The 56,991-nt window shown below is 50.0% G+C and carries 58 protein-coding genes (2 of these 58 only partly in view); 46 read left to right on the top strand and 12 right to left on the bottom strand.

The genetic code is table 11. The features are described 5' to 3' along the window. From LI015_RS08485 to LI015_RS08430, 12 genes are all read left to right on the top strand, one after another. On the top strand, positions 1-710 hold the 3' portion of the coding sequence (locus LI015_RS08485; protein WP_227124555.1) for a class II aldolase/adducin family protein. The gene continues 193 nt to the left of window position 1, outside the view; the window shows 710 of its 903 coding nt (coding positions 194-903); its start codon lies beyond the left edge, outside the window; its stop codon occupies positions 708-710. 12 nt (positions 711-722) lie between these two features. Then, on the top strand, positions 723-2,162 hold the full coding sequence (locus tag LI015_RS08480; protein ID WP_227124554.1) for an aldehyde dehydrogenase family protein: 1,440 nt from the start codon (positions 723-725) through the stop codon (positions 2,160-2,162). A gap of 43 nt (positions 2,163-2,205) precedes the next feature. Beyond that, positions 2,206-2,517, top strand: coding sequence for a BMC domain-containing protein (locus tag LI015_RS08475; protein WP_021892843.1), 312 nt, complete (start codon positions 2,206-2,208; stop codon positions 2,515-2,517). Between the two features lie 35 nt (positions 2,518-2,552). Next, on the top strand, positions 2,553-2,831 hold the full coding sequence (locus LI015_RS08470) for a BMC domain-containing protein (RefSeq protein ID WP_118018814.1): 279 nt from the start codon (positions 2,553-2,555) through the stop codon (positions 2,829-2,831). A 29-nt stretch (positions 2,832-2,860) separates the two neighbouring features. Then, the gene (locus LI015_RS08465; RefSeq protein WP_021892841.1) at positions 2,861-3,163 is read left to right on the top strand and encodes a BMC domain-containing protein; all 303 of its coding nucleotides are present in this window, start codon (positions 2,861-2,863) and stop codon (positions 3,161-3,163) included. 2 nt (positions 3,164-3,165) lie between these two features. Next, positions 3,166-3,471: a BMC domain-containing protein gene (locus LI015_RS08460; RefSeq protein ID WP_021892840.1), complete on the top strand. Its 306-nt coding sequence runs from the start codon at positions 3,166-3,168 to the stop codon at positions 3,469-3,471. Positions 3,472-3,486: 15 nt separating this feature from the next. After that, the gene (locus LI015_RS08455) at positions 3,487-4,158 is read left to right on the top strand and encodes a phosphate propanoyltransferase (RefSeq protein WP_128132251.1); all 672 of its coding nucleotides are present in this window, start codon (positions 3,487-3,489) and stop codon (positions 4,156-4,158) included. Continuing rightward, a complete protein-coding gene (locus LI015_RS08450; protein ID WP_021892838.1) occupies positions 4,155-4,415 on the top strand; it encodes a EutN/CcmL family microcompartment protein in 261 nt (86 codons plus the stop codon). The genes LI015_RS08455 and LI015_RS08450 overlap by 4 nt, the downstream gene beginning before the upstream one ends. A gap of 59 nt (positions 4,416-4,474) precedes the next feature. Further along, on the top strand, positions 4,475-5,629 hold the full coding sequence (locus LI015_RS08445) for an iron-containing alcohol dehydrogenase (protein WP_128132250.1): 1,155 nt from the start codon (positions 4,475-4,477) through the stop codon (positions 5,627-5,629). A 281-nt stretch (positions 5,630-5,910) separates the two neighbouring features. Next, positions 5,911-6,783 (top strand): ROK family protein, encoded by an 873-nt coding sequence (locus tag LI015_RS08440; protein ID WP_002567530.1) that lies wholly within the window; start codon positions 5,911-5,913, stop codon positions 6,781-6,783. A 23-nt stretch (positions 6,784-6,806) separates the two neighbouring features. Then, entirely contained in the window at positions 6,807-8,864 is a 2,058-nt protein-coding gene (gene recG / locus LI015_RS08435) for an ATP-dependent DNA helicase RecG (RefSeq protein ID WP_002567531.1), read from the top strand. Between the two features lie 104 nt (positions 8,865-8,968). Continuing rightward, positions 8,969-9,484: a nitroreductase family protein gene (locus LI015_RS08430; RefSeq protein WP_002567532.1), complete on the top strand. Its 516-nt coding sequence runs from the start codon at positions 8,969-8,971 to the stop codon at positions 9,482-9,484. Between the two features lie 177 nt (positions 9,485-9,661). Here LI015_RS08430 and LI015_RS08425 read toward each other — a convergent pair whose 3' ends face one another. Continuing rightward, positions 9,662-9,865: an alpha/beta-type small acid-soluble spore protein gene (locus LI015_RS08425; protein WP_002567533.1), complete on the bottom strand. Its 204-nt coding sequence runs from the start codon at positions 9,863-9,865 to the stop codon at positions 9,662-9,664. Positions 9,866-10,090: 225 nt separating this feature from the next. On the opposite strand from LI015_RS08425, the gene LI015_RS08420 reads away from it, so the two are divergent. From LI015_RS08420 to LI015_RS08400, 5 genes are all read left to right on the top strand, one after another. Beyond that, complete coding sequence (locus LI015_RS08420; RefSeq protein ID WP_227124553.1) at positions 10,091-11,089, top strand: alpha/beta hydrolase; 999 nt, start codon at positions 10,091-10,093, stop codon at positions 11,087-11,089. A gap of 169 nt (positions 11,090-11,258) precedes the next feature. Further along, a complete protein-coding gene (locus LI015_RS08415) occupies positions 11,259-11,936 on the top strand; it encodes a TIGR00266 family protein (RefSeq protein WP_054355089.1) in 678 nt (225 codons plus the stop codon). Between the two features lie 118 nt (positions 11,937-12,054). Beyond that, positions 12,055-12,612, top strand: a complete 558-nt coding sequence (rsmD, locus tag LI015_RS08410; RefSeq protein WP_054355090.1) for a 16S rRNA (guanine(966)-N(2))-methyltransferase RsmD — start codon at positions 12,055-12,057, stop codon at positions 12,610-12,612. After that, a complete protein-coding gene (gene coaD / locus LI015_RS08405) occupies positions 12,613-13,107 on the top strand; it encodes a pantetheine-phosphate adenylyltransferase (protein ID WP_002567537.1) in 495 nt (164 codons plus the stop codon). It abuts the gene before it with no gap. Then, the gene (locus LI015_RS08400) at positions 13,104-13,742 is read left to right on the top strand and encodes a hypothetical protein (protein WP_002567538.1); all 639 of its coding nucleotides are present in this window, start codon (positions 13,104-13,106) and stop codon (positions 13,740-13,742) included. Before coaD ends, LI015_RS08400 begins: the two co-directional genes overlap by 4 nt. Before the next feature lie 23 nt (positions 13,743-13,765). Here the strand turns inward: LI015_RS08400 and LI015_RS08395 are convergent, their stop codons facing one another. Beyond that, positions 13,766-14,713, bottom strand: coding sequence for a hypothetical protein (locus LI015_RS08395; RefSeq protein WP_002567539.1), 948 nt, complete (start codon positions 14,711-14,713; stop codon positions 13,766-13,768). Between the two features lie 52 nt (positions 14,714-14,765). Here LI015_RS08395 and LI015_RS08390 point away from each other — a divergent pair, with 52 nt between their 5' ends. Beyond that, on the top strand, positions 14,766-15,629 hold the full coding sequence (locus LI015_RS08390) for a M23 family metallopeptidase (protein WP_227124552.1): 864 nt from the start codon (positions 14,766-14,768) through the stop codon (positions 15,627-15,629). Here LI015_RS08390 and LI015_RS08385 read toward each other — a convergent pair. Together LI015_RS08385 and LI015_RS28355 are read right to left on the bottom strand one after the other, a co-directional pair. Continuing rightward, positions 15,619-17,049, bottom strand: a complete 1,431-nt coding sequence (locus LI015_RS08385; protein WP_227124551.1) for a response regulator transcription factor — start codon at positions 17,047-17,049, stop codon at positions 15,619-15,621. The genes LI015_RS08390 and LI015_RS08385 overlap by 11 nt on opposite strands. A 5-nt stretch (positions 17,050-17,054) precedes the next feature. Further along, positions 17,055-18,860 (bottom strand): sensor histidine kinase, encoded by a 1,806-nt coding sequence (locus LI015_RS28355; RefSeq protein ID WP_117625817.1) that lies wholly within the window; start codon positions 18,858-18,860, stop codon positions 17,055-17,057. 204 nt (positions 18,861-19,064) lie between these two features. Here LI015_RS28355 and LI015_RS08375 point away from each other — a divergent pair, with 204 nt between their 5' ends. Genes LI015_RS08375 through LI015_RS08355 form a run of 5 tightly spaced genes read left to right on the top strand, consistent with a single transcriptional unit; the run spans position 19,065 to position 26,702 of the window. After that, complete coding sequence (locus tag LI015_RS08375; RefSeq protein WP_128132248.1) at positions 19,065-20,366, top strand: ABC transporter substrate-binding protein; 1,302 nt, start codon at positions 19,065-19,067, stop codon at positions 20,364-20,366. A 47-nt stretch (positions 20,367-20,413) separates the two neighbouring features. Continuing rightward, the gene (locus LI015_RS08370; protein ID WP_002567544.1) at positions 20,414-21,316 is read left to right on the top strand and encodes a carbohydrate ABC transporter permease; all 903 of its coding nucleotides are present in this window, start codon (positions 20,414-20,416) and stop codon (positions 21,314-21,316) included. Positions 21,317-21,328: 12 nt separating this feature from the next. Beyond that, positions 21,329-22,171 carry a carbohydrate ABC transporter permease gene (locus LI015_RS08365; RefSeq protein WP_002567545.1) on the top strand — a complete coding sequence of 281 codons (843 nt, stop codon included), beginning with the start codon at positions 21,329-21,331 and terminating at the stop codon, positions 22,169-22,171. 13 nt (positions 22,172-22,184) lie between these two features. Further along, entirely contained in the window at positions 22,185-24,653 is a 2,469-nt protein-coding gene (locus LI015_RS08360; protein ID WP_054354745.1) for a TIM-barrel domain-containing protein, read from the top strand. After that, on the top strand, positions 24,654-26,702 hold the full coding sequence (locus LI015_RS08355) for a glycoside hydrolase family 31 protein (protein WP_227124550.1): 2,049 nt from the start codon (positions 24,654-24,656) through the stop codon (positions 26,700-26,702). Positions 26,703-26,828: 126 nt separating this feature from the next. Here LI015_RS08355 and LI015_RS08350 read toward each other — a convergent pair whose 3' ends face one another. Next, complete coding sequence (locus LI015_RS08350) at positions 26,829-28,118, bottom strand: acyltransferase (RefSeq protein ID WP_227124549.1); 1,290 nt, start codon at positions 28,116-28,118, stop codon at positions 26,829-26,831. 122 nt (positions 28,119-28,240) lie between these two features. Here LI015_RS08350 and LI015_RS08345 point away from each other — a divergent pair, with 122 nt between their 5' ends. The 10 genes from LI015_RS08345 to LI015_RS08300 all read left to right on the top strand — a co-directional run bounded on the left by LI015_RS08345 (position 28,241) and on the right by LI015_RS08300 (position 39,915). Further along, positions 28,241-29,647 carry an MATE family efflux transporter gene (locus LI015_RS08345; RefSeq protein ID WP_195632843.1) on the top strand — a complete coding sequence of 469 codons (1,407 nt, stop codon included), beginning with the start codon at positions 28,241-28,243 and terminating at the stop codon, positions 29,645-29,647. A 58-nt stretch (positions 29,648-29,705) separates the two neighbouring features. Continuing rightward, positions 29,706-31,112, top strand: coding sequence for an RsmF rRNA methyltransferase first C-terminal domain-containing protein (locus LI015_RS08340; protein ID WP_227124547.1), 1,407 nt, complete (start codon positions 29,706-29,708; stop codon positions 31,110-31,112). Positions 31,113-31,166: 54 nt separating this feature from the next. After that, positions 31,167-31,937, top strand: a complete 771-nt coding sequence (locus LI015_RS08335; protein WP_002567551.1) for a pseudouridine synthase — start codon at positions 31,167-31,169, stop codon at positions 31,935-31,937. A 74-nt stretch (positions 31,938-32,011) separates the two neighbouring features. Beyond that, on the top strand, positions 32,012-32,674 hold the full coding sequence (locus tag LI015_RS08330; RefSeq protein WP_002567552.1) for an HAD family hydrolase: 663 nt from the start codon (positions 32,012-32,014) through the stop codon (positions 32,672-32,674). Further along, complete coding sequence (locus LI015_RS08325) at positions 32,671-34,605, top strand: YgiQ family radical SAM protein (protein ID WP_227124545.1); 1,935 nt, start codon at positions 32,671-32,673, stop codon at positions 34,603-34,605. The genes LI015_RS08330 and LI015_RS08325 overlap by 4 nt, the downstream gene beginning before the upstream one ends. A 5-nt stretch (positions 34,606-34,610) precedes the next feature. Further along, positions 34,611-35,375 (top strand): SDR family NAD(P)-dependent oxidoreductase, encoded by a 765-nt coding sequence (locus LI015_RS08320; protein WP_002567554.1) that lies wholly within the window; start codon positions 34,611-34,613, stop codon positions 35,373-35,375. A 24-nt stretch (positions 35,376-35,399) separates the two neighbouring features. Continuing rightward, positions 35,400-36,500, top strand: a complete 1,101-nt coding sequence (locus LI015_RS08315; protein WP_195632846.1) for an RluA family pseudouridine synthase — start codon at positions 35,400-35,402, stop codon at positions 36,498-36,500. A gap of 230 nt (positions 36,501-36,730) precedes the next feature. After that, positions 36,731-37,825 carry a tryptophan--tRNA ligase gene (trpS, locus tag LI015_RS08310; RefSeq protein WP_002567556.1) on the top strand — a complete coding sequence of 365 codons (1,095 nt, stop codon included), beginning with the start codon at positions 36,731-36,733 and terminating at the stop codon, positions 37,823-37,825. A 438-nt stretch (positions 37,826-38,263) separates the two neighbouring features. Next, the gene (locus LI015_RS08305; RefSeq protein WP_227124543.1) at positions 38,264-38,983 is read left to right on the top strand and encodes a YcxB family protein; all 720 of its coding nucleotides are present in this window, start codon (positions 38,264-38,266) and stop codon (positions 38,981-38,983) included. A gap of 131 nt (positions 38,984-39,114) precedes the next feature. Next, positions 39,115-39,915, top strand: a complete 801-nt coding sequence (locus LI015_RS08300; RefSeq protein WP_002567559.1) for a MerR family transcriptional regulator — start codon at positions 39,115-39,117, stop codon at positions 39,913-39,915. A gap of 89 nt (positions 39,916-40,004) precedes the next feature. Here the strand turns inward: LI015_RS08300 and LI015_RS08295 are convergent, their stop codons facing one another. Both LI015_RS08295 and LI015_RS08290 read right to left on the bottom strand, forming a co-directional pair. Next, on the bottom strand, positions 40,005-40,667 hold the full coding sequence (locus tag LI015_RS08295; RefSeq protein ID WP_227124541.1) for a nitroreductase family protein: 663 nt from the start codon (positions 40,665-40,667) through the stop codon (positions 40,005-40,007). A gap of 27 nt (positions 40,668-40,694) precedes the next feature. Next, entirely contained in the window at positions 40,695-41,300 is a 606-nt protein-coding gene (locus LI015_RS08290; protein ID WP_227124539.1) for a TetR/AcrR family transcriptional regulator, read from the bottom strand. A gap of 208 nt (positions 41,301-41,508) precedes the next feature. Here LI015_RS08290 and LI015_RS08285 point away from each other — a divergent pair, with 208 nt between their 5' ends. From LI015_RS08285 to LI015_RS08265, 5 genes are all read left to right on the top strand, one after another. Next, complete coding sequence (locus LI015_RS08285) at positions 41,509-42,117, top strand: hypothetical protein (protein ID WP_227124537.1); 609 nt, start codon at positions 41,509-41,511, stop codon at positions 42,115-42,117. Then, a complete protein-coding gene (locus LI015_RS08280) occupies positions 42,084-43,247 on the top strand; it encodes a LuxE/PaaK family acyltransferase (protein WP_227124535.1) in 1,164 nt (387 codons plus the stop codon). Before LI015_RS08285 ends, LI015_RS08280 begins: the two co-directional genes overlap by 34 nt. Continuing rightward, positions 43,244-44,668, top strand: a complete 1,425-nt coding sequence (locus LI015_RS08275; protein ID WP_054354852.1) for an acyl-CoA reductase — start codon at positions 43,244-43,246, stop codon at positions 44,666-44,668. The genes LI015_RS08280 and LI015_RS08275 overlap by 4 nt, the downstream gene beginning before the upstream one ends. 39 nt (positions 44,669-44,707) lie before the next feature. Then, entirely contained in the window at positions 44,708-45,163 is a 456-nt protein-coding gene (locus tag LI015_RS08270) for a GNAT family N-acetyltransferase (protein ID WP_054354853.1), read from the top strand. A gap of 92 nt (positions 45,164-45,255) precedes the next feature. Further along, a complete protein-coding gene (locus LI015_RS08265; protein WP_319638722.1) occupies positions 45,256-45,972 on the top strand; it encodes an acetyltransferase in 717 nt (238 codons plus the stop codon). Here LI015_RS08265 and LI015_RS08260 read toward each other — a convergent pair. The 3 genes from LI015_RS08260 to LI015_RS08250 are packed head-to-tail and all read right to left on the bottom strand — an operon-like array spanning position 45,969 to position 47,736. Then, positions 45,969-46,916, bottom strand: coding sequence for an anti-sigma-I factor RsgI family protein (locus tag LI015_RS08260; RefSeq protein WP_195632857.1), 948 nt, complete (start codon positions 46,914-46,916; stop codon positions 45,969-45,971). The genes LI015_RS08265 and LI015_RS08260 overlap by 4 nt on opposite strands. Beyond that, on the bottom strand, positions 46,897-47,391 hold the full coding sequence (locus tag LI015_RS08255) for an RNA polymerase sigma factor (RefSeq protein WP_002567568.1): 495 nt from the start codon (positions 47,389-47,391) through the stop codon (positions 46,897-46,899). Before LI015_RS08255 ends, LI015_RS08260 begins: the two co-directional genes overlap by 20 nt. Positions 47,392-47,436: 45 nt before the next feature. Next, positions 47,437-47,736 (bottom strand): hypothetical protein, encoded by a 300-nt coding sequence (locus tag LI015_RS08250; protein ID WP_002567569.1) that lies wholly within the window; start codon positions 47,734-47,736, stop codon positions 47,437-47,439. Positions 47,737-47,960: 224 nt separating this feature from the next. Here LI015_RS08250 and LI015_RS08245 point away from each other — a divergent pair, with 224 nt between their 5' ends. The 8 genes from LI015_RS08245 to pepT all read left to right on the top strand — a co-directional run bounded on the left by LI015_RS08245 (position 47,961) and on the right by pepT (position 56,223). Then, a complete protein-coding gene (locus LI015_RS08245) occupies positions 47,961-48,494 on the top strand; it encodes a Holliday junction resolvase RecU (protein WP_002567570.1) in 534 nt (177 codons plus the stop codon). Positions 48,495-48,875: 381 nt separating this feature from the next. Further along, complete coding sequence (gene hisZ, locus LI015_RS08240) at positions 48,876-50,141, top strand: ATP phosphoribosyltransferase regulatory subunit (RefSeq protein ID WP_002567571.1); 1,266 nt, start codon at positions 48,876-48,878, stop codon at positions 50,139-50,141. A gap of 22 nt (positions 50,142-50,163) precedes the next feature. Beyond that, the gene (gene hisG, locus LI015_RS08235) at positions 50,164-50,817 is read left to right on the top strand and encodes an ATP phosphoribosyltransferase (protein ID WP_117625833.1); all 654 of its coding nucleotides are present in this window, start codon (positions 50,164-50,166) and stop codon (positions 50,815-50,817) included. A gap of 39 nt (positions 50,818-50,856) precedes the next feature. Continuing rightward, on the top strand, positions 50,857-52,149 hold the full coding sequence (hisD, locus tag LI015_RS08230) for a histidinol dehydrogenase (protein ID WP_002567573.1): 1,293 nt from the start codon (positions 50,857-50,859) through the stop codon (positions 52,147-52,149). A gap of 18 nt (positions 52,150-52,167) precedes the next feature. After that, on the top strand, positions 52,168-52,755 hold the full coding sequence (hisB, locus tag LI015_RS08225) for an imidazoleglycerol-phosphate dehydratase HisB (protein ID WP_227124531.1): 588 nt from the start codon (positions 52,168-52,170) through the stop codon (positions 52,753-52,755). Positions 52,756-52,835: 80 nt separating this feature from the next. After that, entirely contained in the window at positions 52,836-53,555 is a 720-nt protein-coding gene (gene hisA, locus LI015_RS08220; protein ID WP_002567575.1) for a 1-(5-phosphoribosyl)-5-[(5-phosphoribosylamino)methylideneamino]imidazole-4-carboxamide isomerase, read from the top strand. A 26-nt stretch (positions 53,556-53,581) separates the two neighbouring features. Next, positions 53,582-54,895, top strand: coding sequence for a bifunctional phosphoribosyl-AMP cyclohydrolase/phosphoribosyl-ATP diphosphatase HisIE (gene hisIE, locus LI015_RS08215; protein WP_002567576.1), 1,314 nt, complete (start codon positions 53,582-53,584; stop codon positions 54,893-54,895). A gap of 86 nt (positions 54,896-54,981) precedes the next feature. Next, a complete protein-coding gene (gene pepT, locus LI015_RS08210; protein WP_227124529.1) occupies positions 54,982-56,223 on the top strand; it encodes a peptidase T in 1,242 nt (413 codons plus the stop codon). A gap of 115 nt (positions 56,224-56,338) precedes the next feature. Here pepT and LI015_RS08205 read toward each other — a convergent pair whose 3' ends face one another. Both LI015_RS08205 and LI015_RS08200 read right to left on the bottom strand, forming a co-directional pair. Next, positions 56,339-56,881 carry a hypothetical protein gene (locus LI015_RS08205; protein ID WP_227124527.1) on the bottom strand — a complete coding sequence of 181 codons (543 nt, stop codon included), beginning with the start codon at positions 56,879-56,881 and terminating at the stop codon, positions 56,339-56,341. Continuing rightward, positions 56,874-56,991 carry the 3' end of a DUF1700 domain-containing protein gene (locus LI015_RS08200; protein WP_227124525.1) on the bottom strand. It continues 839 nt past the right edge of the window, so the window shows 118 of its 957 coding nt (coding positions 840-957); its start codon lies beyond the right edge, outside the window; its stop codon occupies positions 56,874-56,876. Before LI015_RS08200 ends, LI015_RS08205 begins: the two co-directional genes overlap by 8 nt.

The raw sequence follows: 56,991 nt of genomic DNA, 5'->3' as shown, positions 1-56,991 counted from the left end.
TGGTAAAGATGGATTTGAATGGAAATATCTTGATGGGGAGATATAAGCCCTCATCAGAGGTAAAGATGCACTTAAGAGTTTATAGAGAGAATCCGGATGTGCAGGCAGTGACACATGCTCACCCGCCTGTGGCTACCAGTTTTGCTATTGCAGGAATCCCCTTGGATAAAGCAGTGCTGACGGAAGCTGTTATGGGATTAGGTACCATACCTGTGGCGCGTTATGCGACCCCAGGTACAGAGGAAGTACCGGATTCTATTGCTCCCTTTGTGAATACCCATAATGGCGTGCTTCTGGCTAATCATGGTGCTTTGACATGGGGAAAAGATGTGTATCAGGCATTTTACAGATTAGAATCGGTTGAGTATTACGCTACGATCCTGATGTATACGGGTTATATAATTGAGCGTCAGAATACGCTTTCCTCCAGCCAGGTAGAGCGGCTGCTTGAAATCAGAAGGAAACTGGGCATCACCACGGGAGGTATCCCTACCTGCGCCGGCGTTAATGAGGCCGATGTACAGGGGCAGAGAAGAAGCTCCGATGAGCTGTCTGAGTCACTTAACCTAAAGGGAGTAACAAGGCTTATTAGACCAGGGGACGTTCAGCAGGGAACAGGGGAGAGGCCGTCTGCACCAGACAAATCAAAAGAAGAAATTATTGGGGAGGTAGTGAGGCGGGTTTTGGAGCAATTGAAGCAGAATCATTAGGGGGATACTATCATGGAAATAAGTGAAAAAGAGATAGAAGCCATTGTGCGGAGCGTGTTATCCGGATTGGCACAGAAGGATTTTCAGGCAGGTGCATTACATATAAATGACAGGACGTGCAGCAATGGGCAGGATGGGATTTTTGAACAGGTTGAGGATGCCATTGAAGCGGCTAGAACAGCACAGAAGGAATGGATACATAGATATAAACTGGAAGACAGAAAAAGAATCATTGAGGCTATTCGGGCGGCATCCCGTGCTCATGCCGAATCTTTGGCGAGGATGGTCCATGAGGAAACAGGAATGGGACGGTATGAGGATAAGATTATAAAACATATGGCTGTTATTGATAAGACTCCGGGGGTGGAATGCCTGGTGACAGATGCTGTTTCAGGCGATGAGGGATTGATGATAGAGGAACAAGCTCCCTTTGGCGTGATTGGCGCCATCACTCCTTCCACGAATCCCACAGAGACTATGATTAATAACACTATTAGTATGATAGCCGGAGGCAATGCCGTAGTGTTCAATGTCCATCCGGGGGCGAAGAGGTGCAGCGCCTATTGTCTGCAAATGCTTCACCGCACGATTGTGGAAAATGGCGGCCCCAAAAACTTGATTACCATGCAGAGAGAACCTGATATGGAGGCTGTTCACAAATTAACTTCAAGTCCGCATATCCGCTTGATGGCGGGAACCGGAGGGATGGGGATGGTACATTCTCTGCTTTGTTCCGGAAAAAAGACCATTGGTGCGGGGGCAGGAAATCCGCCAGTAGTGGTGGATGATACGGCAGATTTAAGCCTGGCGGCCAGGGAGTTGTACAGAGGGGCATCCTTTGACAATAACCTTCTCTGCCTGGCTGAAAAGGAAGTTTTTGTGATGGACAACGTAGCTGACGAACTGGTGGACAGGCTGGTCGGAGAGGGGGCTTATCTGCTGGACGAGTCACAACTGACTAAGATTACAAAGCTGGCTATGGTGAATAAAGCTGGAAATTATGAAGTAAACAAAAAATGGGTGGGAAAGGATGCCGGTACGTTTTTAGAGGCAATCGGCATACAAGAACATAAGAATCCGCGGCTTCTTATTTGTGTGACGGACAGGAGCCATCCTTTTGTCAAAGTAGAACAATTAATGCCGGTATTACCGATCGTGCGTTGCGAAACATTTGAGAAATGTGTGGAATGGGCAGTGGATGCTGAGGCAGGAAACCGTCACACCGCATCTATATTTTCAAAAAATGTGGAGCATATGACACTGTTTGGTAAGGAGATAGAGACTACAATTTATACAAAAAATGGTGCTACGTTAAAGGGAGTAGGAATCGGTGGTGAGGGACATACCACAATGACCATCGCGGGACCTACCGGAGAAGGACTTACATGCGCCAGAAGCTTCACCCGCAGACGCAGGTGTATGCTTGCAGAGGGTGGTTTAAGAATCGTATAAGTCCCATGTGCCGTTCTGACCGAAAAAAGAAAGAGGTGAAGATATGGCATTGGGTTTTCTGGAGTGCGCTGGTTACGGAGCTGTGTTGTATGCTATGGATCAGGCCTGCAAGGCGGCCGACATAAGGATTATGGGTATTGACACAATTAACTCCAAGGATGGCTCTGCATTCATTCCCCTGACGGTCCAGGTTAAATTTGAGGGAAGCGTGGACGATGTAAAGATTGCCTGTGCAGCGGCAAGGGACGCCGCTCTCATGTTTAATAAGCCTGGGGATGTTCTTGCAGAAATCATTGAAGGGCCTTATGACGGGACCAATTCATTGTCAGTTATAACAAAAGTACCATTTAAATGAAAGCATAACAAAAAGCATATCAGGAGGTAAGAAAGATGGCATCTACATCAATAGGTCTTATTGAAACAAGGGGATTAACGGCATCCATTGAGGCTGCGGACGCAATGCTCAAAGCGGCAGATGTGGAACTTTTGGGGACGGAGAAAATAGGCTCCGGTCTGGTAACCGTGATGGTTACCGGTGAGGTTGGAGCCGTGAAGGCTGCTACGGAGGCGGGACAGGAAGCTGCTTCCAGAATTGGTGAACTGGTTGCAGTACATGTGATTCCCAGACCACATCAGGATATTACCAGAATATTGCCGCGCTTGAAATAAGACATATATCATATAGAGGACAGGACGCCATGGGAAAGATAGGTAATGCCATAGGGGTTTTAGAAATCAGCTATTATTCCAATACGGTAGTTGTCGTTGACCAGGCATTGAAGGCGGCAGAGGTAGATATAGTCAGTTTCCACAGAAAATTGGGAGGAAAACTATGCCATGCAGTCCTGGCAGGCGGGACCTCGGCTGTAGAGGCAGCCATGGAGGCGGCTGTCCAAGCAGCGGAGATAGTGGGGGCGGACGCCATAAAAGTGGCTGCAGTTATCAATGCCCCGCATCCGGAGATAATGAAACTTTTAAATATGATCGAGGAGGTAAATTAATTATGGCAGAAACAGGTATGGTTTTAAAGAAAGGAATGCTGGCATTGGGGATGATTGAGACCAGGGGACTGACGGCATCCATTGAGGCTGCTGATGCAATGTTAAAGGCAGCCGATGTGGAATTGGTCGGAACAGAGAAGATAGGTTCGGGTCTGGTGACGGTTATGGTCCAAGGTGATGTTGGAGCGGTGAAAGCAGCTGTGGAAGCGGGGCAGGATGCGGCCAGCAGGATAGGCGAGCTGGTAGCTGTTCATGTGATTCCACGTCCACATACATCGGTAGGCGCTGTACTTCCCTTCATTCGGTAACAGCAGGAGTGATATATGGAGAGAAGGGACGATGAAAACAGGGAAATGATGATTCAGGCCATATCATCATTGGTTTATGAACAGTGGGAACGTCTGAACAGGGATCCGTATCTGGTCCCAGTTGGAATTTCAGCCAGACATGTCCACCTCTCCAGGGAACATGTAGCTCAACTGTTTGGTCAGGGATATACTCTTACACCCATGAAGTATTTGAGTCAGGCTGGTCAGTTTGCATGTTTGGAACAAGTAGCTGTCCAGGGGCCGAAGGGCAGCTACGAGAAAGTAAGAATACTGGGACCTGAGAGAGGTAAAAGTCAGGTGGAGATGTCTGCCGGTGATTGCAGATTTCTGGGAATTGAACCTGTTGTAAGGACGTCGGGAGAGATAGACAATACGCCTGGAATCAGATTAAAGGGACCCTGCGGGGAAGTAGCTCTTACAGAGGGTGTTATGGTGGCGGATAGACATATCCATATGACCCAGGCAGATGCAGCATGGTTTGGCGTGTCGGACCGGGACCGGGTGAATGTCAGGGTCCCGGGTCCCAAGGGAGGCATTTTAAGCCATGTAGTGATTCGGGTTGGCGCTGATAGCCGTTTGGATTTTCATATTGATACAGACGATGCTAATGCATTTCAGTTAAAGCAGGGGCAATGGCTGCCTGTCAGAAAGGAAATGTTTGAATGATATTAGGTACAATCAAAGGCAATGTGGTCTCAACAAGAAAATGCAGCAGCCTGGTTGGTTTTAAGCTCCTCCTTGTAGAACCATTTTATGGAGAAAAGAGGAATATCATTGTCGCGGCGGATACCATTGGGGCAGGAATCGGTGAATTGGTTTTGGTGACAACGGACAATACCACGCAGTACGCACTGGACCGTTCAGCACCCGTGGATGCATTTGTGGTTGGTATAGTGGATTCGCCGCCCCAGGCAGAACTGTAGGGATTCAGAGGACTTACTTTTGGATTACTGCACAGACTTTAATGAAAGAGGGCATGGATATGGAAAAGATACATGCAGTGACGACCAGCTTATTTGGGAAAGGTTCTATCGCGCTGCTTCCAGAAGAACTAAAAAAGAGAGGACTCACGCGAGGGCTTATTGTCACGGATTCCTTTTTGTATAAAAGCGGGGCGGCGGACCGCGTAGGGTCCTGCCTTTTAATGGCAGGTCTGGAATATGCTGTGTATTATCTGGTGCAGCCTAACCCCACCATAGAGGTTGTGGAAGAGTGTCTGAAAGCCGCTGTTGCTTTGGAGATAGATGTACTGGTGGCTGTGGGAGGCGGTTCTGCCATTGATACCGCTAAAGCTGTCAGTATTGTACTTGCAAACGGCGGTCAAGTTAAGGACTATGAGGGGGTTGGCAAGTCCAGAAAGCCAGGAATCCCTATTGTAGCTGTTAATACAACGGCAGGTACGGGATCTGAGGTAACATCCTTTTATATTGTCACGGATTCTGATACTCATTCCAAAATGTGTATGGTAGATACAAACTGTATGGTAACTATAGCTGTGGATGATGCTGATTTTATGATGACAATGCCCAAAGGTCTTACCGCATCCACTGGAATGGATGCAATGACCCATGCAGTGGAAGCTGTAGTAGCAAAACGGGCAACACCTTATACAGATAAAGATGCATTGTGGGCTATAAAGACTATAAAAGAATATCTTCCAGCTGCCGTTTCAAATGGAGGTGATGTAAAGGCAAGAGAGATGATGGCCTATGCACAATACAGCGCCGGAATGGCATTTTCCAATGCAGGGCTGGGTATCATTCATGCTATGGCCCATGCACTGGGTGGCCGGTTTGGGCTTCCGCATGGACTTTGCAATGCCATATTACTGCCTTATGGCATGGAATTTAACGGTACAGACAAAATTACCTCCCGGGAATTTAAAAAGATAGCGGCAGCTCTTGCTTTGCCGGGGGCGGATTCCATGACTGGTTTTCAAGCTTCCACGGCATCCGCGGCATATCTGAGAGAATTTTCCGCGTTGCTGGGCCTGCCCCAAAGACTGAGAGATATGGAAGTAAATCCTGAGATTTTTGATGAACTGGCAGAGACAGCCATGGAAGATTCGTGCATGGATGATAATCCCTTTAAACCTACAAAGGAACAGGTGGAAGATGTGTACCGGAGAGCTTACTAGTTATGGAAAAAGCTTCTGTCTGGTTTTATAGGTGAATTTAGCTGATATTATTGTTTTATGCTGCACGGTTTTGCGGATAAGAGGGAATGTGGACAAAGAGTTACCAATCGTCCATATCTCTCAGACACGTATAAATAGTGCAGTTTTTTTATGGGTTTAAACGTGAGAAGTAAAGGTGCGATGGAATTTAGACCTAGCCAAGATAAGAAAAAGATTGTATAATTCAACTAAAACATAGCTAAAAAAGTATCATACTAATTGTTTCAGAAAGGGGAGCATATATGTTAATTGGAGCATTGGAAGCAGGCGGCACTAAGATGGTGTGCGCCGTAGGAAAGGAAGACGGTACCATATTGGAGCAGGTATCCATACCCACCACAACACCGGAGGAGACCATACCTAAGCTCATTGAATATTTTAAGGATAAGGAGATCGAGGCCCTGGGCGTGGCTGCCTTTGGCCCTGTGGATGTGAAGCCGGAGTCAGAGACTTACGGATATATCCTGGACACGCCTAAGCTGGCATGGAGGCATAAGGATCTTTTGGGCAGGCTTAAGGCTGAGCTTAAGGTTCCCATGGGACTGGATACGGATGTGAACGGTTCCTGTCTGGGAGAGGTGACATACGGATGTGCCAGGGGACTGGACAGCGTTATCTACATCACCATAGGAACCGGTGTGGGCGTGGGCGTATGCATCAATGGAAAGCTGCTGCACGGAATGCTTCACCCGGAAGGAGGCCACATCCTTCTGGCGCGTCATGAGGACGATTCAAAGGGCGGTATCTGTCCTTATCACAAAAACTGTCTGGAGGGCTTTGCAAGCGGTCCCTCTATCGAGGCCAGATGGGGTAAAAAGGCCGTGGAACTGGTGGACAGGCCCGAGGTATGGGAGATGGAGAGCTATTACATTGCCCAGGCTCTTGTGGACTATATCATGCTGCTTTCTCCCCGGAAAATTATTCTGGGCGGCGGAGTCATGCACCAGGAACAGCTGTTCCCTATGATCCGCCAAAAGGTGAGGGAGATGTTAAACGGCTATATCAAGACAAAGGAACTGGAAGACATGGACAGCTACATTGTTCCGGCAAGCCTTCACGATGACCAGGGAATCATGGGATGCATAAAGCTGGGACTCAATGCGTTACAGGCATGACTTCCTTTGGAGGATTCTGATACATGTTAAACAGACAGCCGGTAAACTCGTTAAAAGGAATTGGCGAGAAGACAGGCAAACTATTTGAAAAACTGGGAGTTGTCACCATAGATGACCTGCTGTCCTATTATCCCAGGGCATACGATGCATACGAGCCCCCGGTGTCCATAGGGCAGTTAAAGGAGCAGGCTGTTATGGCTGTGGAGTCGGCGCTTGTCAGGGGAGCTGACCTGCTGCGTCTGGGCCATATGCAGATTGTCTCGGTGCAGCTTAAGGACCTGACAGGCTCCCTCCAGGTATCCTGGTATAACATGCCCTATATGAGGGCAAATTTAAAGACCGGCGTCACCTACGTATTCCGCGGCAGGGTGGTTAAGAAAAGGGGACGGATGGTCATGGAACAGCCGGAGGTATTTACCCCTGACAGCTACCAGGCCCTGGCCGGCTCCATGCAGCCTGTATACGGACAGACCAGGGGCCTGAGCAATAAGACCATTGTGCGGGCGCAGCAGATGGCCCTGGAAATGCGGAAGATGGAGCGGGAGTACATGCCGCCGGATTTAAGGCGCAGGTATGAGCTGGCTGAAATCAATTATGCCATGGAGCACATTCATTTCCCGGCTGACCAGACAGAGCTTCTGTTTGCCAGGAAACGTCTGGTATTTGACGAGTTCTTCATGTTCCTGGTGGGGGTCAGGCGTCTGAAGGAGCACAGGGAGGACAGGCATTCTGCCTTTATGATAAAGGAGTCGGAGGAGGTGGCTGCCTTTCAATCCAGTCTGCCCTACGCCCTTACAGGAGCCCAGGAAAGGGCTCTGAGGGAAGTATATGGCGATATGGGAAGCGGCCTGGTGATGAACCGCCTGATTCAGGGAGATGTGGGAAGCGGCAAGACCATCATAGCCATTCTGGCCCTGCTGGAGGCTGCATATAATGGATATCAGGGCGCGCTTATGGTGCCTACGGAGGTATTGGCCAGACAGCACTTTGAATCCATGACCGGCCTTTTTGAAAAGCAGGGAATCGAAAAGGTTCCTGTGCTGGTCACAGGCTCCATGACGGCCAAGGAAAAACGTCTGGCATACGCGAAGATTGCCAGCCATGAGGCGGACATTATAATCGGCACCCATGCCCTGATTCAGGAAAAGGTGGTGTACGACAACCTTGCCCTGGTTATTACCGATGAGCAGCACCGCTTTGGCGTGGGACAGAGGGAACTTCTCAGCAGCAAGGGACAGGAACCCCATGTGCTGGTTATGAGTGCCACGCCCATTCCGCGTACACTGGCCATTATCCTGTACGGGGATTTGGATATATCCGTCATAGATGAACTGCCTGCGGGACGCCAGACCATAAAGAACTGTGTGGTGGATCCGGGCTATCGTCCAAAAGCATATGCGTTCATCGAGCGCCAGGTGGCGGAGGGCCATCAGGCTTATGTTATCTGTCCCATGGTGGAAGAGAGCGAGATGATTGAGGCTGAGAATGTGCTGGATTATACCAAGGCCCTGAGGAAAGCGCTGCCGCCCTCTGTGACAGTGGAATATCTCCACGGCAAGCTGAAGGGTAAGGAAAAGAATGCCATTATGGAGCGCTTTGCAGCAGGGGAAATCCATGTACTGGTATCCACCACTGTCATCGAGGTAGGGGTCAATGTGCCCAATGCAACGGTGATGATGATCGAGAATGCAGAGCGGTTCGGCCTGGCCCAGCTCCATCAGCTCCGCGGACGGGTAGGAAGGGGAAAGGACCAGTCCTACTGTATCATGGTCAATTGTTCCCGGGACCAGGGGGCAGGGGAGCGCCTGGATATACTGAACCGTTCCAATGACGGTTTTTACATTGCTTCAGAGGATTTGAAGCTGCGGGGACCAGGGGATATCTTCGGACTGCGTCAGAGCGGGGATATGGAATTTAAGCTGGCAGATATATTCACGGATGCCAATATTTTAAAAAAGGTTTCAGAGGAAGTAAACCGGCTTCTGGATGAGGACCCTCAGCTGGAAAAAGATGAGCACAGGGAGCTGAAGCGGAAGGTGGAGGATTACCTGGGAACCAATTATGAGAAGCTGAACCTGTAGCGGATTTATATGGATTTGCTGTTTAGGGGCTGCTATATAAGAATTGCGGCATGAGAACTGCTGTATAAGAACCGCTGTATAAAAACAGAAAGGGGTGTTTTACCATGAATGAGACATTGAATACGATTTTGACCAGGAGAAGTACCAGAAAGTTTTCAGACAAGCCTATTCCGGAGGATGAGATGGAGCTGATTGTACAGGCTGGCCTTCATGCGCCCAGCGGGATGGGACTCCAGACATGGCAGTTTACAGTTGTGAGAAACAGGGAGAAGATCCAGATGCTGGCAGCGGCCGTTGAAAAGACACTGGACCGTCAGGGATATGATATGTACCAGCCCCAGGTTCTGGTCATTCCGTCCAATGAAAAGGAGAGCCGCTTCGGCAGGGAGGACGATGCGTGTGCCATGGAAAATATGTTCCTTGCCGCCCATTCCCTTGGAATCGGTTCTGTGTGGATTAACCAGCTCCAGGGAATCTGCGATGAGCCTGCCATCCGCCGGATTCTGACATCCTTCGGAGTGCCGGCTGACCATGTGGTATACGGTATGGCTGCTCTTGGATACGCAGCCGACACGAAGGAGGATAAGGAACGTACGGGTAAAGTGGTATATGTGGATTAGTCTGCATCTGTACGACTGATATGCCGATGACAGAAATAGGGATGACAAATGGATGATGAAAATATGATAAATTAATGACAAAATCCCCAGACTGTGTTTAACACATAGTCTGGGGATTTTCTGCTGTTTCCAGCAATGATACAATCTTACTTCAGAAATCCTTCAGAAAGGGAGGATTTATTTACCTGCCATCTGACGCTCCTGGGCTTCAATCATCTTCTTAACCATATAGCCACCTACGGAACCATTCTGTGCAGAAGTCAGGTTACCATTGTATCCGTTGGTTAACGGTACACCAATCTCGTTAGCAACCTCCATCTTAAATCTGTCCATTGCTTCCTTTGCTTCAGGTACATTTGTTCTGTTAGAATTGTTAGACATAATAAAACGCCTCCTTGTATTATATTTGCCATGAAATTGTTTAGTGGTTCATGGCTTGTTTTGTGTTACAATCCTATTATGTGATGATTCAAAAATTATAAACTAGAAGGTTCTTCGTATTTTGGTTAAAAAAGGAAATCGGATTTTTTAGAACGCATAGACCTTTAAAACTGGTTGCCATAGTATAGTAGAAGTTAATATTTATTTTTAAGGAGGCGGTATCGGATGAAGAAATCTATGACAGGTGCGGAGGTTGGAACTGCCGCAGGTATTACCGCAGGAATTGCTGCGGGTATAACAGCAGGAATAGCCACAGCAATCGCCGGACTGCTGGCCGGAGAATATTTTTTTCATATTGCCCTGGATGCATCGACAGATAAATCAGCCCTGTTAAAACCCGCGCCCGGCACAGAGAAAGAAGAAAAAGTGCCGGGAGAGGAACGAAATGCACCAGAAGCAGTAACAATGCTTAAAGCGCAGTACGAAGAACGGGAAATCGTGTCTTTTGACCAGTTAAGACTTCATGGCTATCTGTGCAGACAGAAAAAACCAAATAAAAAATGGGCTGTATTGATCCATGGATATGATGATTCCGGCATGTGGTTTGGACGGGAAGCGCTGGCTTTTTATCAGGCGGGATTTAATCTTCTTCTGCCCGATGCCAGAGGTCACGGAAAGAGCCGGGGTACATATGTGGGAATGGGATGGCATGACCGCCTGGATATCAAAGAATGGATATGCTGGCTTGTGAGGCAATATCCGGATTCGGAAATCGTATTATATGGAGTATCCATGGGAGCTGCTGCGGTCATGATGGCTGCCGGAGAGAAGCTGCCTTCCAATGTAAAGGCAGCGGTGGAAGACTGCGGTTATACGTCCGCCTGGTCGGTTTTGTCATATCAGATGAAGTCCCAGTTCCATCTGCCTGCGTTCCCATTTTTATACTGCGCGGATTTTGTCACCCGCATAAGGGCTGGTTATGGTATGAAGGAGGCGGATGCAATGAAATGCGTGGCAGGGACCAGACTGCCCATGTTTTTTATCCATGGCACGGAGGACCGGTTTGTTCCCTTTGAGATGATGAAGGAGCTCTATGACGCCTGCAGGAGCGAAAAGGAATGTCTTGCAGTGGCAGGCGCGGCCCATGTGCAGGCAGCGCTGGTGGGCGGGGCAGAGTATTGGGACCGGGTGTTTCGGTTTGTGGGCAGGTATTTGGAAAGATAGTAGGCAGAGATATAGATTTCTGGAGATTGATACCAATAAATGGGAGGTTATTTTGGATACCCTAAGCCGATGATTTTCAATCATAAATATTAAGAGTAATGTAAAGGATTTTAACACTTCATATGGTATACTGTTACACAAATGAAATCATCTAAGGAGGAAACACTACATGGACTACAGAATGTTGGGAGATATACTGCCGGCCGTTGAAATCAGGCTGCAGGCGGGAGAGGCTATGTATACGCAGTCCGGAGGCATGGCATGGATGAGCGACGGTTTCACACTGGACTCCAATGTAAAGGGAGGGCTTATGAAGGGACTGGGAAGGATGTTTTCCGGCGAATCCCTGTTTATGGCTACCTATACGGCGTCCAGGCCGGACAGTACCATTGCGTTTGCATCCACTGTGCCGGGGAAGATATTGGCCATAGATACGGCAAAGACCAGCCTGATTTGCCAGAAGGGAGCTTTCCTGTGCGCCCAGACAACCGTAGAAATCAATACCGTACTGACTAAGAAGTTTACGGCCGGATTTTTTGGCGGAGAGGGCTTTATCCTTCAGCAGATACAGGGAAGCGGCATGGCCTTTTTGGAGGTGGATGGAGATGTGGTGGAGAGGGTTCTGGCCCCCGGAGAAGTGATTAAGGTGGATACGGGAAATGTCTTTGCCTTTGAACCCAGCATATCCTATGAAATTGAGACAGTTAAAGGTGTGAAAAATATCCTGTTCGGCGGCGAGGGACTGTTCCTCACAAAACTGACAGGCCCTGGCAAGGTATACATGCAGACCATGAACATTGCGGAATTTACCGGACGGATTGCCCAGGGGCTTCCTGCTTCCAAATAATGAGGGAAATGTTGCAAAAATCCTAAAAAAACCCTTGTATATCTGGAATTTTCATATTATACTTGTTTGGTATGAAAATTGCTGCAAGTGTGCGGCGTATGGAAGCGGGAGTTATTGAATGAGAGTAATCGCAGGCAGTGCCAGAAGGCTGCTTTTAAAGACACTGGATGGGCTGGATACCAGGCCCACCACTGATAGAATCAAAGAAACGCTGTTTAACATGCTTCAGCCGGAATTGGCGGACTGCATGTTCCTGGATCTTTTTTCCGGCAGCGGGGCCATAGGAATTGAAGCGCTGAGCCGGGGAGCCGGTTTGGCTGTAATGATTGAGAACAATCCAAAGGCTTTGGAGTGCATCCGGGAGAACCTGAGCAGGACAAAGCTGGAGGACCGGGCCATGGTGATGGGCTGTGACGTGATAACCGGCCTGAAGCGCCTGGAGGGCAAGAATTACAAGTTTGATATTGTTTTTATGGATCCGCCCTATAATCATGAGTATGAACGGCTGGTTCTGGATTATCTGAACCATTCCCCCATGGTTACGGAGGAAACCCTGATTGTAATTGAGGCATCCAGGGAAACTGAGTTTGGATGGCTGGAAGAATCCGGATGGCATATGATAAAAAGCAAAGAGTACAAGACCAACAAGCATGTGTTCGTTGGCAGAGGAGAGTAGATGAGGACAGCAGTATATCCGGGAAGCTTTGACCCGGTTACATTAGGCCATTATGATATCATAGAGCGCACAGCAAAGATGGTGGATAAATTAATCATCGGGGTCCTTAACAATAAGGCAAAATGCCCGTTGTTTTCTGCCCAGGAACGTGTTAATATGTTAAAGGAAGTGACTTCGTCCCTGCCTAACGTGGAGATTCAGTCATTTGAAGGCCTGCTCATTGACTTTGTGCGCAGGAGTCATGCGGATATCGTGGTCAGAGGACTGCGGGCCATTACGGATTTTGAATACGAACTTCAGATGGCGCAGACCAACAGGGTCATTGCGCCGGAGATTGATACTATATTTTTGACTACGAATTTAAAATATTCATATTTGAGTTCCAGCATTGTGAAAGAGATTGCGGAGTACGAGGGGGATATCAGTGAATTCCTCCATCCGGTCATTGCAGCCAGGGTAAGAGAGAAGCTGGAGGAGAGGAGACGGTTGACATGATGAGTAGGATAGAGCAGTTAATCAGTGAAATCGAGGAATATATAGACAGCTGTAAGTTCCAGGCATTATCAAACAGCAAAATTATTGTCAATAAGGAAGAGCTGGAGGAACTGCTGGTAGAGCTGCGACTCAGGATACCGGATGAAATTAAGAAATATCAGAAAATCATCAGCCAGCAGGAAACCATTTTGAATGAAGCCCAGGCCCAGGCGGATGCCATGCTGGATGATGCCAAGAAGCAGGCGGATTCCATGGTGGCCCAGGCCAGCGAACAGACTTCGGAGATGATTAATGAGCATGAAATCATGCAGCGCGCATATGCCCATGCCAACGAAGTGGTGGAGCAGGCCAGCATACAGGCCCAGGCCATTGTGGACTCTGCTGTGAACGATGCCAATGGAATCCGCCAGAGTTCCATTCAGTATACAGACGACATGCTCCGCAGTCTCCAGACCATCATCAACCATACCATGGAAGGGGCAAGGGGACGTTTTGACGCCTTTATGTCTTCCATGCAGTCCAGCTATGACATTGTTTCCTCAAACCGGAATGAATTGTCAGGAGGCATTGTGAGGCCGGAGGAGGGCGAAGGCCAGGCGCCTCAGGAGATGGATGATGCCCAGCAGCAGGCATAGACTGCCGGCACAGGGATAGGCTATCAGCACAGGGATACATAAAATATAAGACAGGACAGCGCGCTGTGGAGCATTTTCCACAGCATATAATGCCGGATGGACAATCCGGCATTTTTTAATACGCTTTTTGTCTGAAATATGCCTGAAAATCCGCCGAAGGCAGCGGAGCCAATGATAAGTAGGGCTCCCATACTTCCGGGCACGGAGGATGCTATCATCTGGATGCCGGTGGTGATTTCCACACTTCCCAACAGGGCCGGGCGGAGCAGGGGAGGCATCTGAAACGGAAACACGGTCAGATACAGAGCCAGGATAGAGAACAGCATGATATAACCGCCTATTTTGACCATGGTTTCAAAACAGCTCATCATGTGAGTGTCAAAGGAAAAGCAGGCTGTTTTTTCCGGTGCTGCCTGTGCCGCCAAAGGACATGCTTCCTCACGGGTCTGCCGGTTGTAATGATAGCAGCATCTGGCTAATATGGAGATGGGGAGTATGGGAAGATACAGGGCTGCCAGGACAGCCCACAGCGGGCAGGGGGATGCCATGGAGGGAATCAGGGCAATCTGGGCCATTACATATCCCAGCACAAACATGGGACTGGGATGATTGCTGATGGCCAGCAGGTATTTTCCTTCCTGAACAGAGAGTCTGCCCTGGTCTAAAAAGTCGCTGGTGGTCTTGGCACCCATGGGATAACCGCATAACAGCCCGCTCATCAGGCAGAAGCTGCCCTGGTCTGACAGGGACAGGATGCCTGAGAGGATGGGTTTAAAGGGTCCTGTGAGGATATGGATGGCATCCATAGCCACGATGACGCCGGAGCATATCATGAAGGGAAGGAGCGTGGGAAGGACTACATTTCCCCAAAGTACAAGACCCTGCCTGGCACCTTCCAGTGCAAGTCCGGGGTTGAACAACAGCATAAGCAGACAGAGGACAGACAGAACGCCTCCTATGGATTTTTTCATACGCACCTGAATACAATGGTTTATACAAATATATTGTAAAGGGTGGCGGGCTATGCCTTTGATTCTTATTTTGCTGCTGGCGGTATTCCAGTGTTCCATTACCAATTATCTGATTGCGAATCCGGATTATTACCAGCTGGGGCCGTATTCCTGGGAGAGCGATGATTTCAGGGCCATGAGTCTGGGAGATGCGGTGGCAGGGCTTGACAACCTGGATCCGGACATGGTTGCCACCCTGATGGTGGAACATGATTATGACCTTACAGGCATTAAGGACACCAGATATAATAACAGGCTGCTGGCTGCGGCCAGGCCTGCGGACTACCGAAAGCTGAAACATGCATATGAGACCGTCCTGGGGGATTTAGAGTACTTTCCAATTCCAGAGAGCCGGAATAAGGACACGCCGGAGGTGGCGTTTGAGAACGGCTGGATGGACGGGCGGGGATATGTAAGCGGCGGGGAGAACGGCGGAGGGGACAACAGCAGAGAGAACGGTGGCCGGAAAAGCAGCCCAAAACGCCGCCATGAAGGCTGCGATATCATGGGCTCAAAAATGCCGCCCGGATATTATCCTGTTGTCAGCATGACGGACGGAATCATTGAAAAAATAGGGTGGCTGGAAATGGGGGGATGGCGCATAGGCGTGCGGGCTCCCGGGGGAGCCTACCTGTACTATGCGCACCTCTATAGCTATGCCGGAGACTTTAAGGAAGGAGACAGGGTAAAGGCAGGGGAGCTGATCGGATACATGGGGGATACGGGATACGGAAAGACAGAGGGAACCAGGGGGAACTTTGATGTTCATCTCCATGTGGGGATTTATATTAAGACGGACCACAATGAGGAAATGAGCGTGAATCCTTACTGGATTCTCAAATGGCTGGAAAAGAAGCGGCTGGTGTTTACATATTAGGGCTGCTGGCGCGGTACTGGTTGGGGGTCACTCCGGTTATTTTCTTGAACAGGGTGCAGAAATATTTGGCATCCTGATACCCTACCTGGACACAGATCATGTTGATTTTCATGTTTGTATCCTGGAGCAGGCTTTTGGCGCGCTCCATGCGGTAGGAGGTCAGATAATCCACAAAAGAGCGGGACATCTCCTTCATGAATAACCGGCTCAGATACTGGGGGGTGATGTTGAGCTGTTCCGCAACGGAATTCAGGGAAATAGGTTCTTTATAGCTCTTATCTATCACATGAAGGGCCTTTTGTATCAGTGGGGAATAGCCGGCGGACGCGGGTCTGCCCTTGCATGTCTCATAATAGGAATCAATACAGGTCCTGATTTCATGCATGGTTCTGGCAGCCGCCATCTGGTTTACCGCCTCCAGATAGGCCTGTTTGGAGTCAAACTTGACCAGGCCGGATACGGCAGCGGCAAGAATATGTCTGGGATGGCAGGCATTGGCCTGCATCTGGCTGATTTTTTTAAGCAGTATTTTCCTGCATCCGTCAAAGTCGCCGCCGCAGAGCATACGCTGCAGGTCCTTCTTGAAAAATACATCCTCGTTTAATTCTCCCGCCTCCTGCTCCATGTATGTATCGTAGGACAGAAAGCGGGAGCGGCAGGTGATGGTCCAGGGAATGGCACTCCGGAGCTGTTCAAAGGCAAGAAGCCAGTTTGAAATAAAACCAGCCTGCCGTGTTTCATAAATGCAGGTCAGATGCTCGTATGGCTCCAGCAGGGATGAAATACGGTCAATTTTGCCGTGGTTAATCATGTGGTTCGTAAAGCCTATGAGGATGCCACGGTAGTGCTTATCCGGCAGGGTCAGGATATAATGGCCCCGCTCTTCTATGACAGCTTCCTTGACCTCCAGGGGAAGATGGTGTTCCCGTTCCATATAGACCACGGCCAAAAAATAATCCGTATAGCAGAAAGGGGCCAGGCGTTCCGTGAGAAGCACCGAATCTTCATCGGATAAGAGATGGCATAGCTGGGGATTCTGGCTGTTTCTTTTTTTGTTCAGGTCTTTCAATTTGACTTCAATGAGATTCCTGAGTTTTGAGGGGACCACCGGTTTCAGGATATAATCTTCCACATGGTATTGCAGGGCCTTTCTGGCATATTCAAATTCCGCGTATCCGGTCAGCAGATATATGGTGCCTGCAAATCCCTTTTTGCAGAGCTTTTCCGTCATCACAAGTCCGTCCCAGACAGGCATGTGGATATCGCTGATGATGATATCCGGATTCCATCGTATGGCCTTTAAGCAGCCTTCCCGTCCATCGCAGGCAGTGTCGATTTCCAGGTTCGGTATGGGTGCAAGCGTGGATTTCAGCCCTTTTCTTGAGTTTTCTTCATCTTCCACAATCAACAATCGAAACATATTTTTCACTCCATTTCATTCATTGGTATAAATATCTTAAAGCAGGTGCCCATAGGAGAGGATGACACAAAAATACGGCTGTGAGGATAATAGCCCTTTGTGCGGTAAGCAATATTAGTCAGCCCTATGCCGGTAAAGGCGGACCGTCCTGTGGTAAAGAGAAGATTGATTTCCCTCACCTTATCTTCCGGTATGCCGCAGCCGTTGTCAGCCACCTGAAGGAGCAGGTGGGATTGGCCGGTGATACGGCAGGCAATCTCCAGACGGCCCTTGCGGGGCAGATTTTCAAATCCGTGAATCAGGGCGTTTTCCAAAAACGGCTGTAAAAGCAGCTTATGGATATAAATTCGCCTGCCCTTTGTCAGGTCGTGTATGTCGTAGGAGAAACGGCCGTGAAACCGGCTTTTCTGTAAATCCAGATAATTCTGCATCCAGCAGATTTCATCCTGGAGAGGAACCACGCAGTTCATATTATATACTGTGTGGCGCAGAATGGCAGCCAGCTTGTTGAGCTGTTCGCTTACGGTCAGACAGTTTTCCTGGGCAGCCGTCCAACAGATGGAATCCAGGGTGTTGAACAAAAAGTGGGGATTGATTTGGAGCTCCAGAGATTTTAACTCAGCCTCGCAGATTTTCTTATACTGCTGCTTGTTTTCATCCAACAGGCCCCGGATCTGCCCCAGCATCCGGTTAAAGGAAGATTCTATGATGCGAAGCTCATTCCTGCTCATGTTCCTGATTTCCACATCCAGATGATGCTCGTCAAACAGATTCATTTTGGCGGCCACATTTTCAATGGAGAATATGAACTTGTGGCAGAGCACATAGGCGACCAGCATGGACACCAGCAGGATGGCTGATATGGCCAGGGTAATGGTGGTCCACAGCGCCTCCAGGTCCTTTGTCATCTGTCTGTAATCCACTATATTTATAAGGTGCAGGTCAAAATGCTCCAGCGGTATCTGGGATACCAGATAATCCCCCTGCATGTCCCCGGAGTCAGAGGAGAGGCTGTCCCAGTCTATGGCTTTGTAGTTTTCCAGGCTGCCAAGGATTTTTCCGGTGTTTCTGTCCTTGGAACAGATAAGCCTTCCGGAGGAATCCACCAGTAGTTTATCCGTAAAGGGATAGACCTGGGAATCCGGGTTATTGATGGCAGAGTTCATCTTATCCGGTGAGATGAACAGAAGTATGCTGCCGGTTATTTTCATTTTTTCATAATGGATGGTTCTGCTGCCCAGAAAGAATACCGGGTGCTCTGGGTCATAATAAGGGCTGCCGTCGTGGACGGAACCAATGATGGAACGGGTCGACGAGAGAAGAAGCTGGTTCAGTTCTTCCTTATTCGCCTCAAAATAATCTATGATTGGCTGGGTTTTCTGGCGTTTCTGAACGTAGATATAGGGGGTGCCGGTGGTGCTGATGACACACAATGCCTGTATTTCCGGGTACATGAGAATATTGGCTTTGATATATGTTTCCAGCGACTCAGAGATGCGCCTGTATTCTGCGGAATCAGGAGATACCTTGGACAGTTCCAGTATATTATCCATGCAGGTAACATCGGTGGATATCTGGAACAGGATACGTTTGTAATCCGTCAGCACGTTATTGATGCTGTTCTGGGTCAGCTGCAGGTTATCTGCCAGGAGGGAGTGGTTTTTAGTAAACAGCATTTCGGAAGTCTTTTCATAGTTAAAAAGCTGAATGCTGATGACCGGGAGAAAGGTCACAAAGAACAGGAAAATGGTAATCTGGTATCGTATTTTATATAAAAAATGTCCCTTTATCCATGGGATGAATTTTCTCACATAAATCCCCCCTCGCGCCGAAATGTAGTACTAATAAGTGGCTTAATTATAATTTTAACCATCAAAATAGTCAATATGGTTTAAAAAAGTGGAATGTATTTTGGTTAAAATATCAAAATGAAGTTAAAATAATGGAATTCCCTAAATTGGATTAAATGGATATACTTAAGACATCAGATGACAGAAAATACAGGAGGGGATTACATGAAAAAACGTTTATTCACAAGAGGAATTGCCCTTGGGCTGGCAGCGGTGATGCTGGCAGGGTGTTCCGGTTCCGGCACCAGTACCAGTCAGGGCAGCACAGACGCAGGCACCACAGGCCAGTCCGCAGAAACCCAGGCGTCTCAGGGACAGGAGCAGACCACCATTGAAATGTGGTATCACATTTCTCCGGACCAGGCAACGCTTCTGCTTCAGATGATTGATGAGTTCCAGGAACTGCATCCCGGCATCAAGGTGGAAACCCAGAGCGTGGCTTTCGCGGAAATCAAGAAACAGCTGTCCATTGGCGTGGCTGCGGATCAGCTGCCGGACGTTACGCTTTGTGATACCGTGGACAATGTTTCATTTGCAGCCATGGGAGCAGCCATGGATATCACAAGCGAGGTGGAGGCCTGGGGAGAGCTGGAGAATTATTTTGAGGCACCGGTGAACTCTGCCCGGTACGAGGATAAGTATTACGGGGTTCCCTATTATAGCAACTGTCTTGCCATCATGTATAATAAAGACATTTTTGATGAAATGGGACTGGAGTATCCTGACAGCGGCTGGACCTGGGATGACTTTAAGGACATGACGGCCAAGACAACCACGGCAGACCATTACGGGCTTACAATGTCCCTGATTAAATCAGAGGAAGGGACCTTTGATGTGCTTCCGTTTATCTGGCAGGCAGGGGCGGATTATGACAGTCTGGATTCAGAGGGGGCCAGGGAAGCCCTTACCATGATTAATGATTTCTACCAGAACGGATATATGAGCAAGGAGCTGATATCCATGACCCAGGCAGATATGTGCGCTTCTCTGTTCGCAACCGGCAAGTCGGCCATGATGGTGGCAGGAAGCTGGCTGAATACCAATATCCAGAATGAGAACCCGGATCTGAATTACGGCGTGGTTACCTTCCCCAACTACAAAAATGCCGCTTCTCCCATAGGTGGAGGGAACATCATGATGATGAAGGATGACAACAGGGAAGCGTCCTGGGAATTAATGAAATTCCTCAGCAGCAAAGAGAATTCCAGGAAATTCTGTGAGGATGCCGGTTACATATCACCAAGGGAAGATGCTGTGGCGGAGAGTACCCTGTGGCTGAATGACCCAATTCTTTCGGTCTATACGGAACAGTTAAAGCTTGCCAAGGCCAGGGGGCCTCATCCGAAATGGCCTGAGATTTCCAGTGCGATTCAGTTTGCGTACCAGGATGTGCTCTCGGGTGCCAAATCAGTGGACGATGCACTGAAGCAGGCAGCGGCAGAGGTTGCGGAAATCATCAGCGAATAAAGAAGAGGGCGCGCAGCAGCGCCCTTTTTGCGAAATGGAGTGGGAATATGGGAAGTAAGAAAGGATATTTCTTTAAGAAGAAGCTGACACTGTTTGCGTTTGTCCTGCCGGGTGCAGCGTTCATGACCATCATGATTATTTTTCCGATTATAAGCAATATAATCATGAGCTTTAAGAATGTGGATTTGATGAATTTTGCCACAGGCGACAGCCATTTTGTGGGACTTAAGATTTACCAGAAAATATGCAGGACAGAGGTCACCTGGATTGCCGTAAAGAATACCCTGGTATTCACCCTGTGGTGTCTTGTATTCCAGTTCCCCATCGGGTTTCTCATGGCGCTGTTTTTCGGCCAGGATTTTAAGGGAGCCGGACCCCTGCGGGCCGTCAATGTGGTGGCCTGGATGATTCCCATGGTTGCGGTAGCCGGTGTGTTCAAATACATGTTCAACAGCGATATAGGAATCATGAACCGTATACTGATGGGGCTGCACCTGATTCAGAAGCCGGTGGAATGGCTGGCACATGGGAATACGGCCATGGCAGCCATTATAATCGCAAACATATGGAAGGGAGTTCCGTTTAACATGATTCTTCTGGCAACGGCGCTGACCACAGTACCCCAGGATATCTATGAATCAGCCAGTATTGACGGAGCCACCAGAATACAAAGATTCTTTTATATTACAGTGCCTCTTTTGAGGCCGGCCATCATATCGGTGCTAACACTGGGATTCATCTATACCTTTAAGGTGTTTGACCTGGTGTATGTGATGACGGGGGGTGGACCTGGATCTTCCACGGAGATGCTGTCCACCCTGGCTTACCGCTATTCCTTCAGTGAATATAACTTCTCCCAGGGAGCGGCTGTGGCCAACATTCTGTTTGTAATGCTTATGGCGGTGGGAATGATTTATATTCATATTGTGACGCGGGAAGATGAAAATTAGGAGGTGAGGACTATGAAGGATAGAAAACGTATGGAAGGCCGGAGGAAGGCAGCGCTGACAGCCGCAGGCATACTGGTTACCTGTGTATTCCTGTTTCCTTTGTACTGGATGGTGGCCACATCGCTCAGACCGCCGGGGGAATCCTTTTCCAACCCGTCCTTTTTTCCCAGCAGGATTGTGTTTGATTCATATATCCTGAAAAATGAACATGGGATCAGCCTGTTCACATATCTTAAAAACAGTGTTGTGGTTTCGTTCGGGGCAACAGCCCTCACCCTGGTTTTAGGGGTTCCGGCCTCCTATGGGCTGGCAAGGTTTAAAAGCAGGATGATAAGCGTGCTTTTGTTCATCTTCCTGGTGGCTCAGATGCTGCCCAGCTCACTGATTTTGACGCCTCTGTTTGTAAATTTTAACAAACTGGGGTTAATCAACAATCATCTGGGAGTCATCCTGTCCGACGCAACCATTACCATACCATTTGTGGTCATCATACTGAGGACATATTTTAAAGACATACCCAAAGAACTGGAGGAGGCCGCCATTATTGACGGATGCGGTCCCCTGGGGACATTCATCCGCATCATGGTTCCCATCAGCTATCCGGGTATCGTGACAGCCACTTCCATGGCCCTGTTCATGTCCTGGGGCGACATGGTGTTCTCCCTGACATTCCTGAATCAGGAAAAGCTAAAGACCCTGCCGCTGATTCTTTACAAGGCCATGGGCGAGCTGGGAGTCAGATGGGAGATTTTAATGGCCTACTCAACCGTAGTGGTGCTTCCCATTGTTATTGTGTTTATCTGTCTGCAGAAATACATAGTCAGCGGTCTGACCGCCGGCTCAGTCAAAGGGTGAGAGGAGTAAAAAGATGGAGAAAAGCCTTGGAGAAATCATGCACGGTCTATCCGAAGAAAACATAGCCCGTGAGGAAGAATTATTTGAGAACATGCCTGTATTTCCCAGAATCAGCCGGTCAAAGAACCTGACCATGCTGCTGGTGCACAGGGTGAAATCCTGCACCCCTGTCCCAAAGGGATGCGATATCCTGGCAGAGGGCTTGTATGTGGATGAAAATTATACATACAGGTATCTGGATTACCGCCATGTGTTTACAGAAAAGCCAAACCGCAGTACCCTTTCCATACAGCTCAGATTTGTCAATGAGAATACGCTGCGGGTCACCATGGCGGAGGGTTTTTGTGTGCCGGAAAACAGGACGGAAATGATTGGGGATATGGAAGAGACGGAATGCAGCGTCACCTGTTCTGAATCAGAGGACCAGATTGTAATGGCAACCGGATGTATGACAGCTGTGATTCAGAAAAGTCCCTGGAACCTTTCTGTCAAAAACAGGGATGGGGAGGTCATATACCGCCAGTTCGGCAGGGACTGCCATTCCTTTATGCCCTATGAGATTTGTCCCATGGGATTCCTGTTTGACAGAAACACAAAGGAACAATATGCCTGTGAGGCGGCATGGTCCGATCCCTATGAGGAGTTTTACGGATTGGGGGAGAATTTTACATCTGTGTCAAGAAAGGGCCGACTGTTCGATTTGTGGAACACCAATTCCCTTGGGGTAAACACGGAAAGGGGATATAAATATATTCCTTTTTATATGAGTTCCAGGGGATACGGGATTTTTTATAATACATCCAGGAAAATACGGTGTGATTTGGGGGCAACCTTATCCAAGGCAAGCTATACCATGGTGGAAGGAGCTCTGTTAGATTATTTTCTGATGACAGGGGACGCGATAAAGGACATTATTCCGGCGTATCACAGGCTGACAGGACTGCCTGCGGTGCCTCCCAAATGGTCCTTCGGAATCTGGATGAGTAAAATCAGTTACGGCACCAGGGAAGAAGTGGAGCGGGTGGCCGGACAGATGAGAAGCAGCAGGCTTCCATGTGACGTCATACATATTGATACGGACTGGTTTACGGAAAACTGGGTGTGTGACTGGAAGTTTGACGAGAAAAAATTCCCAAAGGTGGAGGAGATGATTGAAAAACTCCATCAGGACGGATATAAGCTGTCCCTCTGGCAGCTTCCCTATATTGAACGGGGAAAGACCTCCTATGAGGTTTATGACGAGGCGGCTGCCAACGGATATTTTGCCGGAAATCCGGACGGTGACCTTCAGTTTCCTCACGGACTTATTGACTTCACCAATCCGGAGGCAGTTCACTGGTATAAGGAAAAACTGATAAAACCACTGCTCAGGAAGGGCGTGGATGTCATCAAGGTTGACTTTGGGGAATCCGCCCCGGCATTTTTTAAGTATGCAGGCGCCGACGGCAGGGACATGCATAACCTGTATGCCCTGTTGTACAATAAGGCCGCATACGAGGCCGCTAAGGAGGAATTTGGGGAAGATAAGGCCCTCATATGGGCCAGAAGCGCCTGGGCCGGCTCCCAGAAATATCCGGTTCACTGGGGCGGTGATGCGGGAACGGATTTTGGAAGCCTTGCAAGCTCCGTTAAAGGCTGTCTGAACCTGTCCCTCAGCGGAATTCCATTCTGGTCCAGCGACATAGGGGGATTCTGGTTTGAGAGCAGCCCGGAGCTTTATATCCGGTGGCTGGAATTTGGCATGTTCTGCTCCCACGCCAGGTTCCATGGCTTTTATTCCAGGGAGCCATGGGATTTTGGCCAGCAGGCAGTTGATGTTTACAGGAAATACGCGGGCCTGCGTTACCGCCTGATTCCATACATCTATAACCAGGCCCTGGCTGTCAGGGAAGAGGACACACTGATACACAGGCCGGTGTTCTATGACTATCCGTCAGATTTAAGCGCGGCCGGTCTGGATACCCAGTATCTGTTTGGAAAAGAGCTTATGGTCATTCCTGTGTTAAATGAAGATAATTCAGTGAGAATCTATCTTCCCCGGGGTCAGTGGACGGATTTTTACGACGATACGGTTGAGGAAGGCGGGAAATGGATGGAACAGGTGGTTCCGTTAGATAAGATACCGGTCTATGTAAGGGAGAACGCCATTATCCCCATTGGGCCTGAAATGGAATATATAGGACAGAAGGAAGATGACCAGTGGGAAATCCACTGTTATCCAATGGAGGGCAAAGGACGGCTCTGTTCCTATGAACACGGATTTACAGTTGAAATGCACGCATCGGCTGACCGGGTCAAAATTGACTGCACCAGAACGGACATGAACCTTACCTTTGTCCTGCACAACATAAGACCGGCCGGAGTGCAGGCTGACGGACAGGACATTGGTTTCAGGATGGACCATAAAAGGACTTATATCCATATGGGCAATCGGATGCAGGACCATGATATCCATATGGTCATAGAGAAAGGAGAGCAGTAAGTGGCATATTACACAATACCCAGGTATGAGGGAAAGACAGAAGGAAACCGCATCATATGGGAGACGGCAGGAGAGCTGGTCTATATCGAACCATACGGAAGGGACGCCATACGGTTCCGCTCCAGTAAGAGCCTGCGCATTGATGAAGCTCTCAACTGGACTCTGGAGGAACCGGCCTCTCCTGAGGGAGTTATCATAGAAGCGGATGATGAAAAGGCCTGCATGACAAACGGTAAAATACAGGTGACGATTACGGGCGACGGCACCGTCACCTACCGGAACACCCGGACAGGAAAGGTGCTTCTGGAGGAATACTGGATTGACGGAAGGGTACACACGGCCCCTCTCCGCAGGGCCAGGGAATACAGGGTCACATCAGGCAATCAGTTTAAGATAAGCCTGTACTTTAAGGCGGAGCCGGGCGAGCATTTTTACGGAATGGGACAGGACGCCAATGACTGCTTTGATTTAAAGGGGAGCACGGTGGAGCTGCTTCAGAAGAACGGAAAATGCACCATCCCCTATACATATTCATCCAGGGGATATGGATTCATATGGAACAATCCAGCCATAGGCCGCGCTGAATTTGTCAACAACCATACCATGTGGCATGTACAGTGCGCAAAGCAGATTGACTATGTGATCATAGCAGGGGACACGCCGGGAGAGATCAATGAGAAATTTACCGCCATCACAGGCCGGGCTCCCATGCTGCCTGAGTGGGCCGCGGGTTTCTGGCAGTGCAAGCTGCGCTATGAGACCCAGGAGGAGCTGCTTCAGGTGGCCAGGGAGTATAAAAGAAGGGGACTTCCCATTTCAGTCATAGTCATTGATTATTTTCACTGGACCATGCAGGGAGAATGGAAGTTTGATCCTGAGAAATGGCCTGATCCCAAGGCCATGGTCAGTGAGCTGGAGTCCATGGGTATCAAACTGATGGTGTCCGTCTGGCCTACCATAGACCCAAGGAGTGAAAATTATGCATATATGAGAGAGCATAATTACATTCTCAGGGGAGAGCGGGGAGTGGACGTGGTATTTATGTTCTTTGGTCCCCAGACTTATGTGGATACCACCCATCCGGGAGCCCGGGAATTTTTCTGGTCCAGGGCAAAGAAAAATTACTATGACTATGGAATTCGTACTTTCTGGCTGGATGAGGCGGAGCCGGAGATGCGGCCCTATGATTACGACAATGTCCGCATGTACCTTGGAAACGGGGAGGAGGTCAGCAATATCTATTGCGTGGGGTTTGCAAAGGCATTTTACGACGGCCTGAAAGCCCAGGGTGAGGAAGTGTGCAACCTGGTCAGATGCGCATGGCTGGGCTCCCAGCGGTATGGAGTCGTACTATGGTCGGGGGACATTGCTTCCACCTTTGACAGCCTGAGAAAACAGCTGAAGGCAGGGCTTAACGTGGCCATGTGCGGGATACCCTGGTGGACCACGGATATCGGCGGGTTCATCAATGGGGATCCGGAGTCGGAAGAATTCCGGGAGCTGATGATTAGATGGTTTGAATTCGGCGTATTCTGCCCTATATTCCGCCTTCACGGATTCAGGCTTCCCTATCCGGTAAGGGATATATTGAATCCGGACGGTTACTGCGGTTCAGGAGGTCCCAATGAGGTATGGAGTTTTGGTGAGGAGGCCTATGAAATCATCCGCCGGTATATGTATGTCAGAGAAGAATTAAAGCCGTATATCATGGGGCAGATGAAGCTGGCCTCTGAAGACGGAACACCAGTCATGCGTCCTTTGTTTTACGATTTTTGCGGTGATAAAAATGTATATGACATAGGGGATGAGTATATGTTCGGACCGGACCTTCTGGTGGCCCCGGTGGTGGAGCTGGGAGCCAGAAAGCGGATGGTCTATCTGCCGGAGGGATGCAGGTGGAAGGACGCGGGAACGGGCATGGTATATGACGGCGGAACGCGGATTGAGGCAGATGCGCCTCTGGATACCATTCCATTGTTCCTGAAGGAGGATGCCAGGCTGTCCCTGCAGATGAAACCAAGCACCGCTGAAACCAGGCACCGCGGATGAAATAGAGGGATAAAAAAGAGGATAAAGTAAGAGGATAAAAGACAGCGGGCTTTTCATGAAAACCATCATGAAAGGCCCGTTTCACTGCGCCCCGAAGGCATGTATACAGCATAACTGTCAGCATGACTATTTTGCAAAGCGCCCCAGCCGTTTCCCCACACGTCCCAAGACTCCGAAGAAAATCTCACAGGCCCTGTCCATGCACAGGACTACCGTATTGTCATACAGGAAGGAGAGGGCCAGGCTGATGACCAGGGTAAGCAGGAAGGATACCAGTATGCCGCCTGCAATTCCAAAGGACAGGCCGTTAATGCCAAACACGTCGCCCACAATCCGGTGCAGCACCAGCCAGTGAATCAGGAGAATGGAGAAGCTGTATCTGCCTATGGCGGAGAGCAGGGTGGGAATCCTTGCAAACAGACGGTCCCCATGTTTTCGGAAGAAGAGAAATACGGCGCAGGTAAAGAGCATCTGGGGAGGCGCGTTGTTGTAAACCAGGGGGCCCAGGCTCTCCGGGGCCATGATGGAGCCCGCTATTGCCAGCCCTGACAACAGGCCTGCCGTCATGAATAGCCGGTAATGCTTCATGGCAGACCGGGTGGTGCAGTAATATCCCAGCAGGAAAATGGAGTCCCATGATGCCAGGAAGGAGGAGGCTGCAAACTGTATATGAACCAGAGGGCCGTAGGTGTAGATGAAATGCAGGATAAAAATAACAGCGGCCAGTGCCTCCAGCATGGGTTCTGTCATGTGTCTTAACATGATTCGGAAAAAGGGTGCTGCAACGTAAAACATCAGGATAATATACACCAGCCAGAAATGAGGTGTCTGGCCGCTGTCATTGGACAGAAAGCTCTGTATCAGGCTGCCCCAGTTTCCGGGACTGAGGGCAAAGATGCCTTCCACATAAAAGAAGTATAAGAGGTAATAGGCAAAACAGGGAATCAGCACCCTGACAAAGCGCCGGGAATAAAATTGTAAGACGGATTCCTCCCTTCCTCCCAGCAGCAGTGCCCCGCTGAGCATCATGAACAGCAGGTTGCAGCTTAAGCCCAGACCGGCCGCCGCAGCCATCACATTTCTGGAAAAGGTATGGGGAGGAAGCAGGGCATAAGCCGGCTCCAGTACATGAACGAGGATGACCAGGAAGGAAGCCAGTACCCTCAGATAATCCATATATACAATGCGTCCGGGCTGATTACGGCATCCTAATAACAGCTCCCCTGCATAACCCGGGGATGCCGCGGCCCGCCTGCTGTGAATCAGGCAGGAGCATGCGGCGAGAACAGCCGCGGCAGCATAATGCTTTGGGTGCAGAGGCCGGATGGGAAGGCCATAGCGAAGCTCCATGAGCATATATATAAGTGTGGTCAAAACAATAAATACCAACCCGTAGCGAAGTTTCTTTCCGTTCATACAGCGTGTCTCCCTGCCAATCATGCAAAAATGCCCTGCAAATGTCCGTCTAAGTCTGATTTTTCCAGTATACCATTAAGCAGATAAAAAACAACTGGAATATTCCATGATTTTGTATTATAATGATGCCTGCTATTTTTGGAAAGGTAGAATATAACTATATGACTAATAATATGACAACCGGAAAGCCGGCAAAACTGATTTTGCAGTTCATGATTCCCACCTGCCTGGGAAACATATTCCAGCAGTTTTATAACCTGGCTGATTCCGTGGTGGCAGGGCGTTTCATCGGAGTGGATGCCCTGGCAGCCATCGGAAGCACCACATCCCTTATTTTTCTGGTGATAGGCTGGCTCAACGGTCTTACCAGCGGTTTTTCCATTATGGTGGCCCAGCATTTCGGAGCCGGGAAATATGAAAGGATGCGCCGCAATGTGGCCATGTCCATCTATCTGTGCCTGGCCTTTGTGCTGGTCATGACAATCGCGCTGGAGATACTTAATTATCCCATTCTCCGCCTGATGAACGCGCCGGATGGAATCATAGATGACACGGCCGGTTATATGGCTGTGATTTACGCAGGGCTTTTTGCGACGGCTGCCTACAACGGGCTGGCGGCTGTTATGAGGGCATTGGGGGACAGCCGTTCACCGCTGTATTTTCTGATTATTTCCGCGGTCATCAATGTGCTCCTGGATGTGGCCTTCATCATCTGGTTTGGAATGGGAGTGGAGGGCTGCGCCTACGCCACCGTGATTGCCCAGGCCGTTTCAGCCCTTCTGTGTTTTCTCTACATTGTGAGGAAATTTGATATACTGAAGCTGAGCCGGGCGGATTTTCGTATCTCCTTCGGCATTATGGGACGGCTCCTGTCCATCGGAATTCCCATGGGGCTTCAGTTTTCCATCACAGCCATAGGCACTATCATTGTACAGGGGGCCGTCAATGTCTTTGGGTCTGTGTACATTGCCGGCTTTTCAGCTGCGGGCAAGATACAAAACATTGTGTCCACTGTGTTTGTGGCGTTCGGGGCAACGGCAGCCACCTATGTGGGGCAGAACCGGGGCGCAGGCCGTATGGACCGCGTCCATCAGGGGGTCAAGTCCATACAGGTTATGATTCTGGTCTGGAGCGCTGTTATGATTCTGGTCATCCATTTATTCGGTGATATGCTGATCCATATATTTATTGATGCATCGGAGACAGAGGTAATGAGTGCGGCCAGAACGTACTTCAGAGCAGTGGCGTGGTGTTATCCCTTCCTGGGAAGTATTTTCCTGTACAGAAATGCCCTGCAGGGTCTGGGATACGGACTTATGCCCATGATGGGAGGCGTGTTTGAGCTGATTGCCAGGGCTGCTATTGTGGCGGCAGTGGCAGGAAGCTTCGGGTATGTGGGAGTGTGCCTGGCGGACCCGGCGGCCTGGCTGGCGGCCTTGGTTCCCATTGTGCCCTATTACTTTTATAAAATTTCCAGGATTTCCCGGAAAGAAACGCACGGTGGCAGAATCACGGCGGATGTGATATGATAAATACAATTGTGACAGTTTTGACCTGTACTGTTATAAAGAAATGAGGGCGGATGATATGACGGATGTGAGACAGCTTCCGGAGGCCTTTCTGCTGAAAATGCAGAAGCTTCTGGGGGAGGAGTTCGGGCAGTACCTGGAAAGCTTCAAAGAGGAGTGGAAGCCCGGTCTCAGGGTGAACACGCTGAAGCTTTCCCCGGGGGAACTGGCTGAACTGGTGCCGTGGAACCTGGAGCCGGTGCCGTGGGCAGACAATGGTTTTTATTATGACGGGACGCTGGACGGGGAGGTATTAAGGCCCTCCAAGCATCCGGCCTATTACGCCGGGCTTTATTACCTCCAGGAACCCAGCGCCATGACCCCGGCAGCCATGCTGCCCGTGGTTCCCGGAGACAGGGTGCTGGACCTTTGCGCTGCACCGGGAGGCAAGAGCACAGAGCTGGCGTCAAAGCTTAAAGGCCGGGGAATGCTTGTGTCCAATGACATCAGCTATTCCAGGGCCAGAGCGCTTCTTAAAAATCTGGAGCTGGCCGGTGCGGCAAACATCTGCGTTACCAGTGAAGCGCCTGAAAAGCTGGCCGGCGTGTGGCCGGAGTTTTTTGATAAGATACTGGTGGACGCCCCCTGTTCCGGGGAAGGCATGTTCCGCCGGGATGAGGATATGGTGAAGGACTGGAATGAAAAGGGACCGGAATACTATGTGCCCATCCAGCGCCAGATACTGTCCCAAGCCGCAGCCATGCTCAGACCGGGCGGATATATGCTGTATTCTACCTGTACGTTTTCCGTGGAGGAGGATGAGGGGAATGTGGCCTATGTCCTGGAGGAATTTCCGCAGATGCAGCTGTGCTGTCTGGACCTTGATAAAGTGCCGGGAGCATGCGGCGGGTTTGGGCTTCCCGGCTGCATGAGGCTCTTTCCGCACCGCTTAAAAGGGGAGGGGCATTTTCTGGCCCTGATGCGAAAAAAGGGCGGGGATGACGGGGGTAAGGAGATACTGCCCCCCATGGACCCCGGAACAGCCAGGAAGCGGGTCCGGGCTGTGGAGAAGGAAAAAGAGCTGGATGCATTTTTAAGGCAGAGCGGCGCAGAGTGGGATTATGGGCGGATTGTCATACACCAGGACAATGTCTACTATCTGCCGGAGGGACTTGCATGGAACCTGCCCCTGAGATTCCTGCGCACGGGGCTTTTTCTGGGAGAGCTAAAAAAAGGACGGTTTGAGCCATCCCAGGCCCTGGCCATGTCCATGAAGGCCGGGCAGTTTCCGAATACCGTCAGCTTCCCTGCCGGTGACAGCAGGGTACTCCGCTATCTGAAGGGGGAGACTATTTCCCTGGAAGGGGATGAAGGACCGGTTAAGGGATGGTGCCTGGCAGCCATGGAGGGATTTCCTCTTGGCTGGGCCAAAGGTACGGGGATGAGCCTGAAGAATAAGTACTATCCCGGCTGGAGATGGCAGTAGCCATCCGTATGAAAGCATCTAAAGTTAAACAACGCAATGGGAGGAAAGGGACCGATGGCTGATAAAGGCAGGAAAAACGGACCAATGCGTCTTGACCGGTTTCTGGCTGAGATGGGATACGGGACCCGTACCCAGGTAAAGGATATGGTGAAGAAAGGACGCGTCCGGATGAACGGAGAGGCGGTAAAGGACGCGGACCGGAAGGTGAACCCGGAATCAGATATTGTAGAAGTGGACAGGAGCCGGGTGGCGTACGCCAGAATGGAGTACTATATGCTCAACAAGCCCCAGGGCGTGGTGTCTGCCACCGAGGACAGGAAATACCCGACGGTGGTGGGTCTTATCAGGGAGGCTTTGAGAAAAGACCTGTTTCCGGTGGGCAGGCTGGACATTGACACGGAGGGACTTCTTCTCATCACCAACGACGGGGAGCTGGCCCACAATCTGCTGTCGCCTAAAAAGCATGTGGATAAGGTATATCTGGCCCATGTGTCAGGAGGGCTGCCGGAGGATGCCGTAAAGCGGTTTGAGGAAGGAATCAAACTGGAGGACGGCACCATGACCCTTCCGGCAGAGCTTAAGATACTAAAAGGAGCAGGACCGGAGGAAGACGCGCAGGAAGTACTGGTTACCATAAGGGAAGGAAAGTTCCATCAGATTAAGCGGATGTTTGAGGCGCTGGGGTGCAGGGTGGAGTATCTGAAACGGATATCCATGGGACCCCTTATCCTGGACCCAAATCTGGAACCGGGGGAATACCGTCCCCTGACTCTGCAGGAGGAGGCTTCCATAAAGGATTGCGGGAACCGGGGAAACCGTGTATAACTATATATGAGTCACAGAATAAGAGTCACGGAAAACTTGTCAACATGTTTATAGACAGAGGAAAATAGGGAAAGATGAAGTTAAACAGGAAAAAAGCAGTTATATTTGATTTGGACGGCACGCTGGTGGATTCCATGTGGATGTGGAAGGCGATTGACATAGAATACCTGGCCAGGTTTGGTCTTGCCTGCCCGGATGACCTGCAGAAGGAAATCGAGGGAATGAGCTTTTCTGAGACTGCGGTGTATTTTAAGGAACGGTTCCGGTTAAAGGAATCCCTGGATGAGATAAAGAACGCCTGGATTCAGATGTCCATAGAGAAGTACAGAAAGGAAGTAACCTTGAAGCCGGGAGCGCGGGCTTTCCTGGAATTTATCTCAGGAAAGGGACTGGTGGCCGGCATTGCCACCAGCAACGGAAGGGCCATGGTGGATGCGGTGCTGGATTCACTGGACATCCGCAGGTACTTCAAGGTGGTGGCAACAGCCTGTGAGGTGGCTGCCGGCAAGCCTGCCCCGGATATATATCTGAATGTGGCTGAGCGCCTTAAGGTGGCGCCGGAGGACTGTGTGGTATTTGAGGATGTGCCTGCCGGCATCCAGGCCGGAAAAAATGCGGGCATGACTGTCTTTGCTGTGGAGGATGCATTTTCATTGGAGATGAAGGCGGAGAAGGAACAGCTGGCAGATTACTATATCAGGGATTATTATGAATTATTGGATGGAGCGGCAGGATGAAAAACGATTATTTACCCATGAACCGGAATGATATGAGCATCAGGGGATGGAAGCAGTGCGACTTTGTGTATGTGTCCGGCGACGCCTATGTGGATCATCCTTCCTTTGGCACGGCCATCATATCCCGGCTGCTGGAGGCACGCGGATATAAGGTGGGAATCATTTCCCAGCCGGACTGGAAGGATAAAAAGAGCATTGAAGTGCTGGGAAGGCCCAGGCTGGGCTTCCTGGTATCGGCGGGAAACATGGATTCCATGGTGAACCACTATTCCGTGTCCAAAAAACGGCGGAAGGAAGATTCCTACACACCGGGCGGCGTCATGGGCAAACGGCCCGACTATGCCGTGGTGGTGTACTGCAATCTGATACGGTCCGCGTATAAGGATGTGCCTGTCATCATAGGCGGAATTGAAGCCAGCCTGCGCCGCCTTGCCCATTATGATTACTGGTCTGATAAGCTGAAGCGATCCGTGCTGCTTGATTCCCAGGCGGATCTGATATCCTATGGCATGGGAGAGCGGTCCATTGTGGAGATTGCCGATGCCCTGGACAGCGGGCTGGACGTGAAGGATATTACATTTATAGACGGTACGGTATATAAGACAAAAAGCCTGGAATCTGTCTATGATTATAAGATGCTTCCTGACTATGAGGAGCTTTTAAGGGACAAGAAGGAGTATGCAAAGAGCTTCTATGTCCAATACAGCAATACGGACCCGTTTTCCGGGAAACGTCTGGTGGAGCCTTATGGGAATCAGCTGTTTGTGGTGCAGAACCCTCCGTCCAAGCCACTGACCCAGGAGGAAATGGATGAGGTATATGCTCTTCCTTACATGAGGAACTACCATCCCTCCTATGAGGAGCTTGGAGGCGTGCCCGCCATCCGGGAAATCAAGTTCAGCCTGATCAGCAACCGGGGATGTTTCGGCGCATGCAGTTTCTGCGCCCTGACCTTCCATCAGGGCCGCATCATCCAGGCCAGAAGCCACGAATCCCTGGTGGAGGAGGCAAGGCTTCTGACCGAGGAACCGGATTTCAAGGGCTATATCCACGATGTGGGCGGCCCCACCGCGGATTTCCGTTTCCCTGCCTGTGAAAAACAGCTGACAAGCGGCGCGTGTCCGGGCCGCCAGTGTCTTTTTCCTGAACCATGTAAGAACCTGCGGGCGGACCACAGCGATTATATTGCTTTGCTTAGAAAGCTGAGGGCTCTTCCAAAAGTAAAGAAGGTATTTATCCGTTCCGGTATCCGGTTTGATTATGTGCTGGCGGATTCCAACCGGAAATTCTTAAAGGAACTGTGTGAGTTCCATGTCAGCGGTCAGCTTAAGGTGGCGCCGGAGCATGTGGCGGACAAGGTGCTGACCCGCATGGGAAAGCCCAGGAACAGCGTTTACCGCCAGTTTGTGAAGGAGTATAAGGAGATGAACCAGAGGCTGGGCAAGGAGCAGTATCTGGTGCCCTATCTCATGTCCTCCCATCCGGGTTCTTCCATGAAGGAGGCGGTGGAACTGGCTGAGTATCTCAGGGATTTGGGATATATGCCGGAACAGGTACAGGATTTCTACCCCACACCCTCCACGGTTTCCACCTGCATGTACTACACGGGATATGACTGCCGGACCATGGAACAGGTCTATGTACCGGTCAATCCCCATGAGAAGGCCATGCAGAGGGCTCTGATTCAGTACAGGAATCCCAGGAATTATGATTTGGTGACGGAAGCCCTTAAAATCGCAGGGCGCACGGATTTAATCGGATATGATAAAAAATGCCTGATTCGTCCAAGGAACGGTAACAGGGACGGCGGGACGGCCGCTCCGGCAGGAAAGGCGAGAGGCAACGGATATAAAGCGGCAGGCCAGGGAGCAGGAGAAGCCAGAAGGCCTAAGAAAACCATACGCAACATCCACAAAAAGAAAGGAATGTGACAGGTATGAAGATTGCTGTAGTGACCGGAGCGTCCTCCGGTATGGGCAGGGAAACCATCATCCAGCTGTGGGAACATTTCAAGGGCTTTGACGAGATCTGGATCATAGCCAGAAGAAGAGAGCGCCTGGATGAACTGGACCGCCAGGTTGGGGTGCCCCTGCGCAAATTTGCACTGGATCTTACAAGGGAGCGTGACAGGGACGTGCTCCTGCGGGCGCTGAGTGCCAGGAAGCCCCAGGTAAAGTTTCTGGTCAATGCAGCAGGCTTTGGTATGATTGGGCAGGTGGAGGAGCTGGGCTTAAAGAGTGAGACAGACATGGTGGCCTTAAACTGTGAGGCCCTGTGCGCCGTAACCCGTATGGTGCTGCCCTATATGGAATGCAACAGCCGAATCATCCAGTATGCATCCTCTGCGGCGTTCCTGCCTCAGCCCGGATTTGCCATCTATGCGGCTACAAAATCATTTGTCCTCAGCTACAGCAGGGCCCTGAACCAGGAACTGAGAAGCCGGAGAATCTATGTGACGGCGGTGTGTCCGGGACCGGTAAAAACAGAGTTCTTTGACATTGCCGAATCCACAGGCGTGATTCCTCTCTATAAGAGGCTGGTCATGGCAAATCCAAAGCGGGTGGTTCAAAAGGCCATCCGGGACAGCATTGCAGGCAGAGAGATTTCGGTCTACGGCATTACCATGAAGGCGTTCCGGCTGCTGTGCAAGATGATGCCCCACCGCCTGCTTCTGGCAGTCATGAGCTTCATGAATGATTAATTACCTACAAAGGAGTGCCGCCATATGCAGACACTGACAGTTACCCAGAATGAGGCCGGACAGCGGCTGGATAAGCTTCTCACAAAATATCTGAACCAGGCCGGCAAGGGTTTTATCTATAAAATGATGCGTAAAAAGAACATAACGCTGAACGGCAAAAAATGCGATGGTTCCGAACGGCTGGAAGAGGGAGACCTGGTAAAGCTGTTCCTCTCGGATGAGACCATAGAAAAGTTTTCTGTCCCGGATATGGGCGGATATGAGAAACAGCCGGGAGACCAAAGCAGCACAGGAGCCTCCTCCCATGAGAAACGGGAAAAGGCCCGGGGAAAAGGCGGTGAACACCAGGGCTCCAGAGACCGGGAGGGAGGACGGCGTCTGGACATTGTCTATGAGGACCAGCATATCCTGGTGGTGAACAAACCGTCCGGCATGCTGTCGCAGAAGGCAAAGGACAGCGACATGTCCCTGAACGAATATATCCTTAATTATCTCATTGATTCAGGAAAACTCCCCATATCCCAGCTGCGCACCTTTAAGCCGTCTATCTGCAACCGGCTGGACAGAAATACCAGCGGGCTGGTGGTGGCCGGAAAATCCCTGGCAGGCCTCCAGGTGATGAATGAGGTATTTAAGGACAGAAGCATACACAAATATTACCAGTGTCTGGTTGCCGGCGAGATAAAGGAGAAGCAGCTGATTGCAGGTTTTCTGAAAAAGGATGAGAGCACGAATACCGTAAGCATTTTTCCTCTGGAAGTGGAGGACAGCGTCCCCATTATGACCGAATATCTGCCGTTGTCCGGCAACAAAACATTCACACTGCTGCAGGTGACCCTGATTACAGGAAGAAGCCATCAGATTCGCGCCCATCTGGCGTCCATTGGTCATCCGATTGTGGGAGATTATAAGTATGGCAGCCGCAGCTTAAACGATGCAGTAAAAAAGAAGTACGCGGTCCGGTCCCAGCTCCTTCACTCCTGGCGGCTTGTCATGCCGGAAACACTTCCTGCGCCCCTTAAGCATCTGAGGGGAGAGGAATTTACCGCCAGGCTGCCGGTGATTTTTAATACGGTTATGGAAGGAGAGGGGATTGGGCTGCCTTGCGAAAGCCAGGGCATTTAACCAGGCCCGGACCATGGAGGTTTGTCCCGGACCGGAGCAGGGAATTCTTGACAGGAATTCATCTTTGGGTTATGCTAGATAATGTTTGAAATTGCCATTTTTTTGCTGCTGTTTTTCCCGTGGGGAGAACGGCTGGCTTAAGGGGATTTTCAGGCATGTTCTGTACAAGTAAAAAACAGCGTTCAGACCAGCGATGGCCTGATGCTGAGGAAATGAGAGGGATATATCAGATGGGAAAGATTATACTGACCGGTGACCGCCCCACAGGACGGCTTCACGTAGGACATTATGCAGGCTCTTTAAAACGCAGGGTGGAGCTGCAGAATTCAGGGGAGTTTGATGAGATTTATATTATGATAGCCGATGCCCAGGCTTTGACAGACAATGCGGACAACCCGGAAAAGGTGCGTCAGAACATCATAGAGGTGGCTCTGGATTACCTGGCATGCGGACTGGACCCGGAGAAATCCGTTCTGTTCATCCAGTCACAGGTGCCTGAGCTGTGCGAGATGACGTTTTACTATATGGATTTGGTGACCGTATCCAGGCTTCAGCGCAATCCTACCGTAAAATCCGAGATTCAGATGCGCAACTTTGAGGCCAGCATTCCGGTGGGCTTCTTCACATACCCAATCAGCCAGGCAGCGGACATTACTGCCTTTAAGGCGACCACGGTTCCGGTAGGTGAGGACCAGGCGCCCATGATTGAGCAGACCAGGGAAATCGTCCATAAGTTCAACAGTGTTTACGGGGATACCCTGGTGGAGCCGGATATCCTTTTGCCGGACAATAAGGCGTGTCTGCGTCTGCCCGGTATAGACGGCAAGGCTAAAATGAGCAAATCCCTTGGAAACTGCATATACCTGTCTGATTCCGAGGATGAGATAAAGAAGAAAATCATGTCCATGTTTACGGATCCCAATCACCTGAGGGTGGAGGATCCGGGACAGGTGGAAGGAAATCCTGTGTTCATTTATCTGGATGCGTTCTGCCGTGATGAGCATTTTGCAGCATATCTGCCGGATTACAAGAACCTGGATGAACTGAAGGCCCATTACGCCAGAGGCGGTTTGGGAGACGTGAAGGTGAAACGGTTCCTCAACAGCGTGCTTCAGGATGAACTGAGGCCCATCCGTGAGCGCCGCAAGGAAATTGCCAGGGACATTCCTGCTGTTTACCGTATCCTGGAAGAAGGCAGCCGCAGGGCAGAGCAGAAGGCAGCCCAGACCCTGGCTGAGATGAAGAGGGCCATGAAGATCAATTACTTCGAGGATAAGGAATTGATTGCGGAACAGGCTGAGCGGTTCAGGGCTGAGATGGATTAAGCAGATTAAGTATAAGAGATAAATGGATGAAGGGCTCCGGCAGAAAGTGCTGGGGTCTTTTTCCGTTAAATGGTACAATGGAGGAAAGCATTAACTGAAAACCAAAGGCATGACATAGAAAGAGGGGAAAGAGATGGAAGGAGAGAAGGTTGAAACAGGGTTGGAATTCCAGATGACCAAAGGTGAATTGGCGGAATACTGGCTGTTTCGTGTATTCTTCTGTATTGGCAATGCAGCAGACTGGGATTCCTGAAACCCAGGGCATACAAGGTGGAAAAAGGATACTTGTGTTGTAAAAATGACAAAAGCAGGATTCCGTGTTCCTGGTATACATATCGGGCTGAAACTCCCAGGGTTTTGATTTTGGGAAGGCCTGCTGCAAGAAAAAACTATGTGTTTCTGGCTGTTCCTAAACGTATGTTTCCGGACAGAGAAACCATGGACCGGTTTCTGGACCAATTTACAGATCCCCAGGCAGTGGAGGATGACGGACATGTTGCTGAAGGCATTTTTAACTTTTATTTTTTTATGGACCAGAGGGCCTGGTCCCACGCCTGGATTCAGGGGATGCAGATGGGACTTCGGGTGAAAAAATTATACGGTGCAAAGAAAGGAAAAGTGTTCCGGGTAACGGGAATCGTGGCAGCCTTATGCGGAATGAGCATTGGTATGATAGCGGACAGCGCCATCCTGACAGCGGTTTTTCTGACCATGCTTCTTTTGAGCTATATGAGGGGCCATGGTTTGTCCGAGTCATTTTACAAGAAACAGATGATGAGCGGATGGATGCCGTCAGACGGGATTGGAAGGTGGGAAATTTCGATTGGGGTAAATGGAATCCGCATGAAAAGAGGGCTGGCTTTTACAGAGTACAGCTGGGAGGATTATAACTGCCTGGCTGAAACAGAGGACACATTCTTTTTCCTGAATACAGAGACAGCACGCGGGATAGAGTGTATCCCGGTTCCCAAGTGGGTGTTTAAGGACTTGGGGGAGATGGATGCATTTCTCAACTTCTGCCGTGATAAGGGGGTAAAGTGGGCCGGATTGGATAAAACAGCGGACCTGCCAAAGAATGACAGGATGTTTTATATCCTGCTCTTCATGGTATTATTGGCTGTGATGATTTCCGGCATCATACGGGCTGTATATTTATGAATCTGAGGAAAGACAGGGATGAGGCTCAGAGAGTTTTTTATAAACAACCTCTTGACTCTGCCCTTAGGTCAGAGCTTATACTTGGAACAGATTCGAATCAGGTAAACAGAACATGAATGGAGGAGCGGACCATGCTGACCATAGGACAGATGTCAAAAGTGTGCGGGGTGAGTGTGAAAACACTGCGTCACTACGATAAGATAGGCCTTTTAAAGCCCCAGAGAATAGATGAGATAAACGGATACCGGTACTACGAGGACCCTCAGATTGGCACCATGCTTTTGATTGGAAGGCTGAAACGGTATGGTTTTTCCCTTACGGAAATCCAGGCTCTGCTTACCATCCCGGACAGCAGGGAATTGCTGCGGCAGCTGTACAAACAAAGATTCCGCCTGGAGCGGCAGATGGAGCATATTTCCATAACCATAAGGGAAATGGGGTATCATCTGGAAGAATTTGAAAGGACAGGTGACATTATGAGTTATCAGAACAATTATGAGATTCAGATAAAGGAAGCAGAGGAACAGGTTCTCGTTACCCGGAGAAACAAGATGTCAGTGGAGGAATTCGGCACATATTACGGGAAGATATATGAAAAGATTGCCAGGGAACACATGACCATAAACGGAGTGGTAATGGCCATCTACCATGACCAGGAATTTGACCCGGCTTACAGCGATATCGAGCTGGGAGTGGGAATCACAGAGCGGGATAAGGCTGATTTTGTCATGCCGGGCTGTCTGTGTGCAACTACCATCCACAAGGGCGCCTATTCAGGACTGCCGGATGCCTATGGCGCCATCGTGGCCTGGATTAACGCCAATGGATATCATATGAATGGGATGCCTTACGAGATTTACCGCAAGACCCAGTTTGACAAGCTTCCGCCGGAAGAGTGGGAGACAGAGATTTTCTTCCCTGTGAAAAAATAGAGGACAGGGAGACGGCAAGCCTTTTGCCGTCTCCCTGTATCCATTCTGATGCATCCACATGATTTACCCTGCAAAAATAAGTGTATCAATTATTCCCAATTAAAATTCTCCCTTCCGGCGCCAATCTCAAAATGGTATTTCACAATTCCGGTATTGATTTGGGACATAGGGTGATTGTCCTTTGTGCGGATGGATACGGTATTCCCGTTTGCTTCGATAAAAAAATCCTGTCTGTTAAGACCGGTTGGAGCAAGTACAGCCGCATTCATGCCATCTAAAAACCATTTATCACTGCATGGCTTACATAAACGTTCCATGCTTTTTGACTTATGCTGCGTACCGTCAGTGGTGCCGTAACCAATCGCAATGACACCAACCAGTTCCTCATCAGGAGCTAACGTAACCGGACATTTTTTTGCATTGTATGTATTTGTGACCCAACATGAATTAAGGCCTGCCTGCTGCGCTTTAACCATAAGCCGCGCTCCGCAGTAGCCGCACTTTACGTAAAAATCGCCTTGCTTTTTGGCTGCCAGAGCAATATAGTTTTTTACATTTTTAAACCGCCCAAATAAGGGAATAAAGGTTTTAAACGCCTCCTCATTTTCCGTAACTAACTGGATGTGCAGCTGTCCCTGCCGGTTGCACTGCTCAATTTCTTGGCTTAGTTCATCAATAATCTCAGGGGAGAGCGGTTTCGCCGTATAATTCCGGACTGCGTGCCTTGCTCTGATTGCTTCTATTTCCGTCATAATATGTTCCTCCTCCTTTAACATATGTCACAGCATTACTTTGCTGAGCAGTAACCTCTCTGTAAGAGCGCCCCAATCACCGCTGTCATACTGGACCCCCTTCATGTTGGCCATGGCTGCCAGGCCATGTACGGCTGCCCACATTACCAAAAGGTCATCTCTTAATTCATTTTCATCAATGTTTAGTTCCCTCATTCCTCTTTTCGCGCCGGTTACAAAAATTTCAAATGGAGTAAAAGAGCTGTTCCATGTGATTTCTGTTTCTTTTATTTGTATGCCCAGATATTCACTGTCAAATAAGAAATTAAAATAGTGCGGATACTCTGCAAAAAATTCCACATAGGCCACGCCCATTGAGATTGTAACATGATGGCAGGGATTATCTTCAACCGCCTGTTTCAGAGCGGCTGCAAATCTGTCAATCACATAAGAATACATTTCCCGGAGCAGATCGTCCATGTTTCCAAAATGATTATAGCAGGCAGCCGCTGATACACCTACTTTCTTTGCCGCCTTTCGCAGAGAAAACTTTTCAATTCCTTCCTCATGGATTAACGCAATTCCCTGTTCAATGAGTGCTTCTTTTAAATTACCAAAATGATATGGTTTTTTCCCGCCTGTATCTGTATTCATATTACATTTCTCCATGTTAACGTATGTTAATATATAGTATATCTGATATGTTAACACCTGTCAACATAAATATATACGGTTTGATTTTATTCCATTTTATGAAGATATCCTTAATATCTGGAGCCCTCCATTGACTTGCTTTCTTTGGTCCAATATACTGGATAATATAGTAAATTTCATTTGGGCAGAGGGGAATGGAGGGAATACTGTGAAGCAATGTGGCTGGGGGAGAAAACGGGCCAAGGGAGCAGGCGTTATGGCGGGAATCCTTGCGGGAATCTTTTTGGCTTTCCTGGGGTGCGGCGGGTGCGGGCAGGGACGGCAAAACGCACAGGACGTATCCGGTGCCGTACCTGCATATCAGTTTGCCCCGGGATTTGGAATTATAGCCCATTCACCGTATCCTGTATATGTTCTGGAGGATGAAAATGGATATGCTGTCAGTAAGGATGGCGTGATAGTGGAATTAGTGCGTGGGATGATGCAGGATAATGAGCTCATCGCTGAGCTGCGCATATTAGATTACAGGAAAAACAGCCAGATGGATGATAGGGGCGCGGATTCCTGGATCTATGATATACGCTGCTTTGGACCGGGAATACCGGATACCGGGTATACTGCAGAACGGATGGGAACACACAGCGAAAACCGGGAAAACGGGGACGGCGGATACAGGGAAACGCTGGCAGAGTTCTGTACCGTGTCCAAAATACGGGAGCGCCAGGGGATGCTGGGCTGGCAGCAGGAAAGAACAAATGTACCGCAAGGATATTGGGAGGCTATATGGAAGGATACGGAATCACAAGAGGCAGGTTAAGCAGATACCGGCTTTTCTGGACAAAGAATATCTATGACAGACAGGGCGCAGAGCAGATGTTTTTTTCCGCAGTCAGGGAGAACTGTGCATACCATTACAGGCACTGCCGGGAATACAGAAAAATCCTTAAGAGGTCAGGATTCCGGCCGGGACACTTGGAAAGCAGCCGGGATATAGGGAGAATTCCCGTTCTGCCCACCCTGTTTTTCAAACATCATGACATACACTCCATTGCCCCGGAGTGTACCTGGCTTAAAACCACATCCTCCGGGACTTCAGGAACTGCCAGCCAGGTGAATTTTGACGGCGGCGCTCTGCTGTGCGGTCTGGGTATGGTAGCGCGCACTGTATCAAAAAGGGGATTATTGTCTCTCAGACCGGCCCGTTACGTTATATTCGGCTATGAACCCCACAGAGATAACCGCACGGCGGTTGCCAGAAGCACTTTCGGGGCCACTTTTTTCGCACCGCCTCTCAGCAGGGATTACGCCCTGATATACCGCCAGGGGCAGTATATCCCGGATCTGGAGCATGTTATGGACCGGCTTTGCCAGTACAGCCATGGGGCCGTGCCTGTGAGGATACTGGGCTTTCCGTCTTATGCATATTTTGCCTTGAAGCAGATGGAGGAGCGGGGAATACACCTTACGCTGCCGGGGGGATCCAAAATGATTCTTTCCGGCGGCTGGAAACAGTTTGAGGGACAGAAGGTGAACAAGGAGGTTCTCTATGGACTTGCGCGCCGTGTGCTTGGAATAGAGGACAAGGATGTTGCGGAATTTTTCAGCGCGGCGGAACATCCGGTGCTGTACTGTGATTGCAGGAACCATCATTTTCATGTTCCGGTGTACAGCCAGGTCATCATACGGGATATAAAGACCATGGAGCCTTTGGGATATGGCAGGCCTGGTCTGGTCAATCTTATCACGCCTATGATAAAGGCGGTTCCGGTTCTGAGTGTGATGACGGATGATGTGGGAGTGCTCCATGTGGGAAAGGAGTGCGGCTGCGGGATTGACGCTCCTTATCTGGAGCTTTTGGGGCGGGCAGGGGTAAGCGGTATTAAGACCTGCGCGGCCGGGGCCCAGGATATCCTGAATGGCACATATGGGAAGGAGGCTGCCAGGTGATTCTGTTTCAGGGAAGGGTATATGATACCATGCTTCAGGGAGAACTGCTGGGGCAGTTGGAAGCCCGAATCAATGATACCAGGCTGGGACGCGGACTGGAGCAGGAAAGGGTCATTCGCGGGCTGGTTCGGTTGGGGCAGGAGCTGAGAGAGGAACTGGAGAACGCTGCGCCGGGAAAGACGGCCGGAGAAGCCGGAAACCCGTGGATACCGGCCTGGCTGGGATGTCTGACCCGGTTTCTCAGCCGGGAATGGCTGGAATATAAGATAGAAACAGAACTGGGAGTAAAGGCAGGCAAAGGGCGAAAAAGTGAACCGGGAGGCAGTACAGAGTGCGGACCTGGCCCTAGCCATGAAGTATATCATTATACGGAATTACAAAAAATGGAGACCCATATACTCCCCCTGGGGACGCTCCTGCACATAACAGCCGGAAATATGGAAGGGCTGCCTGTATTCAGCATTGTGGAGGGACTGCTTACCGGAAATGTGAATATATTAAAGCTTCCGGGCAATGATGGAGGACTGTCCATGGATATTATTTTGCGTCTTATCCGTCTGGAACCCGCTCTGGCGGATTACATTTATGTCTTTGACACCTCGTCCGGGGACCTGCCTGCCATGAGGCGGCTGGAAGAAATGGCTGATGGTATTGTGGTATGGGGAGGAGATTCGGCGGTGGCTGCTGTGCGCAGAAGCGCGCCGCCAGGAACCAGACTCATTGAATGGGGGCATAAGCTTGGATTTGTATATATCTCCGGTTATGAGTGTAAGGATAAGGAGCTGTCTGCTCTGGCTGAGCATATAGTGTCCACACGGCAGCTGCTGTGCAGTTCCTGTCAGACTATATTTCTGGATACGGAGCGTATGGATGATGTGAATGAATTTTGCCGGGAATTTCTTCCGTATATGGAGAGGGCTGTTCTTTCCTGCCCGGGGCATGTATCACTGTTCCAGCCGGACATTTTACAGAAAGATTCCACGGTCCGGCCCGTGGAATCCCGGTTTGGCTCTGTGAATATGGCAGAGGCAGCCCTGGCGCTTCAGCAGCATAATGACAGGATGGAACAGATGGCGTATGGAAAAAAGAAAATGAGGAAGCTGTATCCGGGAAAGGGCTGCAGCCTTACGGCCTGCGGGGATCATGAGCTGGAGCTGTCTCCCATGTTTGGCAACTGTCTGGTAAAGCGCCTGCCGCAGGGGCAGCTGTTTGGTTGCTTAAGACGCCATAAGAGGCACCTCCAGACAGCAGGACTGATTTGCAGGGAGGACAGGCGGCCTGAGCTTATGAAGACTCTGGCGTCCGGCGGCGTGGCGCGTATTACCAGGGCAGGAACCATGTCATCGCCATTTGCGGGAGAGGCACATGACGGGGAATATGCCCTGCGAAGATATGTAAGATTTGTCAGCCAGGAGATGTAAATATGGATAAGGAACCACAGGGAGGATAGGGAGGTTAATATGGAGCTGGAATACCGGTTTGCCGGCATAGATGAATTGGATTTTCTTGTGCGTATGCGGATAAGGGATTTGAGGATGTTTTCTGAATGTGCGGCAGGAACAAAATTGGAGGATGCCATACGAAGGTTTTATGAAATAAAAATGAAGGAAAATGCCTGCCGTACGCTTTTAGCATATGCGGGCAGGGAGCTGGCGGCCACGGCTACCCTGTATTTTTACGATGTACTGCCTTCCAATGAGAATCCCAGTGGAAGAGTGGGACAGATAACCAATGTATGGGTGGATGAGGCATTCCGACGTCAGGGCATTGCCACCCGCATGGTGGAGAGGCTGATGGAGGAGGCCAGGGGAGAGGCCAAAATGGTGTGCCTCAATTCCTCAGAACAGGCACTTGGCATGTATGAGAGGATGGGGTTTTCCTCTAAAAAGGGATATCTGGTTTACTATTTGAGCTGATGGTGTGAAAAATTGCGGAACGTAGGTTAAGCAATGGCAGATGGTGAAATAGGGAGATTGAAAGGGAGAAAAAAGGAATAGAGGATGGGAAAATGGGAGATGGTGAAATGAAAAATGATGAAATGAAAGGTAGTGAAATGAAAGGCAGTGAAAGGAGAGGCAGGAATACCGGGGAACCGGTAAAGCGCCTGCTCATATGGGGCGCAGGTGACCAGGGAATTGTAACACTGGATTGCGCACTGGCCATGAACCGGTATAGGCGGATTGATTTTATGGAACTGAAAGAAAAGGGACACCGTGCCATTCCGGAATATCTGATCCGCAGGGAAGACGATGGATTGGACCAGATCCTGAAATCCTATGATGAGGTCATTGTTGCCACCGGCAGCAATGAACTGCGCGAAAAGAAAATATCCATGCTTGTATCCCTGGGAATTCCCCTTGCTGTCATCATACATCCCACGGCAGTCATAAGCCCTTTATCCAGGATAGCAAAAGGCTGCACCATACACCCTTATGCCGTCATAAACGCCTATGCATCCATAGGAACAGGCTGCATCATAAATACTCAGGCAGATATTGAGCACGACTGTGTGGTGGAGGACTTTGTGAATGTCTGTCCCAAGGTCTCTATGGCAGGTCATACGGTTGTGGGAAGGAAAACTTTTTTGGGAATTGGCTGCACCATCATAGATGGAATCAGGATTGGAACGGAGGCCACTGTGGGAGCGGGAGCCGTCGTGATCCGGGATGTGCCGGACCACGCGGCTGTGGCAGGCGTTCCTGCTAAAGATATAAGGAAAATCTAGTTCCGGCGGCTGTGATGCCGGCTGCCGTGACAGCCGGTTTCCTGACTGTCCGTCTGACTGTGGGAACGCTTGGCAGGCTGTGAGGAATTGTCAGGGAACTTATCCTGGAAATCTGCCTGGGATTCACCCTGGAAGTCTGCCTGGGATGATTCCGCCTGCGATTCCGCCTGAGATGATTCTTCCTGAGATTCCGCCTGGGATGATTCCGCTTGAGATTCCGCCTGGGATTGCCCCTGTAGTTCCCCACGTATTCTCTGCTGCCGGTGTTCACAGTGTTCCGTGTGGACCTTTATCTCTTTCATGCTCTTATCCTTGAATTCATCCAGCGTGGCCTGGGGGTCCGCGGTGAGAAGCTCCTGTATGGCGTAATACTTTCCCAGCGACATCCCGTGTTCATGGGCTTCCTCACACATATGGCTGTCCACGCTGGCATACTCTGCCTTTACGCCATGGCACTGCATTAAGGCTGTGTTTACACACTCCTGAAGGCTTGAGAACATTTGCGGGTCGCCGTCTTTTGTTTCCAGCGTGATGGAGACCAGGGCGTCTTTTTTTAGATACTGCTGCATAGCATCGCTGGCCAGCAGGAGCGCCAGTGCCTCCTCATATTCCAGATGTTTAAGCGAAAGGGACTGCAGGACAGTTTCGCTTTCTTCACCGTAGGTGGTCTGGTCCACCACCTTTCCCCAGCGGTTGATGTCCAGTTCAATGCTGGGATTTACGTCTATGCTGATGACGGCTGCTTCCGTGTAGTACAGGCTGTAACCGCCCAGGCCGCTGGTGGCAAAGAGCAGGAGACAGGCAAGGGATACCGCCCACTTCATTCTGCGGGGCGCCGGCTTTCTGCTGCGGTGCATGTGTTTTATCACATATTCGCAGGTCCGTCCCTTCAAGACCTCATCACAGCTGACTGTATCAAACGCATCATGTATACTTTGTTTCACCCTCATCACCTCCCAGCATTTTTTTAAGCTCGGCTTTCGCCCTTGACAGATGTGTATATACGGTATTGACATTTTTATGTAAAATACCTGCAATCTCCACGGCTGAATAGCCCTCATAATAATGCAGATACACGATGATTCTGTATTTATCAGAAAGATTCATCACGGACTCCAGCACATGGGACAGGTCCTGGCTTTTTGTATCAGCCATGGACATGGCCTCTTCCAGAGAGCAGGTGTGTGTCCGGAAGAAACTGCGGAGCAAATCTTTGCACCTGTTTACGGTCACACGAATCAGCCATGCTTTTTTATGTTCCTCAGAATCAAAGGGTTCAGAAAAAAGGGCGTATTTCAAAAACACATCCTGAAACACGTCCTCTGTATCACTTTCATTTTTCATATAGACAAAGCAGATATGTTTTACCATATCCGCGTATTGCCCAATGGTCTGCTCTACATCTGATTCCTGCCGCATAGCCGCTCCATATGTCCGGTACTGCCAGGTGCAGTACTGTTTTCCCTATCTGTGATGTGAACCGCAGCCGCGTCTGCCATGATGGCTGTTTCCGCTATGGCATCCATACCCTGAGGGGTCCGATGAGGATGTCCGTCCATGGTTCCCGTCCGGGCATACCCAATCCCCGTCCTCTGACCAGTGGCCTTCACAGTCTCCGTGTTCATGGCTCCTGCAGTATTCGTAGTCCGTACAGTCAGCATATCCTCTGGGACAAGTCCAGTCAGCACCCCATGCAAGGCTGCTGCCCGCTGCGGTTAAGAGAATGCCTGTGGCTGCTGCTGCCATTATAGTTCTGATTTTCATGTTTTTCAATCTCCTTTTTTGATTCATTCACTATTAATACGATTGAGTCGCCGGAATCCTTTCATTTATTTTTGTTTTTATTTTTTAAATCTGCTTTTCATTTTTTAAATCTGCTGTGCTTGTGAAATATCCTTGATTTTGGTATACTTATCTGACGTACAGGATTAAGACACATTGGACACACTGTCCTGTAAATATATAATACATAAAAGGAATGAACTGACATGGGTACCTGGAATTCCAGAGGTTTAAGGGGCTCTACCCTTGAAGATTTGATTAACCATACCAACGATTTGTACAGGGAAAAGAAGCTGGCTCTGATACAGAAGATACCGACTCCCATCACCCCCATTGAAATTGACAAGTCCAGCCGCCACATCACCCTGGCCTATTTTGACCAGAAGAGTACCGTGGATTATATCGGGGCCGTACAGGGGATTCCGGTGTGTTTTGATGCCAAGGAATGCGCGGTAAAGACATTTCCCCTTCAAAATATCCATCCCCACCAGATTGAATTTATGGGGGAATTTGAGAAACAGGGCGGAATTGCATTTATCATCCTCTATTTTACCGGCCTGGATGAAATATATTATCTGCCTTTTGAACAGATAGAGGGATATTGGAAACGGATGGAGGAGGGAGGGCGCAAAAGCTTTACCTACGACGAGGTGGACAAGAGCTGGCGGGTCCGTTCCCATGCCGGTTTTCTGGTCCATTATCTGGAAGAAATACAAAAAGACCTGGACAGAAGGTCATAGGAGGTTTTGCGTGAAGCGCCGTGCCTTCCATGCTGCCTGTGCAGGTCCTTTCTTAGTCCGTACGTCTTTTTCATATCCTGTCTTCTAATCCTGTTTTCACACCTTCTTTTATGCGTTCCTTTCAGCCCCATCTTCCGTACCACCCCGCATACCACCCCGCAGGTACATTTTCATTGACCAGCCCTGTAAATAAAAGTATAATAAGGTATATTGCACGATGGGCAGAATGGAATTTTAAAACTGCTTTGGGGACGCGAAAATATGATTGACAGCTCCATGGTTTTCCTCTATAATGAAACAATCACGTTAATGAATTAGCACTTTACCATAGAAAAGCAAAACGAGGTAAATGTGCGAGAAAACATAAAGGCAGGGAACAGGATGGCAGGGAATAATCGTTTGATTCATACGCCGGAGGGCGTAAAGGACAGTTATAACGGAGAATGCAGGAAAAAGCTGGCAGTTCAGGACAAGATTCTGGATACCTTTTACCTGTACGGATATGAGCATATCCAGACTCCGAGTTTTGAATATTTTGATATTTTCAGCAAGGACAGGGGAAGCGTGCCGGACAGGGAGATGTTTAAGTTCTTTGACCGGGACAACAACACCCTGGTGCTGAGGCCGGATATGACGCCGGCGGTTGCGCGGTGTGTGGCCAAGTACTTTATGGACGATCCCATGCCTCTTAGACTCTGCTACCTGGAACGCACTTTTAAGAATAACAGCAGTTATCAGGGCCGCCTTAAGGAGCGGGCTGAGACAGGGGCCGAGCTGATTGGGGATGATTCCGAGGATGCGGATGCCGAGATGATTGCCATGGTCATTGACAGCCTGAGACAGGCCGGCCTTAAGGAGTTCCAGGTGGAGCTGGGCCAGGTGGCCTTTTACAGAAGCCTTCTTAAGGAGGCCGGGCTGGAGGAGGAAGTTGAGGAAGAGCTGAATCAGTACATTGAAAATAAAAATTATTTTGCCGTGGAGGGTCTGCTCAAGAACCAGCCCGTGGACGAAGGGCTTAAGAAGGTTTTTCTGAAGCTTCCGGAGCTGTTCGGCTCCCTGGAGCAGATGCAGGAGGCGAAAAAGCTTACCGCCAATCCGGGGGCGCTGGCTGCCATTGAACGGCTGGAGAAGGTACATTCCATTTTAGAGAGCAGGGGCCTGGAAGCCTATGTGTCCTATGACCTGGGGATGCTCAGCAGATACCAGTACTATACGGGTATTATTTTTAAGGCATATACCTATGGAACCGGGGATTATATTGTTACAGGAGGCCGGTATGACAAGCTGCTGGTGCAGTTTGGAAAGGATACGCCTGCTGTGGGATTTGTGATTGTGGTGGACCAGCTGATGGCTGCCCTTTCCAGGCAGCAGATTGATGTTCCTGTGACGCTGGTGAACACGGTGATACTCTATGAGACCTCAGCCAGATCCCGGGCCCTGTGGCTGGGCAGCTATTTCAGGGACAAGGGGCTGGCCGTCCAGTCCATGAAGAAGAAGGAGCAGGTGGCGCTTGAGGATTACAAGGCCATGGCAATACAGAGGGGCATGCGCAATGTCCTGTACCTGAAGGGGGACGGGACCGTAGTGACAGCCATGGACACGGTGAACGGGAATACAGACCAGATACCCATTACCGCTTACGAGTAAACGCAGGGAGGCCGTGAAGAAGATGAGATATTTGACCATAGCGTTAGCCAAAGGAAGGCTTGCGGACAAAGCCATGGAGATGTTTGAGGCAATCGGCATTTCCTGTGATGAGATGAAGGATAAGGCTTCCAGGAAGCTTATCTTTGTAAATGAGCACCTGGGAGTGCGCTTTTTCCTTGCAAAGGCCAATGATGTGCCCACATACGTGGAGTACGGGGCGGCCGATATCGGCATAGTGGGCAGGGATACCATATTGGAGGAGGGCCGCAAGCTCTATGAGGTCATGGACCTTGGGGTGGGAAAATGCAGGATGTGCGTCTGCGGACCTGAATCAGCCAGGGAAAGGCTGGAGCACCATGAGCTGATTCGGGTGGCCACCAAGTATCCCAACATAGCAAAGGACTATTTTTATAACCAGAAGTATCAGACTGTGGAAATTATTAAGCTGAACGGTTCCATTGAGCTGGCCCCCATCGTGGGTCTGTCCGAGGTAATCGTGGATATTGTGGAGACCGGGTCCACCCTGCGGGAGAACGGACTTATGGTGTTGGAGGAAGTGTGCAGCCTGTCAGCCAGGATGGTGGTAAACCAGGTGAGCATGAAGACGGAAAATGAACGCATCACGGCCATTATCAAGAAATTCCAGGCATATCTTAAGGAGAATGCCGGAAGGTAGGTACAGGAGCAAAGTCAAGAAAGCGGAGGAATGTTAGGCATGAGAATCGTGACATTAGATAATAAGTCCATGGAGAATATTCTGGCGGACATGTTGAAAAGGGACCCCAATAATTACGACAGCTATACCCAGACCGTACAGGCCATTGTGGACGATGTAAAGGCAAGGGGAGACGAGGCGCTGTTTGAGTATACAAAGCGGTTTGACGGAGCGTCCCTGGATGGGAGCAGTATACGGGTGACCAGGGAGGAAATTGATGAGGCCATGAAACAGGTGGAACCGGGCCTTTTAAAGGTCATGGAGAGGTCCATGGACAATATCCGCCGTTATCATGAGAAGCAGAGGCAGAACAGCTGGTTTGACGCCCAGCCTGACGGCACCATCCTGGGCCAGAAGGTGACTGCCTTGGAGAGTGTGGGAGTGTATGTGCCCGGCGGCAAGGCGGCATATCCTTCCTCCGTCCTGATGAATATTATTCCGGCTGAGGTGGCAGGGGTGAAGCGCATCGCCATGGTGACGCCGCCCGGTAAGGACGGAAAGGTAAATCCGGTGACTCTGACAGCGGCTTACATGGCAGGAGCCACAGAGGTCTATAAGGCAGGCGGGGCACAGGCAGTGGCGGCCCTGGCTTTCGGCACGGCATCCATTCCCAGGGTAAATAAAATCGTGGGACCGGGCAATATCTTTGTGGCCCTGGCAAAAAAGGCTGTCTATGGCCATGTGAGCATTGACAGTATAGCAGGCCCCAGCGAAATCCTGGTGATAGCCGATGACAGCGCCAATCCGCGTTTTGTGGCCGCGGACCTGTTAAGCCAGGCAGAACACGATGAGCTGGCCAGCTCTATTTTGGTTACCACCAGCATGGAACTGGCCAGGAAGGTATCCGACGAGGTGGACGGCTTCCTGAAGGTGCTGTCACGCAGCGACATCATTAAAAAATCCCTGGACAATTACGGTTATATCCTGGTGGCGGAATCCATGGAAAAGGCAGTGGAGACAGCCAACAGCATTGCGCCGGAGCACATGGAAATCGTCACCAGGAATCCCTTTGAGGTCATGACCAAAATTCAGAACGCGGGCGCCATCTTTATCGGTGAGTACAGCTCAGAGCCCTTGGGAGACTATTTTGCCGGCCCTAACCACATCCTGCCTACCAATGGGACAGCCAAATTTTTCTCGCCCCTGGGCGTGGATGACTTCATCAAGAAATCCAGCATTATCTATTATTCCAGGGAGGCCCTTGAGGCAGCCCATAAGGACATAGAGACATTTGCCGAGTCAGAGCACCTGACAGCTCACGCGAATTCCGTCAGAGTGCGTTTTGAACAATAGCAGGGAGGTATGACAGTTATGGAACGGATTGCATCCATCACCCGGAACACCAATGAAACACAGATATCCATGAGCCTTAACCTGGATGGCTCCGGCAGGGGGAATATCAGCACAGGCATCGGATTCTTTGACCACATGTTAAACAGCTTTGCGCGCCACGGCTTTTTTGACCTGGACCTTACGGTAAAGGGGGATTTGGAGGTGGATACCCACCACACCATAGAGGATACGGGAATCGTGCTGGGACAGGCTATCCGGAAGGCGGTAGGGGATAAAAAGGGGATTGTGCGCTATGGCTCCCAAATCCTGCCCATGGATGAATCCCTGGTGCTCTGTGCCCTGGACCTTTGCGGAAGGCCCTACCTGGTCTGGGACCTGGTTTTGGACCGGGAAAAGGTGGGGGATTTGGAGACTGAGATGGTGCGGGAATTTTTTTACGCGGTTTCCTATGGGGCGGAGATGAACCTTCATTTGAAGCAGCTTTCAGGGACAAACAACCACCATATCATTGAGGCTGCCTTTAAGGCATTCGCCAAGGCCCTGGACGGCGCAGTGGCCGCGGAACCCCGTCTCTCAGGCGTGCTTTCCACCAAGGGGAGTCTTTAGGATGGAAGATATGCCTGCCCTGTCCCCCGGAGCCTGCGTCCGAAGACATGGAGAAAATAATAGAATAAAAGGAGATTCATATGCAGTTATATCCGGCTATTGATATGAAGAACGGACAGTGTGTCCGGTTAAGACAGGGGGCATTTAAGGACATCACCATATACTCGGACGCCCCTGAAAAGGTGGCTGCCCACTGGCAGGAGAAGGGGGCATCCTTCCTGCATCTGGTGGACCTGGACGGCGCCCTGGCAGGTTATTCTGTCAATGAAGAGGTCATACGAAGGATTGCGGACACGGTTTCCATACCCATTGAGATTGGCGGCGGCATCCGTTCCAAAGAAGCAGTGGAGCGTATGCTGGACCTGGGGGTCAGGCGTGTTATTATCGGAACCAAGGCAGCGGAACACCCGGAATTTCTCAGGGATATGGTCAGAACATTTGGCGAGGAGGCCATTGTGGCAGGCGTGGACGCGAAGGACGGCATGGTGGCAGTGGAAGGATGGGAGAAAGTCAGCTCCCTTACCGCCTCGGACCTGTGTCTTACCATGAAGGAATACGGTGTCAGGCACATTGTCTATACCGACATATCCAGGGACGGCATGCTGTCCGGCCCTAATGTGGAGGCTACAAGGAAGCTTACAGAGGAGACAGGACTTGACATCATAGCCTCCGGCGGGGTATCCTGTATGGAGGATTTAAAATGCCTGCATGAGGCTGGTATCAGGGGAGCCATCATCGGAAAGGCCCTCTATGAGAACCGGATTGATCTTGCTGAGGCTGTAAGGCTTTATGAGGCTTAAGTACCAGAGAAAATGGAGAGATTCAAATGACTGATTGCAAGAAGCTGATTATGGGATTTGGTTACAGGAATGGAAAGACTTTTTCCTGGAACGGAAAGCTTGAGTATGAGGGCGGGCTTAAGGAGCTTGCCAGGACAGCCTGTGACAACGGGGCAGATGAAATATTTATCTGCGACCGTTCTTTTTCAGATGAGGACCATGAGGCTGTCATAGGCGCCATCAAGGAAACCGCCCGCACCGTGGATGAACCCATACTGGCGGGAGGACGAATCAGGCGCCTGGAGGATGTGAAAAAGTACCTTTACGCAGGAGCCAGCGCCGTATTCCTGGATGTGAGCTATGAAGACAACGTAGATATGATGAAGGAGGCAGCAGACCGGTTTGGCAGTGAAAAGATTTATGCCTATATGCCGGACCTGTCCTATCTGAACCGGGTGGAGGAATACATTCAGCTGGGCGCGTCCGTGATGATATGCAGGGCATCCGGTCCGGTTTTATCCCTGGCTGAGCTGGGTGAAATCGGGGAGATATCCTGCAGAAGCCTTATTTTCTGCGGCGGTCATGAAAATGTCCAGGAGATGGCCGGGGATCTGAAGCTGAGTCTGGGGTGTCCCCAGGTGGAGGGCGCTGTCCTGACTTTGGCGGAGGATAACCTGGACAAGGTGATGGAGCTGAAGCAGATTTTAAAAGGTGCGGGTATTGTCACGGACACCTTTGAGAGTTCGCTGGAATGGAAGAATTTCAAACTGGGAAGTGACGGCCTTATCCCTGTCATTGTCCAGGATTATAAGACCCTGGAGGTTCTGATGATGGCCTATATGAATGAGGAATCATTTCAGGCCACACTGGCGTCAGGAAGGATGACCTATTTCAGCAGGAGCAGGCAGAAGCTGTGGCTGAAGGGTGAGACCAGCGGCCACTTCCAGTATGTAAAATCCCTGAAGATTGACTGTGACAACGACACCATTCTGGCGTCAGTAAAGCAGGTGGGAGCTGCCTGCCATACCGGAAACCGATCCTGTTTCTTTACCACGCTGGCGGAGAAGGAATATAAGGAAACCAATCCCCTGAAGGTATTTGAGGAGGTATTTGGGGTCATACTGGACCGTAAGGAGCATCCGAAGGAAGGCTCATACACCAATTATCTGTTTGACAAGGGAATTGACAAGATACTTAAGAAGCTGGGAGAGGAGGCTACGGAAATTGTTATAGCGGCCAAGAACCCTAACCCGGAAGAAATCAAATACGAGATTTCGGATTTTCTCTACCATATGATGGTACTCATGGCGGACCGCGGCATTACATGGGAGGAAATCACGGAGGAACTGGCAAACCGTTAGCGGCGGGAAACAGGGGAAGTACAGACACGCCTTGGTAATATAATGCCGGTAATATAATAATGAAAATCGCAGGAGGTAATGGAGAGGTGGCAGAAATATCGGAGGTTACAGCGAGACTGCTGGATTACGTTTCATATGACACCCAGTCAGAGGATGACAGGGAGTCCATTCCCAGCACCAAGAAGCAGTTTGAACTGGCGCATAAGCTGGCCGGGGAGCTTAAGGAGCTGGGGGCATCACAGGTGAGGATAAGTGAGCAGGGATATGTGTACGCATGTATTCCCGCCAATCTGGAGGAGGGAAAAACATGTACCTCCCTGGGATTTATCGCCCATATGGATACAGCTCCCTCCTTCTCGGGCAAGGATGTAAAGCCGCAGTTCATCCGGGACTATGACGGACAGGACATCTGTCTGAACAGGGAACAGGACCTATGGATGAGGACAGCGGATTTTCCGGATTTGAAGGCATATGAGGGCAAGACGTTGATTACCACGGATGGGACCACGCTGCTGGGAGCAGACGATAAGGCCGGTATCGCTGAAATCATGACCATGGCCGCCTATTTTCTTGGACATCCGGAAGTAAAACACGGAACAATCTGTATCGGCTTCACACCGGACGAGGAGGTGGGCCGGGGAGCAGACGGCTTTGATGTGGATGACTTCGGGGCTGATGTGGCCTACACTGTGGACGGCGGAGCGCTGGGAGAGCTGGAATACGAAAACTTCAATGCCGCTTCCGGCAGGGTGACGGTCCATGGGGCCAATATCCATCCGGGCACGGCCAAGGGACGTATGAGAAACGCCCTGCTCATGGCAATGGAGTTCCAGTCACTGCTTCCGGCAAATGAGAACCCTATGTATACAGAAGGGTATGAGGGTTTTTATCATCTGGACAGGATGACAGGCTGTGTGGAGGAAGCCAGGATGGATTACATCATCAGGGACCATGACAGGGCGAAGTTTGAGCGCAGGAAGGAATTGTTTTCCCAGGCAGCGGGATTTCTGAACCAGAAATATGGTTCCGGAACCGTGGAGGCAGCGGTGAAGGATTCCTATTATAACATGAAAGAGAAAATTGAGCCTCATATGGACCTGATTGATAAGGCCAAGGCATCCATGGAGAAGCTGGGTATCCAGCCAATCGTGGTTCCGATCCGGGGAGGCACGGATGGAGCCAGACTGTCATATATGGGGCTGCCCTGTCCGAACCTGTGCACAGGAGGCCATAATTTCCATGGAAAATATGAATTTATTCCGGTACAGTCCATGGAAAAGATAACAGAGCTTCTTATAGAGATTGCCAGGTCGTTTGCAGAAGCATAGCGTTGGTTTGTTCTTTCCTGATTTAACAAAAGAAACATCCTTCCCGCCTGTAAAGGGGGAGGGATGAATTGCAGGAAACAAACTTAACGGCAGTGCCGGGCGCGGATTGAAACAATTACGGAAGACGCAGCATATCTCTGTCTTCCGGATGCACCAGCACCTTAATCTGTGTGATGCCGGCGGACTTATAGGAATGAAGCTGCCGTGCCTTTAAATCCTTTAAAAACAGGTCTTTGTTTCTCATGAAACGTTCAAAGTCATCGGATATATCATAACTGTCTATACCCACATAGCTGCCCTCTGAGTATTCCACATAGGGGCGGACAGCGGCAGCGTTATAGGTGACCTGAAAGCGGATTATGCCGCGGGGAACGGAGTCGTCAGCCACAATATCCTCTTCTGATTCAGGCAGGCGGTCTGTCCGGATAATATCCAGACAGGTATCCTCCGGGGATTCCAGTTCAGATGTCTCCTCAGAGTGATGGGACTGGCCCATATCATAATCCAATATCTCTGTTTTCATGTCAACAGGGCCTGCATCTGCATCGCCCATATAGGTAAAGGATGAAAACTCGGAAAATGTTATTCCGGTGCCCAGGCCTGCGGCGAAAACGCCTGTGCAGAACAGGGCTATCATATATGACTGCAGTTTACGCATGCTGCACCTCCTCTGAAGTGTTCTGGTCCATGTCCGTGGAAAGGGCGGTGTTCCCGGTATTGCGGCGGAGCCTTAACAGGCTTATGCACAGGATGGAAAATGAGCCTGCG

Origin of the sequence: Enterocloster sp. 210928-DFI.2.20, assembly GCF_020554465.1 — a bacterium.
In the GTDB taxonomy this organism is placed as follows: Bacteria; Bacillota; Clostridia; order Lachnospirales; family Lachnospiraceae; genus Enterocloster; species Enterocloster bolteae.
This window is presented reverse-complemented; position numbering and strand designations above follow the sequence as displayed.

What these genes read in the sequence shown, in the direction of transcription:
- LI015_RS08480 (WP_227124554.1), top strand. Translation starts at nt 723, where the DNA reads ATGGAAATAAGTGAAAAAGAGATAGAAGCCATTGTGCGGAGCGTGTTA.
- LI015_RS08475 (WP_021892843.1), top strand. Translation starts at nt 2,206, where the DNA reads ATGGCATTGGGTTTTCTGGAGTGCGCTGGTTACGGAGCTGTGTTGTAT.
- LI015_RS08470 (WP_118018814.1), top strand. Translation starts at nt 2,553, where the DNA reads ATGGCATCTACATCAATAGGTCTTATTGAAACAAGGGGATTAACGGCA.
- LI015_RS08465 (WP_021892841.1), top strand. Translation starts at nt 2,861, where the DNA reads ATGGGAAAGATAGGTAATGCCATAGGGGTTTTAGAAATCAGCTATTAT.
- LI015_RS08460 (WP_021892840.1), top strand. Translation starts at nt 3,166, where the DNA reads ATGGCAGAAACAGGTATGGTTTTAAAGAAAGGAATGCTGGCATTGGGG.
- LI015_RS08455 (WP_128132251.1), top strand. Translation starts at nt 3,487, where the DNA reads ATGGAGAGAAGGGACGATGAAAACAGGGAAATGATGATTCAGGCCATA.
- LI015_RS08450 (WP_021892838.1), top strand. Translation starts at nt 4,155, where the DNA reads ATGATATTAGGTACAATCAAAGGCAATGTGGTCTCAACAAGAAAATGC.
- LI015_RS08445 (WP_128132250.1), top strand. Translation starts at nt 4,475, where the DNA reads ATGGAAAAGATACATGCAGTGACGACCAGCTTATTTGGGAAAGGTTCT.
- LI015_RS08440 (WP_002567530.1), top strand. Translation starts at nt 5,911, where the DNA reads ATGTTAATTGGAGCATTGGAAGCAGGCGGCACTAAGATGGTGTGCGCC.
- recG (WP_002567531.1), top strand. Translation starts at nt 6,807, where the DNA reads ATGTTAAACAGACAGCCGGTAAACTCGTTAAAAGGAATTGGCGAGAAG.
- LI015_RS08430 (WP_002567532.1), top strand. Translation starts at nt 8,969, where the DNA reads ATGAATGAGACATTGAATACGATTTTGACCAGGAGAAGTACCAGAAAG.
- LI015_RS08425 (WP_002567533.1), bottom strand. Translation starts at nt 9,865, where the DNA reads ATGTCTAACAATTCTAACAGAACAAATGTACCTGAAGCAAAGGAAGCA.
- LI015_RS08420 (WP_227124553.1), top strand. Translation starts at nt 10,091, where the DNA reads ATGAAGAAATCTATGACAGGTGCGGAGGTTGGAACTGCCGCAGGTATT.
- LI015_RS08415 (WP_054355089.1), top strand. Translation starts at nt 11,259, where the DNA reads ATGGACTACAGAATGTTGGGAGATATACTGCCGGCCGTTGAAATCAGG.
- rsmD (WP_054355090.1), top strand. Translation starts at nt 12,055, where the DNA reads ATGAGAGTAATCGCAGGCAGTGCCAGAAGGCTGCTTTTAAAGACACTG.
- coaD (WP_002567537.1), top strand. Translation starts at nt 12,613, where the DNA reads ATGAGGACAGCAGTATATCCGGGAAGCTTTGACCCGGTTACATTAGGC.
- LI015_RS08400 (WP_002567538.1), top strand. Translation starts at nt 13,104, where the DNA reads ATGATGAGTAGGATAGAGCAGTTAATCAGTGAAATCGAGGAATATATA.
- LI015_RS08395 (WP_002567539.1), bottom strand. Translation starts at nt 14,713, where the DNA reads ATGAAAAAATCCATAGGAGGCGTTCTGTCTGTCCTCTGTCTGCTTATG.
- LI015_RS08390 (WP_227124552.1), top strand. Translation starts at nt 14,766, where the DNA reads ATGCCTTTGATTCTTATTTTGCTGCTGGCGGTATTCCAGTGTTCCATT.
- LI015_RS08385 (WP_227124551.1), bottom strand. Translation starts at nt 17,049, where the DNA reads ATGTTTCGATTGTTGATTGTGGAAGATGAAGAAAACTCAAGAAAAGGG.
- LI015_RS08375 (WP_128132248.1), top strand. Translation starts at nt 19,065, where the DNA reads ATGAAAAAACGTTTATTCACAAGAGGAATTGCCCTTGGGCTGGCAGCG.
- LI015_RS08370 (WP_002567544.1), top strand. Translation starts at nt 20,414, where the DNA reads ATGGGAAGTAAGAAAGGATATTTCTTTAAGAAGAAGCTGACACTGTTT.
- LI015_RS08365 (WP_002567545.1), top strand. Translation starts at nt 21,329, where the DNA reads ATGAAGGATAGAAAACGTATGGAAGGCCGGAGGAAGGCAGCGCTGACA.
- LI015_RS08360 (WP_054354745.1), top strand. Translation starts at nt 22,185, where the DNA reads ATGGAGAAAAGCCTTGGAGAAATCATGCACGGTCTATCCGAAGAAAAC.
- LI015_RS08350 (WP_227124549.1), bottom strand. Translation starts at nt 28,118, where the DNA reads ATGAACGGAAAGAAACTTCGCTACGGGTTGGTATTTATTGTTTTGACC.
- LI015_RS08345 (WP_195632843.1), top strand. Translation starts at nt 28,241, where the DNA reads ATGATGCCTGCTATTTTTGGAAAGGTAGAATATAACTATATGACTAAT.
- LI015_RS08340 (WP_227124547.1), top strand. Translation starts at nt 29,706, where the DNA reads ATGACGGATGTGAGACAGCTTCCGGAGGCCTTTCTGCTGAAAATGCAG.
- LI015_RS08335 (WP_002567551.1), top strand. Translation starts at nt 31,167, where the DNA reads ATGGCTGATAAAGGCAGGAAAAACGGACCAATGCGTCTTGACCGGTTT.
- LI015_RS08330 (WP_002567552.1), top strand. Translation starts at nt 32,012, where the DNA reads ATGAAGTTAAACAGGAAAAAAGCAGTTATATTTGATTTGGACGGCACG.
- LI015_RS08325 (WP_227124545.1), top strand. Translation starts at nt 32,671, where the DNA reads ATGAAAAACGATTATTTACCCATGAACCGGAATGATATGAGCATCAGG.
- LI015_RS08320 (WP_002567554.1), top strand. Translation starts at nt 34,611, where the DNA reads ATGAAGATTGCTGTAGTGACCGGAGCGTCCTCCGGTATGGGCAGGGAA.
- LI015_RS08315 (WP_195632846.1), top strand. Translation starts at nt 35,400, where the DNA reads ATGCAGACACTGACAGTTACCCAGAATGAGGCCGGACAGCGGCTGGAT.
- trpS (WP_002567556.1), top strand. Translation starts at nt 36,731, where the DNA reads ATGGGAAAGATTATACTGACCGGTGACCGCCCCACAGGACGGCTTCAC.
- LI015_RS08305 (WP_227124543.1), top strand. Translation starts at nt 38,264, where the DNA reads ATGGACCGGTTTCTGGACCAATTTACAGATCCCCAGGCAGTGGAGGAT.
- LI015_RS08300 (WP_002567559.1), top strand. Translation starts at nt 39,115, where the DNA reads ATGCTGACCATAGGACAGATGTCAAAAGTGTGCGGGGTGAGTGTGAAA.
- LI015_RS08295 (WP_227124541.1), bottom strand. Translation starts at nt 40,667, where the DNA reads ATGACGGAAATAGAAGCAATCAGAGCAAGGCACGCAGTCCGGAATTAT.
- LI015_RS08290 (WP_227124539.1), bottom strand. Translation starts at nt 41,300, where the DNA reads ATGAATACAGATACAGGCGGGAAAAAACCATATCATTTTGGTAATTTA.
- LI015_RS08280 (WP_227124535.1), top strand. Translation starts at nt 42,084, where the DNA reads ATGGAAGGATACGGAATCACAAGAGGCAGGTTAAGCAGATACCGGCTT.
- LI015_RS08270 (WP_054354853.1), top strand. Translation starts at nt 44,708, where the DNA reads ATGGAGCTGGAATACCGGTTTGCCGGCATAGATGAATTGGATTTTCTT.
- LI015_RS08265 (WP_319638722.1), top strand. Translation starts at nt 45,256, where the DNA reads ATGGGAGATGGTGAAATGAAAAATGATGAAATGAAAGGTAGTGAAATG.
- LI015_RS08255 (WP_002567568.1), bottom strand. Translation starts at nt 47,391, where the DNA reads ATGCGGCAGGAATCAGATGTAGAGCAGACCATTGGGCAATACGCGGAT.
- LI015_RS08250 (WP_002567569.1), bottom strand. Translation starts at nt 47,736, where the DNA reads ATGAAAATCAGAACTATAATGGCAGCAGCAGCCACAGGCATTCTCTTA.
- LI015_RS08245 (WP_002567570.1), top strand. Translation starts at nt 47,961, where the DNA reads ATGGGTACCTGGAATTCCAGAGGTTTAAGGGGCTCTACCCTTGAAGAT.
- hisZ (WP_002567571.1), top strand. Translation starts at nt 48,876, where the DNA reads ATGGCAGGGAATAATCGTTTGATTCATACGCCGGAGGGCGTAAAGGAC.
- hisG (WP_117625833.1), top strand. Translation starts at nt 50,164, where the DNA reads ATGAGATATTTGACCATAGCGTTAGCCAAAGGAAGGCTTGCGGACAAA.
- hisD (WP_002567573.1), top strand. Translation starts at nt 50,857, where the DNA reads ATGAGAATCGTGACATTAGATAATAAGTCCATGGAGAATATTCTGGCG.
- hisB (WP_227124531.1), top strand. Translation starts at nt 52,168, where the DNA reads ATGGAACGGATTGCATCCATCACCCGGAACACCAATGAAACACAGATA.
- hisA (WP_002567575.1), top strand. Translation starts at nt 52,836, where the DNA reads ATGCAGTTATATCCGGCTATTGATATGAAGAACGGACAGTGTGTCCGG.
- hisIE (WP_002567576.1), top strand. Translation starts at nt 53,582, where the DNA reads ATGACTGATTGCAAGAAGCTGATTATGGGATTTGGTTACAGGAATGGA.
- LI015_RS08205 (WP_227124527.1), bottom strand. Translation starts at nt 56,881, where the DNA reads ATGCGTAAACTGCAGTCATATATGATAGCCCTGTTCTGCACAGGCGTT.